This window comes from Streptomyces sp. S465, assembly GCF_026898115.1.
Lineage (GTDB): Bacteria > Actinomycetota > Actinomycetes > Streptomycetales > Streptomycetaceae > Streptomyces > Streptomyces luomodiensis.
On sequence record NZ_CP114036.1, the window covers coordinates 7224515 to 7280915 of the forward strand.

A 56401-nucleotide genomic window follows, 5' to 3' on the forward strand; every position below is an offset into this window, starting at 1 on the left:
CGTCCAGTCCGGCGAGGGCGTGGGCAACGAACTGCTCTACATCATCGCGGCCGTCATCGGCGGCTGTCTGCTGACCGGCGGCTACGGCTCGGCGGTCGGTGCGGCCGTCGGCGCGTTCATCTTCGGCATGACCAACAAGGGCATCGTGTACGCCCAGTGGGGCGCCGACTGGTTCAAGTTCTTCCTCGGGGCGATGCTGTTGCTCGCCACGCTGCTCAACTGGTGGGTCCGCAAGCGGGCGGAGGAGAGCAAATGAGTACGTCCAAGGCATCCCCGGCGTCCGAGCCGTCCCCGGCGTCCGAGCCGTCTGCGGCCTCCGAGCCGTCCCGGACGGCTCTGGTCGCGCTGCGCGAGATCGGCAAGTACTACGGCAACGTCAAGGCCCTGGACGGCGTCTCCCTCGAGGTGCACGCCGGGGAGATCACCTGCGTCCTCGGTGACAACGGCGCGGGCAAGTCCACCCTCATCAAGATCGTCGCCGGGCTGCACCAGCACGACGGCGGCAGCTTCACCATCGAGGGCGAGGAGGTCCGGCTCGGCTCCCCCCGCGAGGCCCTCGACCGCGGTATCGCCACGGTCTACCAGGACCTCGCCGTGGTCCCGCTGATGCCGGTGTGGCGGAACTTCTTCCTCGGCTCCGAGATCCACAAGGGCCGCGGACCGCTGCGCCGCCTGGACGTGGCGGCGATGCGCGCCACGACCCACCGCGAACTGCTGCGCATGGGCATCGACCTGCGCGATGTCGACCAGCCCATCGGCACCCTCTCCGGCGGTCAGCGCCAGTGCGTGGCCATCGCCCGCGCCGTCCACTTCGGCGCGAAGGTACTCATCCTGGACGAGCCGACGGCGGCGCTGGGCGTCAAGCAGTCCGGGGTCGTGCTCAAGTACGTCGCGGCCGCCCGGGACGCGGGCCTCGGCGTGGTCCTCATCACCCACAACCCGCACCACGCCTATCTCGTCGGCGACCGCTTCGTGCTGCTCAAGCGCGGCACCATGGCGGGCAGCCACGCCAAGGACGAGATCGCCCTGGAGGAGCTCACCCGGCAGATGGCGGGCGGCAGCGAGCTGGAACAGCTCAGCCACGAACTGGCCCGCACCCCCGCCCCCGATCTGTCCGAGGGGGTCGCCAAGGGCTGACCGGGCCGGGCCACGGAGCCGCGTCCGGTGCTCCGCGCGGGCCGCGCGCCGTAGGCTCGCCATGCGGCGTGAGGCACGGGTGAGGCACAATCGCACGGCGGGCCACACCCGCCACGACCGACGCATCCGAGGCCCCGGCCTCCCGAGACCACCGCAGGGACGACGAACTCTTGCGAGCACGTACCCGCAGCGACCGCACCCCCCACACGGCCCCGGGGGCCGGCCGATGAGCATCTACCGCGAACGAGTGCACCGGGGCTCGGCCCGAGCCACCGTCCTGCGGACGGTCGGCACCCGCGAGCGCCGCTCGCACCTCACCGCGCCCCGGGTGCCCACGGTCGGCATCGACATCGGCGGCACCAAGGTGATGGCCGGGGTGGTCGACGCCGACGGCAACATCCTCGAGAAGCAGCGCACCGAGACGCCGGACAAGTCCAAGAGCCCCAAGGTCGTCGAGGACACCATCACCGAACTGGTGCTGGACCTCTCCGACCGGCACGATGTGCACGCCGTGGGCATCGGCGCCGCGGGCTGGGTGGACGCCGACCGCAACCGGGTGCTGTTCGCCCCCCATCTGTCCTGGCGCAACGAACCGCTGCGGGACCGGCTCGCGGAGCGGCTCGCCGTCCCGGTCATGGTCGACAACGACGCCAACGCCGCCGCGTGGGCGGAGTGGCGGTTCGGCGCCGGACGCGGCGAGGACCATCTCGTCATGATCACCCTCGGTACCGGGATCGGCGGCGCGATCCTGGAGGACGGCCAGGTCAAGCGCGGCAAGTACGGGGTCGCCGGGGAATTCGGCCATATGCAGGTCGTCCCGGCCGGGCACCGCTGCCCGTGCGGCAACCGCGGCTGCTGGGAGCAGTACAGCTCCGGCAACGCGCTGGTCCGCGAGGCCCGTGAACTGGCCGCCGCCGAATCGCCGGTGGCCTACGGGATCATCGACCGGGTCGGCGGCAACATCCAGGAGATCACCGGACCGCTGATCACCGAGCTGGCCCGGCAGGGCGACGCCATGTGCGTCGAACTCCTCCAGGACATCGGCCAGTGGCTCGGCGTCGGCATCGCCAACCTCGCCGCCGCCCTCGACCCGTCCTGCTTCGTCATCGGCGGCGGCGTCAGCGCCGCCGACGACCTGCTGATCGGCCCGGCCCGGGACGCCTTCCGGCGCACCCTCACCGGCCGCGGCTACCGGCCGGAGGCCCGGATCGTCAAGGCGCAGCTCGGCCCCGAGGCCGGGATGGTCGGCGCCGCCGACCTCGCCCGGCTGGTCGCCCGTCGCTTCCGCCGGGCCAACCGCCGCCGCACCGAGCGGTACGAGCGCGCCGGGTCCTCCTCCCCGCTGCGGCTGGCGCCGCGCAGCCAGGCAGGCCGCGAGTGACCGCCGCCGAGCAGCGCCCCGCGCCGGGCGCCGTCCCGCCGGGCCGCGACAGCGGCGCCCCGCAGAGCCCCGGGCCGGCCGGCGGCCAGGGGGGCCGTCCGCCGCGCCGCTGGCTCAAGGCCCTGGTCGTCTTCCTGCTGATCACGATCCCGGCGGGCTATCTGGTGATCTCCGCCATCCAGAGCCGCAGCGGCGGTGAGGAGAAGGCGGAGGCGGCGTCGGCCAAGGGCCTCACCGCGGGCTATCCGACCCGGGTGCAGCGGCGCATCTACGACGTGCCGGTGCCCGCCTACTCCCGCAAGGTCGCCTTCTACGAGACGAACTCCTGGAAGGTCAGCACGATGTACGTGCAGTTCGTCACCTCCCCCCAGGGGCTCGACACCTTCCTGACCCGGATCGGCACCCACCGCACCGCCCTGGAGAAGGGCGCGGTGACCATCACCGGGAAGCAGGCGGAGAAGGTCGGCTGGCAGGTCGGGGCGCCCGGTCACGACTGGGCCGGAATGGTGCTCAAGCAGAAGGAACCGCAACCCAAGCTGAGCATCACGGTCAAGTTCGACAACCCGTCGCATCCCAAGGTGTACGTGGTCTCGACGGTCACTCCGTAGGTCCTTCGCATCCCGGGGGCAATGGGGCCGAAAGGCCCGCCACCCGTGTCGGATACCTTTTTCGGGTGAGTGAGACGAAGACACTTCAGTACCGGACCGACGGCCCCGAAGACGGGCCCGTGCTCGTCCTCGGACCGTCGCTGGGCACCACCTGGCACATGTGGGACCGCCAGATACCCGAGCTGTCCCGCCACTGGCGCGTCCTCCGCTTCGACCTCCCCGGCCACGGCGGCGCGCCCGCCCACCCGGCCCACTCCGTGGCCGACCTCGCCGCCCGGCTGCTGGCCACCCTCGACGAGATCGGCATCGAGCGCTTCGGCTACGCGGGCTGCTCGATCGGCGGGGCCATCGGCGCCGAACTCGCCCTCCGGCAACCCCAGAGAGTGGGCTCACTCGCCCTGGTCTCCGCCTCCCCGCGCTTCGGCACCGCCGACTCCTTCCGGCAGCGCGGCGTCGTGGTCCGCACCAACGGCCTGGACCCGATCGCCCGCGCCACCCCCGAGCGCTGGTTCACCCCCGCCTTCGCCGCCGCCCAGCCCGCCATCGTCGACTGGGCCGTCCAGATGGTCCGCACCACCGACCCCGGCTGCTACATCGCCGCCTGCGAGGCCCTCGCAGCCTTCGACATCCGCGCCGAGCTCAGCCGGATCGGCATCCCCACCCTCGTGGTGGCCGGCGCCGAGGACCAGGTCACCCCCGCCGCCGACGCCCGCGTCCTGGTCGCCGGCATCGCCGACGCCCGGCTCGCGCTCGTCCCCGGCGCCTCCCACCTCACCCCCGTCGAACAGCCGGCGGCCGTCACCGATCTGCTGGTGCGCCACTTCTCCGGCTCCTGGCAGTCCTCGGACCACCCGACCGGGATGACCGCGATCCCCACGCCCCCGCCCAAGCCCCTCCTGTCGCCCGTACAGCAGCCCGTCGCCGAGATCGCCGAGCCCACCGAGAACCTGCCCGAGCCGCTGCTGGACGCCCGCGCCGATGCGTACGACCAGGGCATCAAGGTGCGCCGCGAGGTGCTCGGCGACGCCCATGTGGACCACGCGCAGTCCCTGGCGGATGAGTTCACCGGCGACTTCGACGACTTCATCACCCGCTACGCCTGGGGCGAGGTGTGGACCCGGCCCGGTATCGACCGGCGCACCCGCAGCGTCGTCACCCTCACCGCCCTCGCCGCCCGCGGCCACCTCGACGACCTCGCCGCCCACACCCGGGCCGCGCTGCGCAACGGACTGACCCCCACCGAGATCAAGGAGGTGCTGCTGCACACCGGCGTCTACTGCGGGGTGCCGGCCGCGAACTCCGCCTTCGCCGTGGCCCAGCGCGTCATCCGCGAGGAGACCAGCCCGGAGGGGTAGCACGGCCACCGGGGGACCGCGGTAGCACAATGATCTCCATGAAGCTCACCAAGAAGGGCCATGCCTGCGTCCGGCTCGAGAAGGACGGGCAGACGCTCGTCATCGATCCCGGAGCGTTCAGCGAAGAGGACGCGGCGGTCGGCGCCGACGCGATCCTGGTCACCCACGAGCACTTCGACCACTTCAACGAGGAGCGGCTGCGCACGGCGCTGGACGCCAACCCCGCCGCCCACATCTGGACGCTCTCCAGCGTCGCCGGCCAGGTCTCGGCGGCGTTCCCCGGGCGGGTGCACACCGTGGGGGAGGGCGACACCTTCACCGCGGCGGGATTCGACATCGAGGTGCACGGCCAGCTGCACGCGGTCATCCACCCCGACATCCCGCGGATCACCAATGTGGGCTATCTGGTGGACGGCACCCTCTTCCACCCCGGCGACGCGCTCACCGTGCCCGCCGGGCGCCGGGTGGACACGCTGATGCTGCCGGTGCACGCCCCCTGGAACAAGGTCGCCGAGGTCATCGACTACGTCCGCGCGGTGGCCCCGCGCCGGGCCGTCGACATCCACGACGCCCTGCTGTCCGAGGTGGCGCCCATGGTCTACGGCCGGATGCTCGGCCCCGACGGCCCCGGTACGGGCGGCGCCGAGCACCTGCGGCTGACACCGGGCGAGTCCCTCACCGTCTGACGCCTTCCGCGGGCCGGCAGCCGGTGCGGGCCGGACCGGCTGTCACACCCGGGATGTAGGTTGTCCCCTATGCGCATCGCGACCTGGAACGTCAATTCGATCACCGCCCGGCTGCCCCGGCTGCTCGCCTGGCTGGAGAGCAGCGGCACGGACGTCCTGTGCGTCCAGGAGACCAAGTGCGCCGAGTCCGCCTTCCCCTACGAGCCGCTGCGCGAGCTCGGCTACGAGGCCGCGGTCAACGCCACCGGGCGGTGGAACGGCGTGGCGCTGCTCTCCAAGGCCGGTCTCACCGACGTCACCGTGGGCCTCCCCGGCGGCCCGGACTACGACGGCGGCCAGGAGCCGCGGGCGATAGGCGCCACCTGCGGCCCGGTCCGCCTCTGGTCGGTGTACGTGCCCAACGGCCGGGAGATCGGCCACCCCCACTACGACTACAAGCTGCGCTGGCTTCAGGCGCTGCGCACGGCCGTCGCCGACGACGCGGCCGGTGAGCGTCCCTTCGCGGTCCTCGGCGACTTCAATGTGGCGCCGACCGACGAGGACGTCTGGGACCGCGCCCGGTTCGAGGGGCTGACCCATGTGACGGACCTGGAGCGGGACGCCCTGGCGGCGCTGCGGGAGGCGGGTCTTTCGGACGTGGTGCCGCGGCCGCTTAAGTACGACCGCCCGTTCACCTACTGGGACTACCGGGAGCTGTGCTTCCCCAAGAACCGCGGGATGCGCATCGACCTGGTCTACGGCAACGCGCCGTTCGCCAAGGCGGTGGACGACGCGTACGTGGACCGCGAGGAGCGCAAGGGCAAGGGCGCGTCCGACCACGCCCCGGTCGTCGTCGACCTGGAGGTGTGACACCCGGGGCGGGACGTCCTCACGCAGGGGGAGCCCCCTGGGCTCCCCTACCCCACCAGCTTCCGCAGGTCGATCGACTCCGCCAGCGCCGCCAACCCCGCGTCCCCCGGATGCAGATGGTCCCCGCTGTCGTAGGCGGGCAGGATCCGCGCCGGGTGGCCGGGGTCCCGGACCACCGCGTCGAAGTCCAGCACGGCATCGAACACCCCGCCGCTGTCCCGGATGAAGGCGTTGACGGCCGAGCGCCGCGCGTCCGCGTCCGCCGTGCACAGCGACTCGCCCTCGCACGGGGCGATCGTCGCCCCGACCACCCGCAGCCCGCGCTCACGCGCCCGCGCCGCGACGGACCGCAGCCCCGCGATCAGCTCCTCGGCCGAACTGCCCCACCGCAGATCGTTGATGCCCTGGAAGACGACAACCGTACGGACCCCGGTCTGGGCGAGCACATCCCGCTCCAGCCGGTGCTGTGCGCTCACCCCGCCGGTGTCCGTACTGACGCCCTCGCCCGGATAGCGGTCGGCGACCACCCGGTTGGCCGAGATGCCCGCGTTGAGCACGCCGTACGCCGGGACCTCCAACTGACCGCGCAGCCGGCGGGAGAGCACATCGGGCCAGCGGTGGTTGGCGTCACGGGTCGACTTGGTGCCGTCGGTGATCGAGTCACCCAGCGTCACCACCGAACCGGGCCCGCCCCGCACATCGACCCCGGTCAGGAACGGCCAGGTGGTGAGGGTGCCGGTATAGGACTCGGCGCCCTGCTCACCGGTCCGGTCACCGCTGCCCGCCACGCTCAGATACGACCGCTGGGTGGCCTGGCTGTGCACCGGCACCGCCTCGACCGGCCCCGGCAGATGCATGCTCACCAGCAGATTGGCGTCCGCCGGGACCGGGAAGTCCACCGGATCGCTGAACACCTGGGCGCCCGCCGGGATCGAGGTCGCCGGCCGCCCGCCGAAGGTCAGCGGCACCGGTGTGCCGCGCGCCGCCGCGCCGCTCGCCTGGAGCGCGACCGTCGCCCCGCCGATCTCCACGGGCGCCGCGGCGAAGGTGTTCTCCAGCCGGACCCGGACGCCCGGCCCGCCCGCGCTGGTGTGCACCACCAGCCGCAGCGTCTGATCCGTCCACGGCCCGACCTTGGTGTACCCGGCGGTGCTCGCCGCCCAGCTGCCGGTCCAGCCGTACCCGGGCTGCCGCAGCGCGAGGGCGAAGACATGGAGATCGGCCGCCGGTCCCGGGTCCTTCGGCAGCACCACCGACGCGATCTGCCGGCCGCGTCGCACCGGCACCGTCACCGCGTACAGCCGGGCCGTCTCCTGCCGCTGCCCGGCCGCGGTGTTGAGGTGGGGGAGGCCGACGGCCTTGGTGGCGGCGGGGCCCGTCCGCCAGTCGGGCGCGCTCAGCGTGTAGGGAGCACTCGACCCGTCCCGGTAGCGCACCGCTCCGACGCCGCTCGCCCCGGCGCCGGGGCCCTGTGGTGAACTGCTCGCCACCAGGAAGGTCAGCGCCTCGCCACGGCCGCGCAGCCGCACCGCCTGCCCGTCGGCGATCACGTTGTCGGGCCCTGCCCCCGCGCTCCTCGGCCAGGTCAGCCGCGCCGCGTCCAGGCCGATGCGCCGCCCCGGAGTCCAGCCGGCGGTCCGGAGATCGGTGGCGGAGAGCGAGGTGCCCGCACCGTCGAAGTCGGCGTCACCCGGCCGGGCGTCCTCGCTGACCGCCCGGTTGTCGAAAAGCCGCTCCAAAGGGAGCGGCTTGTGGGTCTGCGGGGCGGCCGGCGCGGGGGCCGCGGGGGCGAGGAGGACGAGGCCGACACCTCCCGCGACGATCCCGGCCGCTGTCCACGGTCTCGCGACGCGCATAGGTGTCCCCTCTCGCAACCAACCGGAGCGCTGATTCGACAGGCGCGGAGAGAACGTACGGAGGCGGGTGGGTGTCGTCAAGACAAGCATCGGGCCACGGCTCATGCCGCGCGCCCTGTGGTGCGCCGGTGCGCCGGGTGCCACGCTGAGTGGTATGAACATCCCCTTCTTGGACAACTGGCGCAAGCGACGCGGCCCCGCCTCGGGTACGGCCCTGATGAGCGCCCAGGAGGAGGATCCCCAGGGCATCGCCCAACTGCTCTCCGAATGCGAGCTGCTGCGGGCGCGGGCCGCGGCCGCGGGCATCGGGCTCGATGACTCGACGGCCTCCCTGGAGGCCCTGGACCAGATGGTGCCGCGCTGGCGCGACGACCCGGACGAGATCCCCTGGCTGGGCAACGACGCCGGTCTCTACCTCGGCACGGTCATCGTCCGCACCGTCCCCGGCGCGGTCTGGCAGGTGTGGCCCAACGGCCGGCCCGTCGTCAGACTCGCCTCCGGCCGGGAGATCGACGTGGTGGCGGCCGGTCAGCAGTGGGCCGCCGACGGCGCCCCCGAACTCTCCCGGCGCTACGCCGAGGTGGCCGAGGGCTGATCCGGGCCCGCGCGGGGCCGGGGCCGGGCGCCGCCGAACGCGCGGCCCCGGCCCTGCCCGGCGGCGCTCAGGCTCAGTCCTGCCCGGCCCCGGCGGCCGCGGGGGCGCCCGCCCGCTCCATGGCCTGCCCCATGACATCGGTGATCACGCCGTATACCGCGACCCAGGCGGCCTCGGTCTCCGGCGTCCACGCCGGACCCGCGAAGTGCTTCAGGGAGGCGAGCAGGCTGGCGCCGACGGCCGGCAGATGCGCGGGGGCGGCGCCGTAGCCGACGTGCCGGGTGCCCAGGCCGTCCAGCATCCGGGTCACGGCCTCGGTGTCCTCCACCTTGCTCACCAGGGCTCGGAGGGCCTGCCACAGCCGGTCCCGCTGTTCCCCCATGTGCTCGGCGAACAGCGGGCGCACCGCGGGGTTGTGCTCGAAGAGGTGGTCGTAGAAGTACTCCGTCACCTGTGTTCCGTACGGCTCCACCGCGGCGAAACTGCTCTTCACGAGTTCGGTTTGTGAAGTCATGGGGGAAACGCTAGGAAGGTTCTGTTTCGGGTGGTGCCCTCCTCGGTGACTCCTCGGCAAGTTTTCACTCACGGCAACTCGACGGCCGCCGTGAGGAGTTGTCGGGTTGCCGTCGGATGGTGTGAAGCTCCTGTGCGGATCGCGGTCCGCGCGCCCGTACCGCCCTCGCGGGGGTGTTATCCATCCGCCCGTGCGTGTCTTGGGTGAAGTGTCGCTTTCGTCCGGATAGCTTGCGCTGACCGGGACACAGCTGACCAGAGACAGCTGACCGGGACACAGCGGAAAGTGGGTGGGGCCGGGTATGGCCGTCGGTGAGCCGTTGATCGAGCTGCGCGACGTCAACAAGCACTTCGGCGCTCTGCACGTGCTGCGGGACATCGACCTCACCGTCGGACGCGGCGAAGTGGTCGTGATCATCGGCCCCTCGGGCGGCGGGAAGTCCACCCTGATCCGGACCATCAACCGGCTGGAGACCGTCCAGACCGGCTCCATCGTCGTCGACGGCCGGCCGCTGCCCGAGGAGGGCAAGGAGCTGGCGCGGCTGCGGGCCGAGGTCGGCATGGTCTTCCAGTCGTTCAACCTCTTCGCCCACCGGACCGTCCTGGCCAATGTGATGCTCGCGCAGGTCAAGGTGCGCCGGCGCGGGAAGCAGGACGCCGAGCGGCGCGCCCGCGAACTGCTGACCCGCGTCGGGCTCGGCGACCAGGCCGAGAAGTTCCCCGCCCAGCTCTCCGGAGGCCAGCAGCAGCGGGTGGCCATCGCCCGTGCGCTGGCGATGGACCCGCAGGTGATGCTCTTCGACGAGCCGACCTCGGCGCTGGACCCGGAGATGATCAACGAGGTGCTGGAGGTGATGCGTCAGCTCGCCCGGGACGGCATGACGATGGTCGTCGTCACCCATGAGATGGGTTTCGCCCGCTCCGCCGCGAACCGGGTGGTCTTCATGGCCGACGGCCGGATCGTCGAGGACCGTGCGCCGGAGGAGTTCTTCAGGGCCCCGGAGAGCGAGCGGGCCCGGGACTTCCTGTCCAAGATCCTCAAGCACTGAGCCGGGTGATGACGGATATGAGGCGTCCGCGCCACGTGACCGTGGCCCTCACCATGGTGCTGCTCCTGCTGCTCCTGCTGCTCACGGCCGGCTGCGGCAAGGAGGGCAGCCCGCCCGCCAAGGGACCCCGGGCGGAGAAGCTGCCCACCTACACGGTGGCGACCGGCTTCCGGCTGCCGTCCTCGCCCACCTGGCGCAGAGCCGAGCGCCGTGGCCACCTCACCGTGGGGGTCAAGGAGGACCAGCCCTATCTGGGCGAGCGGGACCCGGCCACCGGCCGCTACTCGGGGTTCGACATCGAGATCGCCCGCATGATGTCCGCCTCCCTCGGCTTCGACCCGAAGACCATCCGGTTCCAGACCATCGCCTCGGCCAACCGCGAGACCGCGCTCCAAAGCGGCCAGATCGACTACTACGTCGGCACCTACACCATCAATCCGCTGCGCAAACGGCTGGTCGGCTTCGCCGGGCCGTACTTCATGGCCGGCCAGTCGCTGCTGGTGCGCACCGACGAGAACGACATCCACGGACCCGGCGACCTCGCGGGCAGGACCGTCTGCTCGGTGGCCGGCTCGACCCCGCTCCAGCGCATCGAGGCCGACTACCCCAAGGCCCACGCGGTCGCGTACGACACGTACTCGGTGTGCGTGGACAATCTGCTCAGCTTCCAGGTGGACGCGGTGACCACCGACAACACCATCCTGCTCGGCTACGCGGCCAAGGCCCCCGAGGAGCTGAAGGTGGTGGGCCGGCCCTTCTCCAAGGAGCCGTACGGCATCGGCGTGCCCAAGCAGGACAACGCGCTGCGCTTCGCGCTGGACGACGCCATCCAGGCGCACCAGCGCAACGGCGACTGGAAGAAGGCGTACGAGGCGACCCTCGGCCTGTCCGGTGTGCCCGCCCCCAAGCCGCCCCCCATCGACCGCTACCGCACCGGCTGAAGGCCATCCCATGGACGTGCTCACCCAGAACTTCTCGCTCTACGGCAAGGGCTTCCTCGGCACCGTGCTGCTGACCGTCTACGCCTCGCTGCTCGCCCTCGCGCTCGGCATCCTGATGGCCGCCTTCCGGGTGGCTCCGGTCGCCTCGCTGCGGGCGTTCGGCACCGTCTGGGTGACGGTGCTCCGCAACACCCCGCTGACGCTGCTGTTCTTCGCGGTGATGCTGGGACTGCCGCGGTTCGGCCTGGTACTGCCGTTCACCGTCTTCGCGGTGCTCGCGCTCGGCTGCTACACCTCGGCGTTCATCTGCGAGGCGGTGCGCGCGGGCATCAACACGGTGCCGGTGGGGCAGGGCGAGGCGGCCCGCAGCCTGGGCATGACCTTCGACCAGACGCTGGGCGCGGTGGTGCTGCCGCAGGCGTTCCGCTCGGTCATCCCGCCGATCGGATCGACCCTGATCGCGCTCGCCAAGAACTCGGCCATCGCCGGTTCGTTCAGCGTCACCGAACTGCTCGGCACCTACAAACCCCTCAATGAGATGGGCTACAGCATCATCTGGTCCTTCGTCTGGATCGCCGTCGGGTATCTGATCATCACCCTGGCCATCAGCGCGATCTTCTCCCTCCTGGAGCGGCGCTGGGGGGTGCCGCGATGACCGCCACCTCGACCACCGCCCTCTACGACGTCCCCGGGCCCCGTACCCGCCGCCGTCACCGGGTCTACGGGCTGGCCGCGGCGGTGGTGCTGCTGGCCCTGCTCGGCTGGATCGTCCATCTCCTGATCGACACCGGCCAGTTCGCCTACCGCAAGTGGATGCCGTTCGCGTACAAGGGCATCCAGGAGTTGCTGCTGAACGGGCTGGCGGGCACCCTCAAGGCGTTCGGGCTGGCCGCGGCCCTCTCCCTCGTCCTCGGCGGGCTGCTCGCGGCCGGACGGCTCTCCGACCACCGTCCGGTGCGCTGGGTGGCCACGCTGGTGGTGGAGTTCTTCCGGGCGATGCCCGTCCTGGTGATGATCTTCTTCGTCTTTGTGGCGCTGCGGGTGCAGCCGCTGCCCGCCCTGGTCACCGGGCTGACGCTGTACAACGGCTCGGTGCTGGCCGAGGTGTTCCGGGCCGGGGTGAACTCGGTGCCCAGGGGCCAGCGCGAGGCGGCGTACTCGCTCGGTCTGCGCAAGACCCAGGTCATGGCGTCGGTCCTGGTGCCGCAGGGCGTGCGGGCGATGCTGCCGGCCATCATCAGCCAGCTGGTGGTGGCCCTGAAGGACACCTCGCTCGGCTTCCTCATCACCTACGAGGAGTTCCTGCACGCCGGAAAGCTGATCGCGTCCAATCTCGACTACGACCTGCCGTTCATCCCGGTGGTCATGGTGATCTCGCCGATCTACATCGGGATGTGCATGCTGCTGTCCTGGTTCGCCAACTGGGTGGCCAGGCAGGAGCGGCGCAGTGTGAAGACCCGCCAGCTCGAGGTCGCCCCCGCGCAACCGGCCGCCCCGATGCCGGGGGACACCCGCGGCTGAGCCGGGGCGGCCGGGCGTCCCTCAGCCGCGGACCGGGACCGTGAGGTACGACGGGTCGGCGTCCGGGGAGGAGAACGTGAGGTGGGCGCCGTCCGGGTTGTGCTCGATGTAGAGCGGGTCGACGGTGTCGACGACCAGCGCCAGACGGTGGCCGGCCGGCACGTCGTACGCCGTGGAGAACAGCTCCAGATCCACTCCGAAGGGCGTGCCCGGGGTGCGGTCGTGGAAGGTGAACGGGGCGTGGGTGACGAGCTTGCCGACGCCCAGCGGGCCCACGTCGTAGAGGTACGCGACCGCCGTGCCGTCGGAGCGGTCGCTGGTCACGGTGGTGTGCAGCGTCACCGTGCCGCGCACGCGCTGTTCGCTCGTGTACGGTCCGGTCTGCCACACGGCCGCGTAGGACCGGGGCAGCAGCGGGATCGAGGCGAGCGGCGGGATCTTCAGGAACTGGTCGAGGGCGCCGCTGAGCAGCACCGTTCCGGCGTTGGCGCCGGAGTCGTGGTTGGCGGTGATCTTCTCGGTGGTCTCCAGCGGGACGCGGCGCCGCTCCGAGGGCACGGCCGACCAGCTGGGGTAGCCCTCGTAGGCGTCGCCGTCGGCCGTACGGGACATCAGCTGCACCGGCGCTTGGCGGTCGATGCCGTTGCGCTCGCCCTTGAGGTAGCGGTCGAGCCATTGCCGGGTGTGGTCCCAGGTGGTGTTGGGCAGTCCGAGCAGCCCCGTGAGCTCGCCGGTGGCGTGGTCGCCGGGCCGCAGCTCCAGCCGTTTGGGCCCGGTCAGCTTCTCGAAGAAGTCGGCGTAGCTGTTGGGCGGGAAGATCGAGTCGCCCCAGGAGTTGCCCAGCATGATGGCCGCGCCGCCTGCGTTGATCCGGTCGAGGTAGGTGGCGGGGGAGCGCTTCTTGCCCCACTCGATCAGATCCTGTTCCTTGTCGAGGCGGGAGCCGAGGAAGTCCGCGAGGATCTGCCGGAGTTCCTCGCTGGGCCGGCCGGTCAGCTCCCCGGCCCCGCCGAGCAGCCCGGCGGCCTGGACGTGCTGGGTGCGGCCGCTGTAGATCGAACCGACCAGGTCCGCCCAGCCGCTCATGGCCACCACGGCCTTGATCCGCTGATCGGCACCGGCCGCCAGCAGGCTGATCCCGGCGCCGTAGGAGACTCCGGCCATGCCGATGTGGTCGGGGTCGGCGGGGGTGTTGGCGAGCGCCCAGTCGATGACCTTGGAGGCGTCGGCGATATCGGGCGGCCCGGCCGTCTCGATCTTCCCGCCGGACTGCCAGAAGCCGCGCGAGTTGTAGGTGAGCACCACATAGCCGGCTTCGGCGAGCTTCTTGGCCTGGGCGAGGTATTCGACTTGGGGCAGGGACCAGCTGGTGGGCAGCACGACGAGGGGAAGCCGGCGGGAGCTGTCGGCGTCCGCGGGGGCGACGACGTTGGCGGCCAGGTTCACGCCGCCGTCGCCGGGGATGTCGACGAACCGTATGGAGGTGGCCGAGGCGGTGGCCGTGGCGGCGGTGGCGGCGGCCGGGGCCGGTGCCACCGCCTGGGCGGCGGGTGCGAGGCCGAATGCCGCACCGGCCAGGACGGTCACCGAGACGGCGGCGGCCGTCGTGGGGCGCGGGACTTTGCGGGCAGGGGTCACTGTGGCTCCTGGTGGGATGCCGTGGGGGCAGGGGAGCACCGGTGCTTGTGACCCGACGGTAACCCGCGTGTTTACCGACGGTAATAGCACGGTAAGTTACGCCTGGGTAACGATAAGCCCCGGGGTCGCCCGCTCAGCCTTGCCTGCGCCACGGCACTGGGGGCTCGACCTGGCCGTGGCGCTGCACCCGGCCGTGGGGCTGGCTGGACCCGGCCGTGGGGCTGAGCCCCGCCAGGGCACTGGACCTGGCCGTGGGGCTCGACCTGGCGGTGGGGCTGGACCCGGTCCGGGGGCTGGACCCGGCCGTGGGACTGGACCCCGCCACGCGGCTCGACCCGGCCACGGGCTGAGCCTCGCCGTGGGGCTGGACCCGGCCCTGGGGCTGGGAGCCCCGCCGTGGGGCTGGACGCTCAGCCCTGCCCGCTCGTGCGGCGCTTGCCGCTCGCACGGCTCTTGCGGCGGATCTTGATCTCCCGCAGGTCCGTCACCCCGATCCGCAGAATCCGGTGGGGGTAGCCGTGCGCCGCCAGCGCCGCGATGGCCCGTTCGGTCGCCTCGGGCTCGCCGTCGTCCGGCCCCGCGGGCACCTGGCAGCGGAAGGTGAACGCCGAAAGGCTCCGGTCGCAGGTGAAGGTGCCCGCCTCGGTGAAGGTCACCGGGAACGCGTCGACCGCGGTACGCAGTGCCTCCCGGTCGTCCTGGGCCAACTCCTCGAAGGTGCCGCGGATGGTCACTCGGAACACGGTCGCTCCTCCCGTACGGCGTAACCGAGCATCGGCGCGCCGAGCATCTCCTCGATGGCGTCGAGCAGTTCCGTGACGGCCTTGGCGATGGCGTCCGGGCGTTCGCCCGCCGCGACGCGCCGGCCGATCTCGCCGAAGATCAGCGAGTGATAGCCGCTGATCTGGGCGGCCACCACGCGCGGCAGCGGATCCTCCGGCGCCGCGCCGGTCTCCTCGGCGAGCAGGGCGGCCAGTTCGTCGTTCATCCGGTGGCCGAGGTCCTCCAGCCGGGCGACCAGCGTGGGCGCGGCCCGCATCATGGCGAAGAACGGGCCGAACCCGTCGGTCAGCCCCACCGCGCGGTCGCGGCGGTCCACCTCCTCGCGCAGCCGGTCCAGCACCGCCTGGGCGGCGGACCGGCCGGGCGGGCGCTCGCGCACGATGTCGGCGAGCCGCCGCGGGGACGCCTGGTCGGGCGGCAGGACCAGATCCTCCTTGGCCGGGAAGTAGTTGTAGACGGTGTTGACGGACACCTCCGCGGCCTCGGCGACCTCGGCGACCGTGACCCGGTCGAAGCCCCGCTCCAGGAACAGGCCGGTGGCCACGTCCGCGATCCGCCGGCGCGTACGGCGCTTGTGCCGTTCCCGCAGTCCTTCGCTCATGGCGGCCAGTGTAGCCCGCTACAAACTTGAAACCCAGTACAAACTTTAAGTCGATTGCAAGATTGCCGTGCGCTGTGCTCTGATCGAGGGCATGTCCTCATCCGTCATCCGCGTTCGCGGCCTCACCCGGACCTTCTCGCTGGGCAGCGGCCCCGTGCACGCCGTCCGTGGGATCGATCTGACCGTCGGCCGCGGCGAGATCCTCGGCTTCCTGGGCCCCAACGGAGCCGGTAAGACCACGACCCTGCGCATGCTCACCACCCTGCTGCCGCCCAGCGGGGGCGAGGCCGAGATCGCGGGCCACGACCTGCTCCGCGATCCGGCGGGCGTCCGCCGGCGGATCGGCTATGTGGCCCAGTCGGGCGGGCTGGACCCGTCCTGCTCCGTACGCGAGGAGCTGGTCACCCAGGGCCGGCTGCATCTGATGTCCAGGGGCGCGGCGGCCGGGCGCGCCGAGGAACTCGCCGGTGAGCTCGGGCTGTCGGCGTTCATGGACCGCCCGACCGCCGCCCTGTCCGGCGGTCAGCGCCGCCGGGTGGAGATCGCGCTGGGCCTGGTCAACCGGCCCGAGGTGCTCTTCCTCGACGAGCCCACCACCGGTCTCGACCCCGGGAGCCGGGCCGAGCTGTGGGACCTGGTGCGGCGGATCCGCGACGGGAGCGGCACCACGGTCTTCCTCACCACCCACTACCTGGACGAGGCCGACGCGCTCGCCGACCGGATCGTGGTGGTGGACGCCGGGCGGGTAGTCGCCGAGGGCACCTCCGCCGAGCTCAAGAGCCGCTATGCGGGCGATCCGGCCGCCGGCCTCCAGGACGCCTTCCTCGCCATCACCGGCCGGGCCACGGCCGAAGAACCCCTCGCCATCTGAACACTCGAGGCCCTCTTATGACTCTCCTCGCCCACACGGGCATCATCTTCGGCCGCTGTCTGCGCTCCACGCTCCGCTCGAAGACCAGTCTTCTCTTCGGGATGCTTCAGCCGCTGCTCTTCCTCGCCCTCTTCGGCCCGCTGCTGACCGGGCTCGACCTGGGCACCGGCGGATCGTCCTGGCAGACGCTGGTCCCCGGTGTGCTCGTCCAGCTCGGTCTGCTCGGCGGGTCATACGTCGGACTGGGGCTGCTGATGGACCGTCACAGCGGTGTTCTGGACCGGATGCGGGTCACCCCGGTCAGCCCGCTGGCGCTGCTGCTCGGCCGCACCCTGCGCGATGTGGTCCAGCTGGTGGCCCAGTCGGTGCTGCTGGTGCTGCTCGGCCTGGCGTTCGGGCTGCGCGCCCCGCTCCTGGGCGTGGTGATCGGGCTGCTGTTCGTGGCCGTGCTCGCGGCGGCCCTGTCCGCGCTCTCCTACGGACTGGCCATGAACGTCCGCACGCCCCCGGAGTTCGCCGCCATCGCCAACACGGCGGTCATGCCGCTGATGCTGCTCTCCGGTCTGCTGCTGCCCATGGCCCTGGCCCCCGGCTGGCTGGCGGGCGCCTCGCGCGCCGTGCCGTTCCGCTACACGGTCGACGCGGTGCGCCAGGCGTTCCTGGGGCACTACGCGAACGCCACGGTCGTCGCGGGGGCGGCCGTCACCCTGGCCCTGGCGGCGCTGTGTCTGCTCGGTGGGGCCCGGCTGTTCCGCCGCCCCTGACCCGGCCGTCCACCTCCCGGCGCAGTCGTCCTTCCGGCGCTGTCGTCCCTGCGGCTGGTCGTCCTTCGCGGCCGGCTCAGTCGTCCTTCGCGGCCGCCCGTGCGGCGGCGCGGGGGCCGGCCGGGGAGGTCGCGGACTTGGTCACATCCGCGACCAGCTCCACCACATCCGGCCCGTACGCCTGGGAGTTGACCACCTTCAGCAGCAGGCAGAAGGAGCCCTGGGCGCCGTACTTCCGGGCCAGCCGGGCGCGGTTGCGGACGAGATGGCGGACGGCGGCGCGATGGGTGACCGGCCGCTGACCGGCCGCCAGGAAGACGGGCCGGCTGTCGTCGCCCGCCGTCAGCCGGGCCAGCAGCACATGCTCGACCGCGCCCGGCTCCGGGCGGTAGTGCGTACCGGCGATGGTGAACGTTCCCCGGTCGGCACCGGACTCGTCGCCCGGGTGCACGGTCACGCCCGGCAGCAGATTGGTCAGATGGGCGGCGAGCCTGCGGTGTGCGGTCGGATCGCCGACGCAGAACTCGGTGCGCGACCCGACGCCCTGGAGCCCGGTGTCGTGCGGGGCGACCTCGGCGTGCGCCCCGCAGCTCTCCACGACGGACGCGAGCCCCAGCAGGGCCAGCGCGTCATGGCGGGGGATGCTCCAGTGCGCCGAGCCGCTGTCCCGGTGGGTGACCAGGACACACTCCGAACCGTCCGGCAGACCGAAGAAGCGCTGCTCGCGGGCGCGCTTGCGGCGCCCGAACGCCGTGTGCACGGCCCAGCCGGCGACCAGGCCCACGATCAGGGCCGCCCCGGAGGCGATCAGGTCCTGCGCGGTGTCTGTCATGGCCGCGCATAGTAGCGGTCGATCGGGTACCCGTTCGAGTGTGACGCGTGTACGAACACATGGGCGGACACATGAACGGAAAATCGGGCGGAACGGTGAATCAGCCCTGTCGTGAGCATGAGGCTCGCCGGTAGGCTCCGGCCCCTGTCGTCCACTTGGAGGTCACGGATGGGGCACGGCGCACGACCAGCCACATCGTCCATCACGTCCATCACGTCCACCACCGCCGCGGCCGTCCGGCGCAGGCTGCCCGCGCTGGCCGCGGCGGCCGGAATGGTCGCGGTGCTGGGCGTCGCCCCGGCCGGGGCCGCCGCACCGGACGGCGCCGCGCGGGCGGCGGGCGGCGCGCCCGCCAAGACGCCCGTGGCCGTCGGCTACGGCGGCGCGGTCTCCAGCGTGGACGCCGACGCCTCGGCGGCCGGGATCGACGTGCTGCGGCACGGGGGCAACGCGGTGGACGCGGCGGTGGCAACCGCCGCCGCGCTCGGGGTCACCGAACCGTACTCGGCCGGGGTCGGCGGCGGCGGTTACTTCGTCTACTACGACGCCAAGCGGCACAAGGTCACCACGCTCGACGGCCGCGAGACCGCACCCCGCAGCGCGGATGAGAACCTCTTCCTCGACCGACACGGCAAACCGCTGCCGTTCGCCGACGCGGTCACCAGCGGGCTGAGCGTCGGCACCCCCGGCACCCCCGCCACCTGGAACGACGCCCTGGAGGCCTGGGGCAGCCGCTCGCTGGGGCAGGTGCTCAGGCCGGCCGAGCGGCTGGCCCGCGACGGGTTCACGGTCGACGCCACGTTCCGTCAGCAGACCGCCGACAACGAGGACCGCTTCAAGGACTTCCCGGCCACCGCCGAGCTCTTCCTGCCCGGCGGCAAGCTCCCGGAGGTCGGTTCGACCTTCCGCAACCCCGATCTCGCCCGTACCTACGCGCTGCTGGCCAAGAAGGGCGTCGGCGCCGTCTACAAGGGCGAGCTGGGCCGGGACATCGTCGAGACCGTACGCAAGCCGCCCGTCGACCCGAAGGCGGAGCGCGTGGTGCGCGCCGGTGATCTGACGACCGAGGACCTGCGGGCCTACGAAACGAAGCGGCAGGCCCCGACCCGGACCTCCTACCGCGGCCTGGACGTGTACGGCATGGCGCCCTCGTCCTCCGGTGGGACGAGCGTCGCCGAGGCGCTCAACATCCTGGAGAAGACCGACCTCTCCAAGCTCAGCGAGCCCGAATATCTGCACCGCTACATCGAGGCCAGCCGGATCGCCTTCGCCGACCGGGGGCGCTGGGTCGGCGACCCCGCCGCCGAGGACGTCCCCACCAAGGGGCTCACCTCGCAGCGGTTCGCCGACTCCCGCGCCTGCCTGATCGAGGACGACGCGGTGCTCAAGAGCCCCGTGCCGCCCGGTGACCCGAACAACCCGGCCGCGCCCGGCACCTGCGACACCCGCGGCCACGCCGCCCCGACCACGTACGAGGGCGAGAACACCACGCATCTCACGGTCGCCGACAAGTGGGGCAACGTGGTGGCCTACACCCTCACCATCGAGCAGACCGGCGGCAGCGGGATCACCGTCCCCGGCCGTGGCTTCCTGCTCAACAACGAGCTGACCGACTTCTCCTTCGCGCCCGCCGACCCCGCCGTCCACGACCCGAACCTGCCGGGCCCGGGGAAGCGGCCGCGCTCGTCCATGTCGCCGACCATCGTGCTGGACGGCCACCAGCCGGTACTGGCGCTGGGCTCGCCGGGCGGGGCGACCATCATCACCACCGTGCTGCAAACCCTGCTGAACCATCTCGACCGGGGCATGCCGCTGGTCGACGCGATCGCCGCACCGCGCGCCAGCCAGCGCAACGCCGCCCAGACCGAGCTGGAACCGGGGCTGTGGAACGGCCCGGTCCGCGCCAAGCTGGAGGCGCTCGGCCACTCCTTCAAGCAGAACCCCGAGATCGGGGCCGCCACCGGGGTGCAGCGGCTGTCCGGCGGACGGTGGCTGGCGGCGGCCGAGACGGAACGGCGGGGCGGCGGCTCGGCGATGGTGGTCAGCCCGACGCGCTGACCCGCGTCAGGCCGAGGCGTTGACCCGCGTCAGGCCGAGGCGTTGACCCGCGTCAGGCCGAGGCGTTGAACGGGCCCGCCCGACGCGCTGAACCGGGTCAACCCATCGGGTTGACCCGGTTCGTCGTGGCTCGGCAGCCGGGCCCCGGTTCAGCCCAGCAGACCGATGATCGCGTCGGTCGAGTCGGTCTCCCCCAGCCGGGGGAAGATCCTCTCGACGCTGTTGCGGTGCGCCTCGGCGTCCATGTCGGTCATGGCGTCGGTCGCGAGGGTCACGTGATAGCCGTGCGCGTACGCGGCACGGGCCGTGGACTCCACACCGATGCTGGTGGCGATGCCGCCGAGCACCACCTGGGTCACCTGGCGGCGGCGCAACTGGAGGTCGAGGTCGGTCGCGTGGAAGGCGCCCCAGGTGTGCTTGGTGACCACGATGTCGCCGTCCTCGCGGCCGAGTTCCGGCGCGAGGTCGGCGAAGTCGGCCGGGCGCGCGCCGCCGGAGCCGCCCCGTTGTGCCTCGGTGCGCCCCGGAGCCCCGGCCACGACCCGGACCAGGACGACCGGCAGTCCGCGCTCGCGGAAGGCGGCGGCCAGCCGGGCGCCGCGCTCGACGATCTCGGTGGCGGGGTGGACGGTGGGCAGTGCGGTGATGCCCTTCTGGAGGTCGACGAGGACCAGGGCGGTGTTCGGGTCGAGCGTGGTGGCGGACATGGTGCCTCCTGGGACGGACGGGTCTTACCGGTGTCGCCTGGGCGACGGCGGGAGTGGTTTCAGGTGCGGGCGCGGGCACGGGCGCGGGCGCGGGCGCGCAAGGCCCGGTCGGTGGCGGTCAGCAGCAGCACCGCCAGGCTGAGCACACCCGCCACCATGGCGATGCCGTGCAGCCCGGCGGCGGTCGCCCGCTGCCCGTAGAAGAGCCCGATCAGCCCGGCGGCGGTGATCGCGCCGAGGTACTGCGAGGTGCGCTGCAACCCGGCCGCCGCGCCGACGCTCTTCGGCGGGGCCTGGGTGTAGACGGCGGCCTGGTTGCCGGTCGAGGACAGTCCCTGCGGCAGCCCGAAGAGGACCGCGGCCAGCAGCAGCGCGACGAGCGGAGTGGACTCGTCGGCGAGCAGCAGCACCCCGCTCCCCGCGGCGAGCAGGACGGCCGCCAGGACGAGCGGTGCGTAGATGCCCCTCGTACGGGCGCCGAGCAGGGAGCACACGGCGGCCGCTCCCGACATGGGCAGCATGATCAGGCCGGCGTGGGAGGCGGAGTAGCCGTGCCCCTCCTCCAGCCACTGCGCGTATCCGTACATGACCATGTAGATGACCAGGTACGCCGTGCCGTGGCGGAGGTAGGTGAGGGCCAGGGGGCGGTTGCCGCCGATCATCCGCAGATCGATGAAGGGGCGGGGACGGCGCAGCTGCCACCAGGTCAGGGCCGCCGCGAGGATCAGGACGACGGGCGGCAGTGCCCAGTTGGGCCGCTCCAGATCCAGCAGGAAGATCGCCAGGACGGTGAGCGTGGCGGTGAACAGCGTGATGCCGAGCGAGTCGAACGCCCCGCGCCCCGTCCGCTGCTTGGAGCCCTCGCCGTCCCCGGCCGACATACGGATCCTGGGGAGCCAGAGCAGCGCGAGGACGACGCCGATGAGGGACAGCGGCACATTGACCGCGAAGATCGCCCGCCATCCGGCCGTCGCGGTGAGCACCCCGCCCAGCACCGGACCGACCGCCGCGCTGCCGAGCGAGGCGAGTGAGAGCCGGCCGAGCACGGGACGCGGGGTCTCCCGCCCGGTCGCGACGGACTGGGCGCGCAGCAGCGCCATCGCCGACGGATAGGCCGCGGACGTACCGATGCCGAGCAGCACGCGCGAGACGATCAGCCAGCCGAACGCGGGCGCGAGCGCGCCCACCAGCCCGGCGACGCACACCAGCAGCAGCCCGCAGAGGAAGACGCGGCGCGGACCGAGCAGATCGGCGAGCCGTCCCATGGCCGGCTGCGCCACGGCGCTGGCGAGGTAGAGGGAGGCGACCAGCCAGGCGGTCTGGGCGGCGCCGACGCCGAAGTCATGGCCGATGGCCACCAGACCGGTGGCGATCATCGTGGAGTTGACGGGGTTGAGGACCGAGCCGATGAGCAGCGGGGCCATCAGCCGGGGGCCGAAGGGGGAGGACTCGGCGGGAGCGGGAGGGGAGGGCTCGGTGGAGGCGGAAGTCGCGGTGTCGGTCATTCCTGGACCAGCCGCTTCAGCAGGTCGGTGGCCTCGGCGAGGGTGCGGCGCTCCGCCGCGTCGAGACGGGTGTCGATCGCGTCGAGCAGCCAGCTCTGCTTGGCCTGCCGCACGGAGGTGATCGCCTGCCGCCCCGCCTCGGTGATCGAGAAGATCACCTGTCGTCCGTCGGTGGGATGCGGGGCCCGCTCCACCAGCGCCTGCTCCTCCAGCGCGGCCAGGATCGTGCGCATCGACTGCGGCCGGACCAGCTCGGCGCGGGCCAGCGCGGCGGTGGTGTTCGGCCCAACGGTGTAGAGCCGGCTGAGGACCGCCCGCTGGGAGGGGGTGAGCGCCCCCTGCGAGGAGGCCGCCCGCATGCGCCGCATCAGCTGGCTGACGACCACGGCGAGGTCGCCGGCGATGCGCTCCTCCGCCCTGGGGGCGGCGGCCGCGGGGTCCGGACGGTCGTGCACTGTCATGAGGCCACCGTAGAAGGTCGGCAGGCAAACTTGCAAGTTTGGACTTGCAAGTTTGCCTGTTGTATGCGGAGGAGGAAAAGCGCCCGTAGCACATCGGTAACCGGCTTCGTAACACGCAGGGTGTCGAATGCGTGACCTTGGGCGGTGCATCGCCCGAGGGGGAGGTGTGGCGGGTGGTCATGACGGGCGGCCAACTCCCGGCCGAGGTCGCGGAGTTCGCGCGTTATCTGCGGGCGCTGACGGGACGGCTGGACGCCGGGACGGGCTGGTACGGGGTTTTCGCCCTGCGCGACCCCCAGGGGCTGAAGGCCTGTCTCGACGGTCTCGAAGTGCCGCCGTGGGACCTGGTCCAGGCCCTGTTACAGGACCTCTCCGCCCAGCACGGCCCCGGGGCCGCCCAGGAGGCGGCGGCCCGCGCGGCGACCCTCTACCGCGCCTCGGTCACGGCCCACGACGCCGGACCGGGCAGCCGCGAGGCGCTCCAGGACCGCCTGCACGGCATGCTCCGCGAACAGCGGAACGCCGCCCGGCGCGAACGCGACCTCCAGGCGGCGCTGTCCGCCGCCCAGGACGCGGCGGACCGGGAACGCCTCGGCACGGAGCTCGCCTGGGCCCACGACGACTGGCGGCGCGCCACCGCCCGCACCGAGGAACTCCACGCCCGCCTCACCGCCCTCCCCACCCCGCCCCACCCCTCCCGGCCCGCACCGGGTGCCACCGCGTCCCCCGGGGCGTACGGCGCGTACGACGCGGATGGCGCCGGGCACGCCGGACGCCCGCGCGGAACGCGGCCCGCCGCGCCCGGTGAGGCGGGGGCCACCGGTTGGGGCGACGCGCTCACGGAACAGGGTGGTGTGTCCGCTGTGCCGGGCGGTGTGTCGTCCGTGCCGGGTGGTGTGTCCGCCGAGCGGGGCGGTTTGTCCGCCGTGCCGGGCGGTGGGGACGGTGACCGGTTCGGGATGCCCGGCGCGGGGGCGGGTGTGGGTGGCGCTGGCCGGGATGGGCGGGTGCGCGGGGCGAGGTTCGCGGTGCCCTTCGAGGCGTTCGACGCGGAGGCGGGCGGTCTGGGCGTGGTGCCCGGTGAGCCTGGCGCGGTGACACGGTCCGGGGCCGGCGGTGAACCGTTCGGGGTGCCCGGCGAGGCGGCGGCCGTCGGGGGTGGCGAGCCTGGGGGCTACCCAGGTGCGTATCCCGCTCCTGCCGTACGGGACCCGGATCCAGCGCCCGCTCCCGCGAGGCCGCGGCCTCGCGGGGCGCGGTTCGCCGGAGTGGAAGAGCTGGTCACCGCGCCGCGGCCGCGTGGGGCGCGGTTCGCCGGGGCTGGGGGCGGGGACTCCGGGGTCGAGCCCCCGCCGCCGCTCCCGGTGACCCCGCGTGGTGCCCGGTTCGCCGGGGCATACGGCGACGAGGACAGCGGCAAGCACCGTAAGCGGGACCAGGCGGCGGACGCCCAGGAGGCCGTCCGCGACGCGGCGGAGCATGCCGCGGCGCGCGCCGCCGCCCAGGAGGCCGTCGCGCGGCTCGGCCGGCTCCGGGCGGAGGGACGTTCCGGCGAGGCGCACGTCGCGCTGTACGAGGCCGCCGCGTGGCCCGCCCCGCGGCTGCCGGTGCTCGCGGAGGAGTTGGAGCGCGCCGGGCTCTGGGCCGATGTGTCCACGCTGCTGTGGGAGATCGCGTGTCTGCCGCCCGAACGGCTCGCGGCCGCCGCCGAGGCGCTGGTCGCGGCGGACCGCGAGGCCGACGGTGAACGGCTGCTGCGGCAGAGCGTCTCGCGCCCCGCCCCCGAGGTGGCCCACACCGCCCAGGCGCTCCTCGCGGTGGGCGCCCGCCACGAGGCGGCGATTCTGCTCGGGGCGCTCGTACGGTCCCGTACCCCGGAGGACGTGGCGCGGGCGGCGGCGGAGGACCCCGCCACGCTGGTGCCCCTGCTCCTCGACGCGGCCGCCGACGTGTCCTCCAGCAGTCACCACGACCTCGCCCACGCCCTGCGCGCGGCGGGCCTGCCGGGCGCCCCCGGCATCGCCTGACGCGGGGGCGGGGGCTGGGCGGCGTGGTCGGGTGCGGGTTTCGTCTCGCGCCTTCGGCGCACTTGAGCAGCGGCGGCGGGGGTGGGGGGGCGCGGCGCCGCAGCCGGGCGCCGGGTCCGTTGGGGTGGGTGCCGGTGGCGGCTTCCGTGCTCGGGGGCCGGGGCCCCGCCGGACTGCGGGCAGGCCGCCCCCCCCGGGTACCTCCCTAAGAAACGCTTGATCTGACGCAACTAATTAGTCAATCAGTTTCCAGAGGGGTGCCCTAACCTCCCCGCTGTCCGGCGTCGGCCTCGGCCCCCGGCCACGGAAGCCGCCATCGGGCCCTGCCCCCACCGGCCCGCCGCCCGGCGGCGAGCACCCGGCCCGGCACCCCCTGCCCCGCTGCTCAATTGCGCCGAAGGCGCGAGACGAAACCCGCACCCGACAGAGCCGAGCAGCCCAGTCAAACCGAGTCAGCCCAGCCCAACCGAGCGCCCCAACCCCCCGGCGGAACGCGAAACGTCATCGACCTCGTTGAGTAACGGCGGCGGTATTGCCAGAGTGGTCAGTGCGCTTCTACGTTCTTCACAGCCGGATTCTACGTGCGTAGACACAGGTTGAGGAGCTGATCATGGCCAACCTCGTACGTGCCGCTCTCGTCCAGGCCACCTGGACCGGCGATACCGAATCAATGATCGCGAAGCATGAGGAGTACGCCCGGCAGGCGGCCGCGCAGGGCGCCAAGGTGATCGGCTTCCAGGAGGTGTTCAACGCGCCGTACTTCTGCCAGGTGCAGGAGGCGGAGCACTACCGGTGGGCGGAGCCCGTGCCGGACGGGCCGACGGTGCGGCGGATGGGGGAGCTGGCGCGGGAGACCGGCATGGTGATCGTGGTGCCGGTGTTCGAGGTCGAGCAGTCGGGTTTCTACTACAACACCGCGGCCGTGATCGACGCGGACGGCCGGTATCTGGGCAAGTACCGCAAGCACCACATCCCGCAGCTCAAGGGGTTCTGGGAGAAGTACTACTTCAAGCCGGGAAACCTGGGCTGGCCGGTGTTCGACACCGCCGTGGGCAAGGTCGGCGTGTACATCTGCTACGACCGCCACTTCCCCGAGGGCTGGCGCGCACTGGGGCTGGCCGGGGCGCAGCTGGTCTACAACCCCTCGGCCACCTCCCGAGGGCTGTCGGCCCATCTGTGGCAGCTGGAGCAGCCGGCGGCGGCCGTCGCCAATGAGTACTTCATCGCCGCGATCAACCGCGTGGGGACCGAGGAGTACGGGGACAACGACTTCTACGGCACCAGCTACTTCGTCGATCCGCGCGGCCAGTTCGTCGGCGAGGTGGCCAGCGACAAGGAGGAGGAGCTGATCATCCGCGATCTCGACTTCGGCCTGATCGACGAGGTGCGCCGGCAGTGGGCGTTCTACCGGGACCGACGCCCCGAGGCCTACGAGGGGCTGGTGCGGCCGTGAGCGACGACATGACGAGGAGCAGCGGCCCCCACGCCACCCTGCACGCGCGCCACCAGGCCGTGCTGCCCGACTGGCTGGCCCTCTACTACCAGCGCCCCATCGAGATCACCCACGGCGAGGGACGTCATGTCTGGGACGCCGAGGGCAATCGCTACCTCGACTTCTTCGGCGGCATCCTCACCACGATGACCGCGCACGCCCTCCCCGAGGTCACCAAGGCGATCACCGAGCAGGCGGGCCGGATCCTGCACACCTCCACGCTCTACCTCGACCGTCCCATGGTCGACCTGGCCGAGCGGGTCGCCGCCCTGTCCGGCATCCCGGACGCGCGGGTCTTCTTCACCACCTCCGGCACCGAGGCCAATGACACGGCCCTGCTGCTCGCCACCACCTACCGCCGCTCCAACCAGATCCTGGCGATGCGCAACAGCTACCACGGCCGCTCCTTCTCGGCCGTCGGCATCACCGGCAACCGGGGCTGGTCGCCGACCAGCCTGTCCCCGCTCCAGACGCTGTACGTGCACGGCTCGGTGCGCACCCGGGGCCCGTTCGCCGGGCTGTCCGACGGCGAGTTCATCAAGGCGTGCGTGGCCGACCTCGAGGACGTCCTCGGCCAGGCGCACGGCAACGTGGCCGCGCTGATCGCCGAGCCGATCCAGGGCGTCGGCGGCTTCACCTCCCCGCCCGACGGGCTGTTCGCCGCCTTCCGCGAGGTGCTCGACCGGCACGGCATCCTGTGGATCACCGATGAGGTGCAGACCGGCTGGGGCCGTACCGGTGACCACTTCTGGGGCTGGCAGGCGCACGACGGCTCCGGGCCGCCCGACATCCTCACCTTCGCCAAGGGCATCGGCAACGGCATGTCGATCGGCGGTGTCGTCGCCCGCGCGGAGGTCATGAACTGCCTGGGGGCCAACTCCATCTCCACCTTCGGCGGCAGCCCCATCACCATGGCGGCCGGTCTGGCCAACCTCAACCACCTGGTCGAGCACGACCTCCAGGGCAACGCCCGCCGGGTCGGCGGGCTGCTGATCGAGCGGCTGCGGGCCGCCTGCGCCGGTCTGGACACCGTGCGGGAGGTCCGTGGCCGGGGGCTGATGATCGGCCTCGAGATGGTCGAACCGGGCACCGGCCTGCCGTCCCCCGAGGGCGCGGCCGCCGTGACGGAGGCCGCCCGGGAGGGCGGGCTGCTCATCGGCAAGGGCGGCGGGCACAACAGCAGCGTGCTGCGGGTCGCCCCGCCGCTCAGCCTCACCGTCGCCGAGGCGGAGGAGGGCGCCGCGATCCTCGAGACCGCGCTCAAGGCGGCCCGGTCCGGAAGGAGCGCGAGCTGATGCCCCGTACCGTGATCCGCGGCGGGCTGGTCGTCACCGCCGCCGAGGAGACCCTGGCCGATGTGCTGATCGAGGACGGGAAGGTGGCCGCCCTCGCCGCGTCCGGCAGCGAGTGCGCCCGGGGCTGGACCGCCGACCGTACGATCGACGCCACCGGCAGATACGTCCTCCCGGGCGGGGTCGACGGGCACACCCATATGGAGATGCCGTTCGGCGGCACCTTCGCCTCCGACACCTTCGAGACCGGCACCCGGGCGGCGGCCTGGGGCGGCACCACCACCATCGTGGACTTCGCCGTCCAGACGGTGGGCCACGCCCTGCGCGAGGGGCTGGACGCCTGGCACCTCAAGGCGAGCGGCAACTGCGCCATCGACTACGGCTTCCACATGATCCTCTCCGATGTGAACGAGCACACGCTCAAGGAGATGGATCTCCTGGTGGACGAGGGCGTGACCAGCTTCAAGCTGTTCATGGCCTATCCGGGGGTCTTCTACAGCGACGACGGGCAGATCCTGCGGGCCATGCAGCGCGCCTCCGCCAACGGCGGGCTGATCATGATGCACGCCGAGAACGGCATCGCCATCGACGTCCTGGTGGAACAGGCCCTCGCCGAGGGCAGGACCGACCCCCGCCACCACGGTGAGGTCCGCAAGGCGCTGCTGGAGTCGGAGGCGACCCATCGCGCCATCCAGCTCGCCCGGGTGGCCGACGCCCCGCTGTACGTCGTGCACGTGTCGGCCCAGGAGGCCGTCGCGGAGCTGGCCCGCGCCCGTGACCTGGGGCTTCCGGTTTTCGGCGAGACATGTCCGCAGTATCTGTTCCTGTCCACGGACAACCTTGCCGAACCGGACTTCGAGGGCGCCAAGTACGTCTGCTCCACCCCGCTGCGGCCGGTCGAGCACCAGGCCGCGCTGTGGCGGGGGCTGCGCACCAACGACCTCCAGGTGGTCTCCACCGACCACTGCCCGTTCTGCTTCACCGGGCAGAAGGAGCTGGGCCGGGGCGACTTCTCCAAGATCCCCAACGGTATGCCGGGCGTGGAGCACCGGATGGACCTGCTCCACCAGGCCGTGGTGGACGGCCATATCTCCCGCCGCCGCTGGATCGAGATCGCCTGCGCCACCCCGGCCAGGATGTTCGGCCTCTATCCGCGCAAGGGCACCATCGCCCCCGGGGCCGACGCCGACATCGTCGTCTACGATCCGCGGGCCCAGCAGACCCTGTCCGCCGAAACCCACCACATGAACGTCGACTACTCGGCGTACGAGGGCAAGCGGATCACCGGGCAGGTCGAGACCGTGCTCTCGCGCGGTGTCCCCGTCATCGACCAGCGGGAGTACACCGGGCGTGCGGGGCACGGCCGGTTCCTCACCCGCGACACCTGTCAGTACCTCATCTGAGCCGGGGAGCGAGCATGGACTTCGGACTGGTTCTGCAGACCGATCCACCCGCGTCGGCCGTCGTGGAGCTGATGCGCCGCGCCGAGCGCAACGGCTTCCGCTACGGCTGGACCTTCGACTCCGCCGTGCTGTGGCAGGAGCCGTTCGTCATCCACAGCCAGATCCTGGCCCGGACCGAGCGGCTGATCGTCGGGCCGATGGTCACCAACCCCGGCACGCGCACCTGGGAGGTGACCGCCTCCACCTTCGCCACCCTCAACGAGATGTACGGCAACCGCACCGTCTGCGGTATCGGCCGTGGCGATTCCGCGCTGCGGGTGGCCGGCCGCAAGCCCAACACCCTGGCCCGCCTGGGCGCGGCCATCGACGCCATCCGCGATCTGGCGGAGGGCAGGGAGGCCGTGGTGGACGGCACCCCGATGCGCATCCCCTGGATCGAGGACAGCAGGCTGCCCGTCTGGATGGCGGCGTACGGCCCCAAGGCGCTCGCGCTGGCCGGGCGGACGGCCGACGGGTTCATCCTCCAGCTCGCCGACCCCTTCCTGACGGAGTGGATGGTCAAGGCGGTGCGCGACGCCGCCGTCGAGGCCGGGCGTGATCCGGGCGCGATCACCATCTGCGTCGCCGCCCCCGCGTATGTGGGCGACGACCTGGACCACGCCCGTGAGCAGTGCCGCTGGTTCGGCGGCATGGTCGGCAACCACGTCGCCGATCTGGTCTCCCGCTACGGCGAGCACTCCACCGCCGTGCCCGAGTCGCTGACCGCGTACATCGCGGAACGGCAGGGCTACGACTACGCCCACCACGGCCGCACCGGCAACCCGGACACGGCCTTCGTGCCCGACGAGATCGTCGACCGGTTCTGTCTGCTCGGCCCCGCCGAAGCGCAGATCGAGAAGCTGGAGCGGCTGCGCGCCCTGGGGGTGGACCAGTTCGCCGTGTACGCGATGCATGACGCGAAGGAGCGCACCATCGACGCCTACGGCGAGCGAATCATCCCCGCGCTCACCGGCTGACCGCCCGCGCCCAGCCGGCCGGCCCGCCCAGCCGGCCGGCCGATCGCCGGCCGGGGCCGGCTGCCGGGCCGGCACCCCGGCGGCCGGCCGCACGCGTGTCCTGACCCCCGCGGCGCGGTGCGCGCCGATCAGTTCACCTCGATGACACCGTCCGGCAGCCGCCGGACCACCGGCCGTCGGAGGGGCGTGATTCGATGAGCGCATGATCGATGAATTTCTCGCCGGTGGTCTCGACGCGGTGGAGGAGGCGATCCGCACGGCGGTCGCCGACCAGGTCATGCCGCGCTACCGGCAGCTCGCCGCCCATGAGATCGTCGAGAAGAAGGGCCCGCACGATCTCGTGACCATCGCCGACCGGCAGGCCGAGGAGCAGCTGACCGACTCCCTCACCAAGCTGCTGCCCGGCTCCGTGGTGGTGGGCGAGGAAGCGGTGCACGCCGACCCGGCCGTGCTCACCGCACTCGGCGGCGACGCCCCCGTATGGATCGTCGACCCGGTCGACGGCACCCGCCAGTTCGTCCACGGCGACCCCGGCTTCGCGACCCTGGTGACCCTCGCCCACCGCGAAGCGCTCCTCGCCTCCTGGACCTACGCCCCGGTGCTCGGCCAGATGGCCATCGCCCGCCGCGGCCAGGGCGCGTGGCTGGGCGGGGAGCCGATCCACTCCGGCTCCCCCGAGCCCGGTGCGGCCCTCCGTGTCGCCGTCTCCCACTACGACTTCACCACCGACGAGGAGAAGCGCGCCCTCTCGGGCCTGCGGGCACCGGACGCCGAGGTGCGCCCCTGCGGTTCGGCCGGTCTGGAATATCTGAAAGTGGCCCGAGGACTGCTCGACGCCGTTGCCTTCACCTGGGAGAACGCCTGGGACCACGCCGCCGGGCTGCTGCTGGTCGGCGAGGCGGGCGGGGCGCAGGCCACGCTCGGCGGCGAGCCGTTCCGTATCACCGGGGGCAATGTGCTTCCCTTCACGGCGGCCCGGGACGAGCCGACGGTTCGGCATATCCTGAGCCTGCTGGCCGCCGCCGGCTGATCGTTCCACTGATTCCTCAAGGACGAGGGGGCCGACGTGCCGTCCATGCTCGACGCGGTAGTCGTGGGTGCCGGGCCGAACGGGCTGACCGCGGCCGTCGAACTCGCCCGCCGCGGCTGCGCGGTGGAGATTTTCGAGGCCGCGGACACCATCGGCGGGGGCGCCCGCACCGAAGAGCTGACCCTCCCGGGCTTCCGGCACGACACCTGCTCCGCCGTGCACCCCCTCGCCATCGGCTCCCCGGCCTTCGACCGGATGCCGCTGGCCCGGCACGGCCTGGAGTGGCTCCACCCCGAACTGCCGCTGGCCCACCCCTTCCCGGACGGTACGGCCGCGGTGCTGGCCCGCTCGGTCGGCGAGACGGCCAGGTCGCTCGGCCCGCGCGACGCCGGCACCTACCGCCGGCTCATCGCCCCCTACCTCGGCAAGTGGGCCACCCTCGCCCCCGATATGCTGCGCACCCACTGGAACGGGGTGCCCCGCGACCCGGTCACCTGGGCCCGCTTCGGACTCCACGCGCTCCAGCCGGCCGCGCTGCTCGCCGGGCCGCTCCGCTTCCGCGACGAGAAGGCACGCGCCCTGTTCGCCGGGCTGTCCGGGCACGCCATCGCGCCGACCAGCGCGGTGGGCACCAGCGGCCCCGCCCTGCTGTTCGCCCTCGCGGCCCATGAGGTCGGCTGGCCGATCCCGCGTGGCGGCTCCCAGTCGATCGTCGACGCGCTGGGGTCGTACCTGCGCGCACACGGCGGGACGATCCACGTCTCCACCGAGGTCAAGCGGCTCGACGAACTGCCGCCCGCCCGCGCGTACGTCTTCGACACCTCACCGCGCGCCCTGGCCCGTATCGCCGGTCTCGGCAACGCCTACCGCCGCTACCGCTACGGGGCCGCCGCCTTCAAAATCGACTACGCGCTGTCCGGCCCGGTGCCGTGGACCGCGCCCGAGGCCCGGCGCGCGGGCACCGTCCACATCGGCCCCACCTCCGGTGAGATCGGCGCGGCGCTGCGGGCCGCCGTCGAGGGGCGCGACCCTGCCGTCCCGTTCCTGATCACCGCACAGCCGACCCTCCTCGACCCCTCCCGCGCCCCGGAGGGCAAGCACACCTTCTGGGCCTACGGCCATGTGCCCAGCGGATGGCAGGGCGACGCCACGGAGGTGATAGAGCGTCAGATAGAGCGCTTCGCCCCCGGCTTCCGCGATCTCGTCCTGGCCCGCGCGGTCGCCGGACCGCCCGAACTCGCCGCACGCAACGCCAACTACATCGACGGCGACATCAGCTGCGGCGCCTTCGAGGGCCTCCAGGCGGTCATCCGCCCCAAGTTCGCCCGCGTCCCGTACGCCACCGCCCACCCGGCGGTCTTCCTGTGCTCCTCCGCCACCCCGCCGGGGCCCGGTGTCCACGGGATGTCCGGACACCACGCGGCGCGGGCGGTGTGGCGCCGGCTGGGGGCGCGGTAGGCCCCGGGGGCCGGGGGCCCGGAGGGGCTCAGTGCGGAATGGTGTCGATCACCTCGCGGGCGCCCTGCCGCAGCAGCGCCACCGCGACCGACGTTCCCAGCGTGGCCGGGTCCAGCGGACCCGCCCACTCATGGGCGTCCAGCACCGTCTTGCCGTCCGGGCTGAAGACCCGGGCGCGCAGCGAGAGCCGGCCGTCCCGCTCGGCCCTGGCGTATCCCGCGATGGGGGAGTTGCAGTGCCCCTGGAGCACATGCAGCAGCATCCGCTCCGCGGTGATCTCCTTCCAGGCGTCGGTGTCGCCGAGCCCGGACACGGCCTCGATCGTCTCGGCGTCGTCCTCCCGGCACTGGAGCCCCAGCACCCCGGCCCCGATCGGCGGGCACATGGTCTCCACGGACAGGATCTCGCTGATCCGGTCCGTACGGCCGATCCGCTCCAGCCCCGAGACGGCCAGCAGCAGCGCGTCGCACTCGCCCGCCGCCAGCTTCTCCAGCCGGCGGTTGGCGTTGCCGCGCATCGGCACGCACTCCAGCTGCGGGTGGGTGGTGGCCAGTTGGGCGATGCGCCGGACCGAGGAGGTGCCGATCCGGGTCCCCGCGGGCATCTCGTCGAGGGTCAGCCCCTCGGGGTGGATGACGGCGTCGCGGATGTCGTCGCGCTTGAGGTACGCGGCGAAGACCGTGCCCGCGGGCAGCGGACGGTCGGCGGGCACGTCCTTGATGCAGTGCACCGCGAGATCCGCCTCGCCCGCCAGCAGCGCGGCGTCCACCTCCTTGGTGAACGCCCCCTTCCCGCCGAGCTTCGACAGATCGCCCATCCACCGGTCGCCGGAGGTGGTGACCGGGACGACCTCCGTACGGATGCCCGGCCGCAGCGCGGCCAGTTCGGTGCGGACCCGTTCGACCTGGGCGAGGGCCATGGGGGAGGAACGGGAGACGATGCGGATCAAATCGGCGGACGACATGGCGTAGAGGATAGGCCGTTTCGTTCGCGATGTGAGCCGCGTCCCCGGCCCCACGGGACGGGGATCAGCCCCCGGCGCTGGGGAAATCCTCCGCGACCAGGGACGCGAGCGTGATGAACGCCTCCTGTGTTCTCGTCCGCATCATGGCCGGATCGATCTCGCCGCCGGTCGCCAGATGCTCGTCGAACGGTACGACGACCACATCGCGGCAGCGGGTCCGGAAATGGGCCACCAGATCCGGGACTTTGATCGTCCTGCCGGTCTCCCGGACGTCCGAGACGACCGTGATACCGCGCGCGACCAGGTCGCCGTGGCCATGGGCGGACAGCCAGTCGAGCGTGGTGGCGGCGTTGCTCGCGCCGTCCACGGTGGTGGTCGAGACGACGATCAGCTGGTCCGTGAGGTCGAGGACGCCGCGCGTCTCGCTGGTGAGCAGCCCGGTGCCGGTGGCGGTGAGGATGATCGGGTACTGCCTGCCGAGCACCTCCATGACGCGGCGGTAGGCGCGGTCGTCGAAGGTGGCCGGGTCCCCCGGGCCCCCGTCGCCCGCGATCACCTCCAGACCGGCGGGCGTCCGTGAGGTGAACCGGCGGATGTCCGGGTAGCCGCGGAGATACGGGAGCGCCTGGACCATGTCGTGCAGGGTCGCACCGGTCTCGCGCCGCACCCGGCGGCCCAGCGTGCCCCCGTCGGGGCCGACGCCGAGCGCGAGAACCCTGTCCCCGCGCTCGGCGGCGAGGACGGAGCCGAGGGCGAGGGCGACCGTGGTCCCCCCGACGCCGTCCCCGACCACCGTGATGCGTCGGCCGGAGGCCAGCGGGGTACGGATCAGCTCCCGTTCGCGCTGCCGCCTCGCGCTCTCGCGCGTACCGCCCAGCTTGAAGCGGGAGACCACGTCGCTCGGCGACCTCCTGGACTTCGGCTTCCCCCGCAGCAGCCGGTCGGAGGACAGCTCGACGGCGGCGGTGTACCCCGGCGGAGCGCCCGTGACGGGTGTCGCCGGCGCGGTGGGGGCATGCGCGCCCGGCTCGGCGGGAGAGACGTACGGGGGCCCGGTCAGGGGCACCTGGGGCGCCCGCGCGGTGGGCTCGTCGGTGCCCGGCTCGGCGGATGCGTCGGTCCCCGGATCGGCGCCGGGGCGGCCCGGCGGGGTGGCGTCCGGGGTGGCGGACGGGGAGGCCGGTGGCCCGGCTGCGGAGGGTTGCGGCCCGTACGAGGGTGAGGGTGCCGACGGTCCGTACGTGGGCGCCTGGGGCCCGCCTTCGGGCGCCTGCGGCTCGGCTCGGGGCGCCGGGGGCCGGGGCGTCGACCACGCGGGCGGGGACATGGGTCCGTCCACGTGGGAGGCGAACGCGTCCGCCACCTGGCGTGCCGCCGCCGGACCCGTGAGTCCGCGGCTGAGGCACGCCATGACGACCGCCCGCAGTGGCGCCCGGCCGCCGCCCTCCCACCGGGAGCCCGCCCAGGGGTCGGCCGCGGTTTCCTCTCCTCCGCCCAGCGCCATCAGGATCCGCCCCAGGGCGAGGATGTCGTCCCCGAGGGGAGGCCGCTCGGAGACGTACGGGGCCCCGGGCCAGTCGGCGATGGCGGCGTCGCCCCAGCCCACCAGCTTCACGGTGTCGTCCACGACCAGCACCCGGTCTGTCGTCAGCCGCCCGTGGGTGATGCCCTCGGCGGTGCACGAGGCCACGGCCTCGGCGAGGTGCCAGCCGAGGACGACGGCCCGGTGCGCCTCATGGTCGTGATCCGCGCCGCCGCGCATCTGGGACAGCACGGTGGTCAGCCGCAGCGCCGGTGACTGCTCGGAAACCCGGACGAACTGTTCCGCGAGCCAGGGCCGGTCGTCCTCGGACCTGTCCAGGTAGAGCCTCGGCGCGTAGAGGCCGCCCATCCGGCGCAGCGCTTCGGCCACCGTGCGCAGCCGTCGTGCTGCCCGCGCCGAGGGGAGGTCGCCGCGCACGGCGCGCACCACGGCGATCCGGTCCCTGTCGCTGCCCTGGTCGACGGCGAGATAGGCGGCGGAGTCGGCGTCCTCGGCCAGGCTGCCCACGACCTTGTAGGGGCCGAACGTCCGCGGGTTGTCGTGCCGGATCGTGATGCCGTACGGAAGGTCGCCGATGACCACCCCCTCCTCCGGCGGATTCCCCCGCTCGGACTCGGGCGCCGGGGGAGCCATGGGGAGAGGGACGGCCGTTTCGGGCTCGGGGAGGAGACGGCCGCACCTACCGCAGTAGCGGTCGTGGAACTCCGCCGCCGCCCCGCAGTTGGGGCAGTACCTGGCCCGCTCCCGCTCGGTGATCCGGGTGAGGGAGGCGACGTTCATCCCGCACGACTCGCAGTACGGGTCGCCCTGCAACAGCGGTGTCTCGCAGTGCGGGCAGACGAGGCGCCGCCCTTGCGGGCCCTGCTGCCACAGGGGGGCCGCCGCCGTCTGGGGCGGGGCGGTGAACGCTTCCGGCGGCTCCGAGGGCGTCGGGTACTCCTGGGGCTCCGAGGGCGTCGGGTACTTCTGGGGCTCCGCGGCCGCCAGGTACTCCGGGAGTTCCGAGGGCGCCAGGGGGCCGGGGAGTTCCGAGGGCGCCAGGGGGTCCGGGAGCCCCGCGGCCCTCATGTGTCCCGGGGACCCCGGGGCCGTCGGCCACACCGGAAACCCCACGGGCGCGCTCGGCGCGGGCGGCGGCCCCGGCCGCGCGGGCGGAAGCGCCGGGGCGCCGAAGCGCGCCGCCAGGCGCGGCCCCACCTCGGCGAAGGCCCGCACCCCGGCGGGGAGGGAGTCCGGGCCGCTCGGATGGGCGAGCCAGGCGGGGAAGTCCGGTGAGCGGCCCGCCAGTTGCCCCAGCTTCTGCCCGACGCGCCGTCCGGTGACCATGAGTTCGGCGGTCGGGACCGCGTCCAGCAGGGCGTCCCGCGCCGTCTCGGTGAAGTCGAAGACACGATGTCGCGGCAGCGGCTCCTCGGCCCACGGCCCCGCCGTGACGGGTTGCAGCAGCCCGCCCAGGAAGACCTCCGCGAGGTGGGCGGTGTCCGCCTGCCAGGGGACGGCGGCCTGCACCAGCCGCATGACCGGGACGGACACCGGCGCGACGGCGGCGAGGTGCGCGGCCAGGCGGTACGCCTCCGGGGAGGCCGCGTCCCGGAAGCGCTGGACGGCGCCGAGCCCGTCGGAGGGCGGCGCCCCGCCCTCCCGGGCCGGTTCCGGACGGCTCAGCAGGGGCATCAGCGCACTGCCGCCCGGGGAGGCCACCAGCCGGGCCCAGGCGGTCATCGAACCGGGCTCCGGTTCCAGGACCGGCACCGGGACGCCGTCGAAGGGTGCCAGATCCGCCGGCAGCACGGGATCGCTGACCGCCCACTCGGTGTTCGGCCCGCCGCTGCGCCGGGTGGTCACCTGCCACCGCTGTGCCCGGATGCCGGAGCCGTCCCACATCCGGCGCGGCAGCGCGTGCAGGACGGCGGTGGGCCCGTACCGCGCCCACCGCCGTACCGCCGCGTGCTTGCGCCCGTCCCGCCAGGCCGGTCCCATGCCGTCGCTCAGCACGAGGACCAGCGTCTGGCCCGACGGATCGGCCAGCACCCGCGACGGCATCGTGGCGGACGACGGGTCGAAGGGGCGGACGCTGAGCCGGGGCCGGGCGGCGGGGCCCCGGGAGTGCAGTCCGTAGGTCCGTACGAGCCGGAAGGCGCCGAGCCGCTCCATCATCGCGCGGATCTCCGTGGCCAGCCGCTGCCACAGCAGCATCGACATGCCGTTGTCGATGACGAGCGCCAGATCCAGCCACCGCTCGCGCGCGGGCCGCAGGGCGACGTCCGGCAGCCCGGTCTCGGCGAGCGCCGTCACCGTCGCCTCCACGTCCAGCTCCCGCTTGGAGACGCTCGGCCGGTGCTGCTTGAGCGGGCGCAGCGCCCGGCCGATCCGCAGCTCGGCGCGGAGCGCCTTGCCCTCCGGGACGCGCAGCGCGAGCGCGCCCGGCGGGTCCGGGGCGCGGTGGTCCGCGGACCGGTCCGTGGGGTGGTCGCGGGCGGGGGCGGCGTGCAGCCCCGCCACGCGCCCCTCGGCGGGCGGGGGCGGAGGGCCGGGAACGGCGCGGGACAGCGGCGGGGGAAGGAGGTAGTCCCCGTCCGCGTCGGTCGGGCCCTCGCCGGCCGGGCCACTGTCCAGCGGGTCTCTCCCGGCCGGGGCCCTGCCCGCCGGGTTCTCGTGGGCGGGGTCGTCGGCCACGGAGACGCGGTCCGGGTGGAGCCGGTCCGCGCCGCCCCCGTCCGCGAACGCGAAGTCCCCCTCCGCGAGGTCCTCGTCCGCCGGGGCGTCCGGCACCGCCGGGGCGGGGGGCCGGGCGAGGAAGCGCGGCAGCGGGGCGTCCCCGGCCCCCGCGGGCAGCCGCCGCGCCAGCCACAGCGCGTCCAGCAGCTCCTCCTGAGCCAGCGGGACACCACTGTCGGCGAGGACCGCGAGCAGCGCGCTCAGGTCCGCACCGAGCCGGTCGGCGTCCCCGGTCATCGGGCTACACCGCCCCGCTCAGCCGGTGCAGCACGGCGTCCAGCAGCCCGTCCGCGTCCAGGTCCACGCCGCCCGCCCGCAGGAAGACCGCGTTCAGCAGCTGGTCGGTGGCCAGTTCGCCCGGTGCGCGGCGGCGCAGGAACGCCTGGAGCAGCTCGTCCATCTCGTGCAGCGCGTCCTCGCCCAGGTGCGCGGCGACGATCGCGCGCAGCCGGTGTTCGTCCGGTGGCGGCAGCTCCAGCCGTACGCAGCGGCGCAGGAAGGCGGGCGGGAAGTCGCGTTCGCCGTTGCTGGTGACGACGACGACCGGGAACTCCGCACAGCGCACCCGGCCGCGCACCACGACCGTCTTCTCGTCGATCCGCAGCGTCGGCACGAGCACCTCGGGCTGTTCGTCGGAGAGCCGCGACAGCTCGGGGATCTCGAACTCGCCCTCCTCGAAGACCGTCAGCAGATCGTTCGGCAGGTCCACATCGCCCTTGTCGAGCTCGTCGATGAGCAGGACGCGGGGCCGTGGTCCGGGTACCAGGGCGGTGCCGAGCGGGCCGAGCCGCATGAAGGAGCCGATGTCCGGCTCGGGGCGGCCGTGATCCCGGCTCATGGTCGTCTCGCGCAGCCGGCCGACGGCGTCGTAGCGGTAGAGCGCGTCCTGCACGGTGGAGCGGCTGTTGACCGGCCAGCGGAGCACCTCGCCCAGGCCCAGCTCATGCGCCACCGCATGGGCCAGCGACGACTTGCCCGTGCCGGGCTGGCCGGTGACCAGCAGGGGGCGGCGCAGATGGAGCGCCGCGTTCACGACGTCGGCGTGGCGGGGGGAGATCAGATACGGCGGAGGGGCGTGCCCGTCGGCCCCGGGACGCCCGGCGCCGCCGAACCGCCGCCAGGGCGGGGCCGGCGGCAGCGGCGCCGGGCGTGCCACGCCGTCCCCGCGGAAGAGCCGCCAGCTCGCCGGCGCGTCCGGGGCCGGGCCGTCCGGGGCAGACGGGGCCGGGGGCGGACCCGGCCGGGGGTTTTGCTGGTACCAGGCGGGACGGCGGTAGTCGATGGAGAACTCGCTGTCGGGAACGGGCTCGTCCCCATCCGGTACAGGGCCGGCGCCGTCCCTGCCCGAGGCCGCGTCCCGCGACGCGGGGGGAAGGGACCGGGACCGGTCGTCGTCCCGGCCGCCGTCGCCGCTCCGTGCCGTCATGAGACCTCCATAGCGCTGTCCTTGGTGTTCATCACGTCTCCGTCGGATCGGCCAATTCCAGCCGCGGCATGTCACGGTCGGCGTCGGCCCAGGCCAGTACCGGCCGCCCAGGGAAGGATTGCGGGCAGCCGAGGGTCTTGGCGCGGTAGGCGCGCACCGTCTCGGGCAGCCGGCGCGGCGGGGTGCCCGCGACCGTCCGTACGGCGGGGGAGCCGGCCTCCCCGCCCTTGTCCCGGTCCCAGAGCACGACCGGCATCCCCATCGCCAGACACACCTGCACGATCTCGACACGGACATCCGCCGGGACGCCGTCCACGGTGGCCAGCGGGGCGTCCAGCTGGTCCATGAGCAGCGCGTACACCCCGTTCTTCCCGCCCGTCGAACGGCCGATGTGCACCGCGCCCCCGTCGTCCAGCCGCGCCCAGCGGTGGCGCAGCGCCGCCTTGAAGCGCTCACCGGACCGCTGCACCAGCTCCGGACAGGTGACCACCAGCGGATACTCCGCGCCCAGCACCCCGGGGACCAGACCGGCCGGGCCCGGCCACTCCCACTGGTCGACCGGGAGCTCCAACCCCTCGCGGTCCACGATGAGTTCGATGACCGGACGGGTGCCCGCCGGGAGCGCCCGGTGCAGCGGTTCGATCACGGTGAGGATGTCCTCGGCCGCCTGCGCGGCGGTGCGGAGCCGGTCGCCGCCGTCCGAGACGCGCCGCGGCCCGGCGCCCTCGTCGCACCACAGCCACAGCCGGTAGTGGCGGGTGCCGTCGCCGTCGGGGTGGGTGGTGAGCCGTACCAGCACCCGGGGCGCCGCCATGGGCGTCCGCTGCCGCTCCGCCCACTCATGGGCGTCCGCCCGGCGCTCCTCCAGAGCCGCCTGGTGGATGCCGAGGCGGGCGGCGACCGCCGTGCTCCAGCGGTGCAGTCCGTCGCGCGGGGCGGGCGGGCACAGGGCCGCCACATAGGCGACCACGCGCAGCAGTCCGGGGACGACCGATGTGCCCTCCGGGACCGGGCGGCTGTCCCCGCGCAGCCCCTCCAGGTACTCGACCAGCGCCGTGAGCCGCGCCGTGCGCACGGCCCGGTCCGGGCTGTCCCAGTCGGCCCCGGCCAGCAGCGCCCCGGGCAGTTCGGCGAGCGGCAGCGCGGCCCGTACGACGGAGGGGAAGCGGGCCGCCGTCCCGAGGGGCACCTCGCCCAGCAGCCCCAGCAACTCGCCCAACTCACCGGGGGAGAGCAGCCGGGGCACGCCGGACATCCGCCCGGCGGCGAGGAGTTCGGCCGCCGCCTGCGGCGTGGTGGGGTGCAGCACCTCGGCGAGGGCGGGCAGCGCGCGGGCGTCGGTGGTGAGCAGCCGAGCGAACTCGTCGACCGAGGGGGCGGAGCCGTCCGTCCGGTGGTGGTGGCCGCACCGCCAGGCGACGGTGCGCGCGCAGTCGGCCCGCCGCTGGGGGTCCGCGAGCGCCCGGCCGAGAACGGCGGCCAGCGCCCGGTGGGCGGGGTCGACGGCCCTCTCGCCCGCCGCCGGCGCGGGCCGGCCGAGGACGTGCTCGGCGCCCGCGCGGGCCAGCTCGGCCCGGATCCGCTGCCAGGGGATGCCCCAGCTGCGCCGGGCGACATGCTGCGGGGAGTACGCGAGCGGGGTGCCGTTCGTGGGGTGGTGCGGGGGTGTGAGGGCGGCCGCCACCAGGCCGACCACCGCGCCCGCCTCGCCCGACCACAGCGGCCCTCCGCTGTAGCCGTGGTCGATGGCGACACCGCTCAGCCCCTCGCCGTCCACATAGCCGATCCGGCCGTCGCACGAGATCACCCGCGCGGTGGCGACGGTGGCGTGCAGCCCGCTGCCGTGCCACGCCCGGACGGACTGCCCCTCGGCCATCGCCTGCCAGTGCGGCGGCCGCACATCGCGGGGGAGCGGCTCGACGATGTCGAGCACGGCGAGGTCGCCGTCCCACTCCACGCCGTCCGCCGCGCCGGGCGGTATCCATACGGCCAGCCGGGCCGTGCACGCGTGCGCATGGCCGTCCGGGCCGTGCACCAGCACCTTCAGGACCTCCTGCGCCGGACGCTCGGCGCAGGTCGTGTCCTCCCTGCCGAGCGCGCAGTTGACGACGTGCGCGCAGGTCAGGAAGCGGTCATGGGGCAGCAGCACGCCGGAGCCGACCGCCTCGCGGTCGAACTGGCTCAGGACCGAGACCGTGGCCGGGCGCTGTCCGGGGGACGGAACGGGGCGGAACCACTCCATCGGTCAGGCCGTGGGGGAGCCCGAGGGACCCGACCGCTGCCAGGTGGCCGAGATCGTCATGCTCGCCTGGCCGTTGGCCCCGACGATGCCGAGCTTGAGGTCCTGGCCGATCTGCACCCCGAATTGCACCTGCAGCTCATCGGGCGGATTCGCGGTGGCGGACACGGCGTCGTGCACCTCCTGCAACAGCGGCCCCAGCGGCCGCAGTACGGCCCGTAGGCCGTCGGCCGCCAGCGCCGCCGCGGCTCTCGGCCCCCGGCCCACCGGGGTCACACCCCCGATCCCGCCGGGCAGGGCGGGCCCCTGCCGCTTCGCGCCGTCGCCGCCGTCTTGCCCTTGGCCGTTGGCCGGGGCGGCGGCGGGCGCGGGCGCGGTGCTCACGGGCGTCAGTTCCAGGCGTACGGGGGTGCCATCGGGGAGCGCGAATTCGGCGTAGTCCGTCACGCCCCCATGATGCCGATCTCACCGCGGCTGGTCTCCCCTTTTGCGGCAACATCCCTTGTGGCGCGGGAGAGCGGTGAGCGGGGGCGGCCCCGCCCGACCCGGTGGGGCGGCACGTCGATGTCGGATTCCCGCGAGCACCCGCCCGCCCCGTCGGCGGATGCTGGACCCATGCACACCGACACCGACCGGTGCCTCCGCGCCGCACGGGCGAAGGACGCCCGCTTCGACGGGTGGTTCTTCATCGCCGTCGTGACCACCGGGATCTACTGCCGGCCGAGCTGTCCGGTCGTCGGGCCCAAGCCCGAGAACATGCGGTTCCTCCCCAGCGCCGCGGCCGCCCAGCAGGCCGGGTTCCGGGCCTGCAAGCGATGCCGTCCGGACGCCAGTCCCGGCTCGCCGCAGTGGAACGAGCGCGCCGATCTCGTCGCACGGGCGATGCGGCTGATCGCCGACGGAGTGGTGGACCGGGACGGGGTGCCGGGCCTGGCGGCCCGGCTGGGGTACAGCACCCGGCAGGTCGAGCGGCAGCTGCTCGCCGAGCTGGGCGCGGGCCCGCTGGCGCTCGCCAGGGCGCAGCGGGCGCAGACCGCGCGGCTGCTCATCGAGACCAGCGCGCTCCCGATGGCGGACATCGCGTTCGCGGCCGGGTTCGCCAGCGTCCGCGCGTTCAACGAGACCGTACGGGAGGTCTTCGCGCTCACCCCGACCGAGCTGCGGCAGCGCGCCCGGCGCAGCCCGACGAGCAGCGTGCCGGGGGCGCTCACGCTGCGGCTGCCGTTCCGGGCGCCGCTGTGCCCGGACAACCTCTTCGGCCATCTGGCCGCCACCGCCGTCCCCGGCGTCGAGGAGTGGCGCGACGGCGCGTACCGGCGCACGCTGCGCCTGCCGTACGGGCCAGGCGTGGTCACCCTGAGCCCGCGGCCGGACCACATCGCCTGCCGGCTCTCCCTCGCCGACCTCCGCGACCTGGCCGGGGCGATCAGCCGCTGCCGGCGGCTGCTGGACCTCGACGCGGACCCGGCCGCCGTGGACGAGCTGCTGCGTACCGACCCCCAGTTGGCCCCGCTGGTGGACAAGGCGCCGGGGCGTCGGGTGCCGCGCGCGGTGGACGCGGACGAGTTCGCGGTGCGCGCCGTGCTCGGACAGCAGGTGTCCACGGCGGCGGCCCGTACCCACGCCGGCCGCCTGGTGGCGGCGCACGGCGAGCCGGTGGCGGACCCGGCGGGCGGGCTGACCCACCTCTTCCCGTCCGTCCAGGCCCTCGCCGGGCTGGACCCGGAGCAGCTGGCCATGCCCCGCACCCGCCGCGCCACGCTCACCGGGCTGATCGGCGCGCTCGCCGAGGGGCGGGTCGCGCTCGGGGTGGGCAGCGACTGGGACGACGCCCGCGCCGGCCTCGGCGCGCTGCCGGGGCTCGGCCCCTGGACCGTCGAGGTGATCGCGATGCGCGCCCTCGGCGATCCGGACGCCTTCCTCCCGACCGACCTCGGGGTGCGGCGCGCCGCCGCCGGACTGGGGCTGCCCGCCACGCCCGGCGCCCTCACCCGCCACTCGGCGCGCTGGCGCCCCTGGCGCGCGTACGCCGTCCAGTACCTGTGGGCCACGGACGACGGCCACGCCATCAACCGCCTGCCCGCCGCCTGACCGGCCACCGGCGGGCCCGTACTGTCGGCACGGTCCCGCGGGGTGAGCCGCCGACCGCCTGCCCGGTACCGCGGAACCCGCCGGGGCGCGCGACCCGGCCCGCGCCGCTGGAACCCGGCCAGGCCCCGCCGAACCCCGCAACCCCGCCGAAGCCCGCGACCGCCGAAGCCCGCAGCCCCGCCGAAGCCCGCAACCCCGCCGAAGCCCGCGACCGCCGAAGCCCGCCGAACCCCGCAGCCCCGCCGAAGCCCGCAGCCCCGCCGAAGCCCGCAACCCCGCCGAACCCCGCAACCCCCGCCAAAGCCCGCGACCGCCGAAGCCCGCCGAACCCCGCAACCCCGCCGAAGCCCGCAGCCCCGCCGAAGCCCGCAACCCCCGCGGAACCCCGCAACCCCGCCGAAGCCCGCAACCCCCGCGGAACCCCTCAGCCCCGCCGAAGCCCGCAACCCCCGCGGAACCCCGCAACCCCGCGGAACTCCGCCGAACCCCGAGCAACCCCGCCGAAGCCCGCCAGGGCAACCGCACCGTCCGAACCCGCCGAGGAAACCCGTGCAGAACCGCTCCCACACCGTCGTCGACAGCCCCTACGGCCCGCTCACCCTCGTGGCCACCGGCCCGGAGCTGTCCGGCCTCTACATGGCCGAGCAGCGCCACCGCCCGCCCGAGGAGACCTTCGGCGCGCCCGGCGATCCCGAGGACGCCCCCTTCGCCGGGACCATCCGTCAGCTCGCGGCCTACTTCGCGGGCGAGCTGACCGCGTTCGACCTGCCGTTGCGCCTGGACGGCACGCCCTTCCAGCGCCGCGTCTGGGACGAGCTGCGGCGCATCCCGTACGGCGAGACCTGGTCGTACGGCCGGCTGGCCGACCGGATCGGACAGCCGGCCGCCTCCCGCGCCGTGGGCCTGGCCAATGGCAGGAACCCGATCGGCATCATCGTCCCCTGCCACCGGGTCGTCGGCTCGACCGGCGGTCTCACCGGCTACGGCGGTGGCCTGGACCGCAAGCGGCGACTGCTGGAGTTCGAGGCCCGGCGGCAGCTCCCCGGTCTTTTCTGACCCCTCGGACGCTGGTCAGCGGCCCTGGGCGATGCGGTCCAGCAGGGCGGGCAGGGCCGTGCTGATGGGTTCGCGGATGACCTCGTCCGCGAACTCGTCGTACGGCGTCGGCTCGGCGTTGACGATGATCAGCCGGGCACCGTGCTCGGCGGCCAGACCGGCGAGCGAGGCCGCGGGCTGGACCTGGAGGCTGGTGCCGACCGCGATGAAGATCTGGCACGCCTGCGCCACCGCGACCGCCTCGGTCAGCACCTCCGGATCGAGGTTCTCCCCGAACATCACCGTGGCCGACTTCAGGATTCCGCCGCACTCCCGGCACGCCGGATCCGCCTCCCCCGCCGCGACCCGCTCCAGCGCCTCCGCCATCCGGGACCGCGCCCGGCAGTGGGTGCACTGCACGGCCCGCGCGGTGCCGTGCAGTTCGAGCACCTTGCGGGCGGGCATCCCGGCGATCTGGTGCAGCCCGTCCACGTTCTGGGTGATCACCCGCACCGGCACCCCCGAGCGCTCCAGCCGGGCGACGGCCTCATGCGCCCCGTTGGGCCGGGCGTGCAGCGCCTGGCTGTCGCGCCGCATCCGCCAGGAGCGGCGCCGGATCTCCGGGTCGGTCATGTAGTACTCGTACGTCACGAGCTTCTCGGCCTCGGGATCGCGCCGCCACAGCCCCTGCGGGCCGCGGTAGTCGGGGATTCCGGAGTCGGTGGAGATGCCCGCCCCGCTCAGGATCGCCACCAGCGGCCGGTGCGTCGTCTCACTGCTCATGCGGCGAGCGTACGCACGCTCCACGGCCGGCGGCGACCGCGTTTCGCGGGCGGGGGGCCCAGGCGACCGGCCCTAGCGGTCCGCCGAGAGCGCCAGCCGGTGCGTGCGGGCCGCCAGGTCGCTGATGCGGGCGCCGTCGAAGCCGAAGACGGCGCTGCGCACCCGGTCCGCCAGCGGCTCGGCCCACTGCGGCGGGATGGCGGCCGCACCGCACAGCACGCCCGCGACCGACCCGGCCGTCGCGCCGTTGGAGTCGGTGTCCAGGCCGCCGCGCACGGTCAGGGCGATCGTCGTGGTGAAGTCGCCCGCGCCGTAGAGCAGCCCGGCCGTGAGGACGGCGGCGTTGGGGACCACATGGATCCAGGGCAGTCCGGCGTTCTCCCGCTCCAGCTGACCGAGCGCGGACGCCCACGCCACGCCCGCGTCGTGCAGGGACACCGCCCGGCGCACCGTACGGGCCAGGCGGCAGCGCGGCGGGACGTGGTCCAGGGCGCTTTCGACGGCGGCGCGCGGACCGTCGGCGGTGAACGCGGCGGCGATCAGCGCGGCCGCCCACATCGCCCCGTACACCCCGTTGCCGCTGTGGGAGAGGACCGCGTCGCGCCGGGCCATCGCGGCGGCCCGGTGCGGATCGCCGGGGTTGACCCAGCCGTGGACGTCGGCGCGGATCAGGGCGCCGATCCACTCCTGGTAGGGGTTGTCGAGGGTCGCGCTGAGCGGTGGCCGCACCCCGGCCGTGAGGTTGCGGTAGGCGGCCCGCTCGGCGGTGAACGTCTGGAGGTACGGCAGCCGCAGCAGCCACACCTCGCCGACCTGCTCGGTGGTGAAGCCGAAGCCGTGGGTCTCCAGCAGGTGCAGGCCGAGGACGGAGTAGTCGATGTCGTCGTCGCGGCAGCTGCCGTTGATCCGGCCGCGCACGCACTCCTGCCACTCGGGACGCAGCTCGAACTCCACCGGATCGGGTGGCGGCTCCAGGGCGGGGAGGTAGTCGGTGAGCGGGAGGGCCCCGGCGCGGCGCAGATAGCGGTCGATGCGGTCGCGGGTCCAGACGTCGCCGCGTTCGATGGGTTTGCCGAGCATGTTCCCGGCGATCCGGCCGAGCCAGCCGCCGTGGATACGGTCCGCCAGTGCGCTCCCGCTGAGGGCCATGGGGCACGTGTACCCCTCTGGGACGGGTGTACCGGTGAGCCCGTGCCGGATAGGGTCACAGCGGCGCGACCGCCTGTGCGAATGCGAGGGGTTACCAAGGTGACGGACGCTTCGAAGGCAGAGATCCCGGCAGAGGCGGCGGCTGAGGCCGCGACCGGGCCCAGGACGTGGGCGGCGGGGCTGGCGACGCCCCCGAAGCGCGTACTGATCGCCGCGGACAAGTTCAAGGGCTCGCTCACGGCCGTCGAGGTCGCCGAGCGCGTCACGGCGGGGCTGCGCCGTGGCGCGCCCCGCGGCGGCGAGGGGCTGCGGATCGAGGCGCTGCCCGTCGCCGACGGGGGCGACGGCACGGTGGACGCGGCGGTCGCGGCCGGGTTCGAACGGCGCACGGCGCGGGTCACCGGGCCGCTGGGCGCACCGGTGACGGCGGCGTACGCGCTGCGCGGGTCCACGGCGGTGGTGGAGATGGCCGAGGCGTCCGGGCTGCGCCATCTGCCGGAGGGGGTGTTCGCGCCGCTCACCGCGACCACGTACGGCAGCGGGGAGCTGCTGCGCGCGGCGCTCGACGCGGGCGCCCGCACGATCGTCTTCGGCGTCGGCGGGAGCGCCACGACCGACGGCGGCGCGGGGATGCTCGGCGCGCTCGGCGCGCGCTTCCTGCGCGAGGACGGTACGCCCGTCGCACCGGGCGGGGGCGCGCTGCGCGACCTCGCCACGGCCGATCTGTCCGGCCTCGACCCGCGCCTGGCCGACACCGAGATCGTCCTGGCCAGCGATGTCGACAACCCGCTGACCGGCCCGAAGGGCGCGGCGGCGGTCTACGGCCCGCAGAAGGGCGCGAGCGAGGACGATGTGGCGGCCCTGGACGCCGCCCTCGCCCACTACGCCCGGGTCCTGGAGCGCGCGGTGGGGACCTCGGCCGCCGAGTACGCCCTGGCGCCCGGCGCGGGCGCGGCGGGCGGCATCGGCTACGGCGCGCTCCTCGGCCTGGGCGCGGCCTTCCGCCCCGGTATCGAGGTGATGCTCGACGTCCTCGGCTTCGCGACCGCGCTGGCGGGCGCGGACCTGGTGATCACGGGCGAGGGCTCGCTGGACGAGCAGACCCTCCACGGCAAGGCCCCGGCGGGCGTCGCGGCGGCGGCCCGTGCGCGGGGCATCGAGGTGGTCGCGGTCTGCGGCCGTCTGGCCCTCGCCCCGGCGGCCCTGGGCAGCGCGGGCATCCGCCGCGCCTACGCCCTCACCGACCTGGAACCGGACCCGTCCCGCTGCATCGCCGAGGCGGGCCCCCTCCTGGAACGCACGGCGCAACGCCTGGCGGCGGACTTCCTGACTTGACACCGGGCGGTCCGCCGCCGGGCCCGTCCTCCACGCCGCCCTTCCCCGGACCGGGAACACGTCCGCCGGACACGACAACGGGGTGGGCCCGAGCGTCGTGCTCGGGCCCACCCCGTACGGCGGGGGCGGCCGAAGGCCGCGGGGCCGCTAGGGCAGCTGGGCCGCCCTCGCCTCGCGGCGGTTGTCGCGGAAGGCGTTGACCCGGCGGGCCGTGGCGAACAGGGGGATCACCGCGCCCATGACGACCTGGAGGGCGCAGGCCGACTGGAGCAGCAGCTCACCGCCGGGGGCCTCGAAGGCCCAGGCCGCCAGCAGCGCCATGCTGGTCACGATCCAGCTGAGCATGGCCACCGCGAGCCGGCCGCGCGGCTTGGGGTACTCCACCCGGCTCACCATCAGCCAGGCGACGCCGATGATCGCGAGCAGCGTCGGCACGAACGGCAGACCCAGCAGGACCACCGAGACGACCGTGAGGGCGCCGAAGGGACTCGGCATGCCCTGGAAGACGCCGTCACGCAGGGTGACACAGGAGAATCTGGCCAGCCGCAGCACCACCGCCAGCAGCACCACGATCGCGCCCACCACCGAGACCCGCTGGTAGGCGTCGTCCGAGACCATGCCCCAGACCAGGACGAAGTACGCGGGGGCCAGCCCGAAGCTGATCAGGTCGGAGAGGTTGTCCAGCTCCGCGCCCATCGCCGAGCTGCGCAGCTTCCGCGCGACCAGCCCGTCGAAGAGGTCGAAGACGGAGGCGAGCAGCATCAGCATCACGGCCGAGGCCGCGCTGTGCCGGGTCATGCCGCCGTCCTCGCTGCCCGTGAGGTGCGGGATGAGGACGCCGGTGGTGGTGAAGTAGACCGCGAGGAAGCCGCAGGTGGCGTTGCCCAGGGTCAGCGTGTCGGCTATCGACAGCCGTGTCGACAGCGGCATGTCGTCCGTCTCGTCGACGGCGTCCACCTCGGCCTCGGGGACCCAGGCGGCCTGGGTATCGGGATCAATCACGGTCAAGGCGAGTCACCCCCGCGGTGGTGGCCTGGCCGACCTCGACCGCGACATCCACACCCTCGGGAAGGTAGATGTCGACGCGCGAGCCGAAACGGATCAGACCGATCCGCTCACCCTGTTCGACCTTGGTGCCCTGGGGCACGTAGGGCACGATACGCCGGGCGACCGCACCGGCGATCTGGACCATCTCGATGTCGCCGAGCTCGGTGTCGAAGTGCCAGACGACCCGCTCGTTGTTCTCGCTCTCCTTGTTGAAGGCGGGTACGAAGCCACCGGGGATGTGCTCCACGGAGGTCACCGTGCCGGCCAGCGGGGCGCGGTTGACGTGCACATTGAGCGGGCTCATGAAGATGGCGACGCGGGTACGTCCGTCCTTCCACGGCATGATGCTCTGCACCACACCGTCGGCCGGAGAGATCACCCGGCCTTGAGTGATCTCTCTCTCAGGGTCGCGGAAGAACCACAGCATGCCCGCCGCGAGCGCGGTGGCGGGCACGGCGACCGCCGTCCAGCGTCCGGAGCGGCGGGCCCGAGCAAGACTGACCGCCGCGGTGGCGACGGTCGGGAGGAGCCACGGCGACGCTCCGCGCGCGAGGCGTAGACCGACCAAGCTGTCGCGTTGTGCAGAGGAATGGCTGTGGGGCATGGATGACCTTCGTAGCGGAGGATGCCGCGACGTGAGACTGGGGACGGCGGCTTTCCGGGATGGTATCGGTTGCGAGCGGTAACTGGGCAAGCGCCAGGGCCTGTCGGTGGCTGGTCAGTGACCGAAGACCCTCGGCGCGGTGTGAGCTTCTTCTCTCGGATACCACCCCAAAAGGGACGTTCAGTCTTGGGTTCGGTATTCCTCCAGGAGCCTCCGTCCAATAATCATTTTCTGAATCTCGGCGGTACCTTCGCCGATGAGAAGCATCGGCGCCTCCCGGTAGAGGCGCTCGATCTCGTATTCCTTGGAGAAGCCGTACCCGCCGTGGATGCGGAACGCGTCCTCCACGACCTCTTTGCAGTACTCCGACGCCAGGTACTTCGCCATTCCCGCCTCGAGGTCGTTGCGGGCACCCGAGTCCTTCTTCCGGGCCGCATTGACCATCATCGCATGAGCGGCCTCGACCTTTGTTCCCATTTCGGCCAGTTTGAACTGGATGGCCTGGTGCTGCGCGATCGGCTTGCCGAAGGTGTGCCGCTGCTGTGCGTAGGCGACGCCCAGCTCGAATGCGCGCCGCGCCACACCGCAGCCGCGCGCGGCCACATTCACCCGGCCGACCTCCACTCCGTCCATCATTTGGTAAAAACCTCGGTCCGGCGTCCCGCCGAGCACCCGATCGGCCGGAATGCGTAGTCCGTCCATGATGAGCTCGGTGGTGTCGACCCCCTTGTAGCCCATCTTCTCGATCTTGCCGGGGATGGTCAGACCGGGCCGCACCTCCCCGAAGCCGGGCTCCTTCTCGACCAGGAAGGTGGTCATCGCCTTGTGCGGGGCGACCCCTTCCCGCGGCTCGCCGGTCCGGCACAGGACCGCCACCAGGGTGGAGGTGCCGCCGTTGGTCAGCCACATCTTCTGGCCGTTCAGGACGTAGTCGTCGCCGTCCCGCACCGCCTTGCTGGTGATCGCCGACACATCCGAGCCCAGCCCCGGCTCCGACATCGAGAAGGCGCCCCGGATCTCGCCCAGCGCCATCTTGGGCAGGAAATACTCCTTCTGCTCCGCGGTGCCGTGCTGTTTGAGCATGTACGCCACGATGAAGTGCGTGTTGATGATGCCCGACACGCTCATCCAGCCGCGGGCGATCTCCTCCACGCACAGCGCGTAGGTGAGCAGCGACTCACCCAGACCGCCGTATTCCTCCGGGATCATCAGCCCGAAGACGCCGAGCTCCTTCAGTCCCTCGACGATCGCGGTCGGATATTCGTCGCGATGCTCCAGCTCGGTCGCGACCGGCAGGATCTCCTTGTCGACAAAATCCCTGACCGTGGCGAGGATCTCCCGCTGGATGTCGGTCAGGCCCTCCGTCTGTGCGAGGCGGCTCATATCACTGCCCTCCCAGCTCCGGGCGGCCCGGCTGTTCTCCGCCCCGCTCCTTGATGTACGTGGCGGTCGGCACCATCACCTTGCGCCGGAAGACACAGACCAGGGTGCCGTCCTGCTTGTAGCCCTTGGTCTCCACATGCACGATGCCCCGGTCCGATTTGGACTTCGACGGCGTCTTGTCCAGAACCGTCGTCTCGCCGTAGATCGTGTCGCCGTGGAAGGTGGGCGCGACATGCCGAAGCGACTCGATCTCCAGATTGGCGATCGCCTTTCCCGAGACATCGGGCACGGACATGCCCAGCAGCAGTGAGTAGATGTAGTTGCCGACCACCACGTTCTTGCCGAAATCGGTTGTCTTCTCGGCGTAGTTGCTGTCCATGTGCAGCGGGTGGTGGTTCATGGTGAGCAGACAGAAGAGGTGGTCGTCGTATTCGGTGACCGTCTTCCCCGGCCAGTGCCGGTAGACGTCGCCCACCGTGAACTCCTCATAGGTACGGCCGAACTGCATGGCTCACGCCTCCGGGGGCTGGAAGGTGGACGTACGGGTCATCCCGGCCGCGCGGCCCTTGCCCGCGATGACCAGGGCCATCTTGCGGCTGGCCTCGTCGATCATCTCGTCGCCGAGCATCGCCGAGCCCTTCATACCGCCCGCTGCCGAGGTGCAGTGGTCGTAGGCGTCCAGGATCAGCTCGGCGTGGTCGTAGTCCTCCTGCGACGGCGAGAAGACCTCGTTGGCCGCCTCCACCTGACCCGGGTGCAGCACCCACTTGCCGTCGTAGCCGAGGGCGGCGGCGCGCCCGGCCACCTCGCGGAAGCCGTCCACATTGCGGATCTGGAGGTAGGGGCCGTCGATCGCCTGGAGGTCATGGGTGCGGGCCGCCATCAGGATCCGCATCAGGATGTAGTGGTACGCGTCCGCCGGATAGCCCGGCGGCTGCTCGCCCACGACCAGGGACTTCATGTTGATGGACGCCATGAAGTCGGCCGGGCCGAAGACAATGGTCTCCAGACGCGGCGAGGCGCCGGCGATCTCGTCCACGTTGACCAGGCCCTTGGCGTTCTCGATCTGCGCCTCGATGCCGATCCGCCCGACCTCGAAGCCCATCGTCTTCTCGATCTGGGTGAGCAGCAGGTCGAGCGCGATCACCTGCTGGGCGTCCTGCACCTTGGGCAGCATGATGCAGTCCAGGTTGGGGCCCGCGCCCTCGACGACCGTGATGACGTCCCGGTACGTCCAGTGGGTGGTCCAGTCGTTGACCCGCACCACCCGGGTCTTACCGGTCCAGTCGCCCTCGTTCAGCGCCTTGACGATGGAGTGCCGGGCGTCCTCCTTGGCCAGCGGCGCACAGGCGTCCTCCAGGTCCAGGAAGACCTGGTCGGCCGGGAGCCCCTGGGCCTTCTCCAGGAAGCGCGGATTGGAGCCGGGGACGGCCAGGCAGGAGCGGCGGGGGCGGAGCCGGGCGGCGGCGGAGGAGCGGTCGGGGGCGGTCATGCGGGAACCTCCAGAGGGGGAAGCGTGTGCGCGGCACGGATCGCATCGACGATACGGCCGATGATCTCCGTGATACCGAAGTCCTTGGGGGTGAAGACGGCGGCCACCCCCGCCGCACGCAGGGCGGCGGCGTCCGTGGCCGGAATGATCCCGCCGACGATGACGGGGATGTCCCGGGCGCCCGCGCCGCGCAGCCGCTCCAGGACGTCGGGCACCAGCTCGGCATGCGAACCGGACAGGATGGACAGCCCGACACAGTGCACGTCCTCGGCCACGGCGGCCGAGACGATCTGCTCGGGGGTGAGCCGGATCCCCTGGTAGACCACCTCGAAGCCGGCGTCCCTGGCGCGCACCGCGATCTGCTCGGCGCCGTTGCTGTGCCCGTCCAGACCGGGCTTGCCGACCAGCAGCCGCAGCCTGCCGCCGCCCAGCTCGGCGGCGGTCTTGTCGACCTTCTCGCGGACCGTGGCCAGCAGGGAGCCCGCCTCCGCGGTGACGGCCACGGGCGCGCCGCCGACCCCGGTGGGGGCGCGGAACTCGCCGAAGACATCGCGCAGCGCCCAGGCCCACTCCCCGGTGGTCACGCCCGCACGGGCGCAGCGCAGGGTCGCGGGCATCAGGTTCTCGGTTCCCGCGGCGGCCTTACGGAGGGCGGCGAGGGCCTCCTGGGCGGGGCCCTCCGCGCGCCGCTCGCGCCAGGTGTGCAGGGCCGAGACCACCCGCGCCTCGTTCTCCGGGTCCACCGTCATGATCGCGGTGTCGAGATCGGCGGTGAGCGGATTGGGCTCGGTGGACTCGTAGCAGTTGACGCCGACGATCTTCTCCTCGCCCGCCTCGATGCGCGCCCTGCGCTCGGCGTGGGAGGCCACCAGCCGCGCCTTGAGGTAACCGGACTCGACGGCGGCCATCGCCCCGCCTATCTCCTGGATCCGCTCGATCTCCGCCTCGGCCTCCTCGACCAGCGCGGCGACCTTGGCCTCGACCACCTGGGAGCCCTCGAAGATGTCGTCGTACTCCAGCAGGTCGCTCTCGTGGGCGAGCACCTGCTGGATGCGCAGCGACCACTGCTGGTCCCAGGGGCGGGGCAGGCCCAGCGCCTCGTTCCAGGCCGGGAGCTGGACGGCGCGGGCGCGGGCGTCCTTGGAGAGGGTCACGGCCAGCATCTCCAGGACGATGCGCTGGACGTTGTTCTCCGGCTGGGCCTCGGTCAGGCCGAGCGAGTTCACCTGGACGCCGTAGCGGAACCGGCGGTGCTTGGGGTTCTCGATCCCGTAGCGCTCATGGGTGACGCGGTCCCAGATGCGGCCGAAGGCGCGCATCTTGCACATCTCCTCGATGAACCGGACGCCCGCGTTCACGAAGAACGAGATCCGGGCCACCACCTCGCCCTTACGGTCCTCGGGAACCTGGCCGGAGGCGAACACCGCGTCCAGGACGGAGATCGCCGTGGCCATCGCGTAGGCGATCTCCTGCACCGGAGTGGCCCCGGCCTCCTGGAGGTGGTAGCTACAGATGTTGATCGGGTTCCACTTGGGGATGTGGTGGACCGTGTACGCGATCATGTCGGTGGTCAGCCGCAGGCTCGGGCCCGGCGGGAAGACGTGCGTACCGCGCGAGAGGTACTCCTTGACGATGTCGTTCTGCGTCGTCCCCTGGAGCTTCGCGATATCGGCGCCGTGCTCCTCGGCCACGACCTGATACAGCGCCAGCAGCCACATCGCGGTCGCGTTGATGGTCATGGAGGTGTTCATCCGCTCCAGGGGGATCTCCTGGAACAGCCGCCGCATGTCGCCCAGATGCGAGACCGGGACCCCGACCCGGCCCACCTCGCCCCGGGCCAGGAGGTGGTCGGGGTCGTAGCCGGTCTGGGTGGGCAGGTCGAAGGCGACCGACAGCCCGGTCTGGCCCTTGGCCAGGTTGCGCCGGTACAGCTCGTTGGACGCCTCGGCGCTCGAGTGCCCGGCGTAGGTCCGCATCAGCCAGGGCCGGTCCTTGGGACGGGGCGCGCCACTCATCGGACGTCCTCGCCGTGCTCGGCGGTCCGCTCCGACACGTCATCACGGAACAGATTGATGGCGTCGATGTGCCGGTCGCGCATCGCCTGGTCGCGCACGCCCATGCCCTCCTCCGGGGCCAGGCACAGCACCCCGACCTTGCCCTGGTGGCGGTTGCGGTGCACGTCGTACGCGGCCTGGCCGGTGTCCTCCAGCCGGTAGGTCTTGGACAGCGTCGGGTGGATCCTGCCCTTGGCGATCAGCCGGTTGGCCTCCCACGCTTCGCGGTAGTTGGCGAAGTGGGAGCCGATGATCCGCTTCAGCGACATCCATAGATAGCGGTTGTCGTACTCATGGGTGTACCCGGAGGTCGACGCGCAGGTGACGATCGTGCCGCCCTTACGGGTGACATAGACGGACGCGCCGAAGGTCTCGCGGCCCGGGTGCTCGAAGACGATGTCCACGTCCTCGCCGCCGGTCAGCTCGCGGATCTTCTTGCCGAACCGCTTCCATTCGCGCGGGTCCTGGGTGCCGTCGTCCTTCCAGAACCGGTAGTCCTCGGCGGTGCGGTCGATGATCGCCTCGGCGCCCATCCGCCGGCAGATCTCGGCCTTCCGCGGCGAGGAGACCACACAGATCGGGTTGGCCCCGCCGGCCAGCGCGAACTGGGTGGCGTAGGAGCCGAGTCCGCCGCTCGCGCCCCAGATCAGGACGTTGTCGCCCTGCTTCATCCCGGCGCCGTTACGGGAGACCAGCTGCCGGTAGGCGGTGGAGTTGACCAGCCCCGGGGCGGCCGCCTCCTCCCAGCTCAGATGGGCGGGCTTGGGCATCAGCTGGTTGGCCTTGACCAGGGCGATCTCGGCGAGCCCGCCGAAGTTGGTCTCGAAGCCCCAGATGCGCTGCTCGGGGTCGAGCATGGTGTCGTTGTGGCCGTCGGAGCTCTCCAGCTCGACCGACAGACAGTGCGCGACGACCTCGGCGCCCGGCTTCCAGGCGTTCACACCGGGGCCGGTGCGCAGCACGACGCCCGCGAGGTCGGAGCCGATGATGTGGTACGGCAGGTCGTGCCGCTTGGCCAGGGGGGAGAGCTTGCCGTACCGCTCCAGGAAGCCGAAGGTCGGCAGCGGCTCGAAGATCGAGGTCCACACGGAGTTGTAGTTGACCGAGCTGGCCATCACGGCGACGAGGGCCTCGCCGGGGCCCAGCTCGGGCACCGGCACCTCGTCCACGTGCAGTGACTTGCGGGGGTCCTTCTCCCGGGTGGTGAGGCCCGCGAACATGTCGGCCTCGTCCTTGCGCACGGTCACCGCGCGGTACGACTCGGGGATGCGCAGTGCCGCGAAGTCCTCGGGTGCTGTGTCCGACGCCAGGATCGCGTCAAGTATCTCGTTCATCGGTGCCTCCGGCGAAGCGTCCACGGGGGACGCCTGAGGGAACGCTGGGCTCGGGACGGGTGGATGCTGATGCGGTGCCGTCGGTTCGGCGGAGGTGGTGCTGAATGCGGCGCGGGTGGCGCCGGGCGCCTGGTGACGCAGGCGTTGTCCGGGCGCGCAAAGCGGCTTGCGGGGACAGCCGGCGCACGGCGGTTGGCAGCGCGCCGGCCGCCCGGACACCCTCACCGTATGGCACCCTGTGCCACCTCGCAAGACACTGGGTGCCAACAATTTCCCTCAGTTGTCATCTCGGCTGCACACATGAGCAACGACGGCCGCCCCGAGCCGGGGCGGCCGTCGTCTCTGGTGGGTGGCCGGCGGTGGGTGGCCGGCGGGGGTGCGGAGCTACCGCTTGAGAGCCTCCTTGATCGTCCGCATGACCTCGGTCAGCGGCGCGTCCGTCCGCGCCACCATCACCACCACCTCGTCCTCCTCCGTCGCCGAGACCGCCGCCGCGGGGCGCTGCCGGGCCGGAGCGGGGCGGCCGCCGATGCCGGTGCCGAAGGTCTCCCGGACGATCGCGAAGGCGTGGTCCAGCTGCGCCTCCACATCGCCCTGGCCCCCCGCCCGCAGCCAGCGCCGCAGCACATGGTTGTGGGCCGTGACCACGGCCGAGGCGGCCACCTCGGCCAGCAGCGGATCGTCGTCGCCGTCGTGGTGCGCCCCCTCGTCGAAGTGGCCCAGCAGATAGCGGGTGAACAGCCGCTCGTAGCGGGCCACCGAGGCGATCTCCCGC

At 72.9% G+C, this 56401-nt stretch carries 50 protein-coding genes (2 of these 50 cut by a window edge); 26 read left to right on the forward strand and 24 right to left on the reverse strand.

Features of this window, described 5'->3' with window-relative positions:
• The 7 genes from N6H00_RS30570 to N6H00_RS30600 all read left to right on the forward strand — a co-directional run.
• Positions 1 to 256: the 3' portion of an ABC transporter permease gene (locus N6H00_RS30570; protein ID WP_268975056.1), read on the forward strand. It extends 797 nt beyond the left edge of the window; the window shows 256 of its 1053 coding nt (coding positions 798-1053); its start codon lies beyond the left edge, outside the window; the stop codon is at positions 254 to 256.
• Complete coding sequence (locus N6H00_RS30575) at positions 253 to 1137, forward strand: ATP-binding cassette domain-containing protein (RefSeq protein ID WP_268975057.1); 885 nt, start codon at positions 253 to 255, stop codon at positions 1135 to 1137. The genes N6H00_RS30570 and N6H00_RS30575 overlap by 4 nt, the downstream gene beginning before the upstream one ends.
• A 226-nt stretch (positions 1138 to 1363) precedes the next feature.
• Positions 1364 to 2518 (forward strand): ROK family glucokinase, encoded by a 1155-nt coding sequence (locus N6H00_RS30580; RefSeq protein ID WP_268975058.1) that lies wholly within the window; start codon positions 1364 to 1366, stop codon positions 2516 to 2518.
• On the forward strand, positions 2515 to 3126 hold the full coding sequence (locus N6H00_RS30585; RefSeq protein WP_268975059.1) for a hypothetical protein: 612 nt from the start codon (positions 2515 to 2517) through the stop codon (positions 3124 to 3126). Before N6H00_RS30580 ends, N6H00_RS30585 begins: the two co-directional genes overlap by 4 nt.
• A 65-nt stretch (positions 3127 to 3191) precedes the next feature.
• Positions 3192 to 4481 carry a bifunctional 3-oxoadipate enol-lactonase/4-carboxymuconolactone decarboxylase PcaDC gene (gene pcaDC / locus N6H00_RS30590; RefSeq protein WP_268975060.1) on the forward strand — a complete coding sequence of 430 codons (1290 nt, stop codon included), beginning with the start codon at positions 3192 to 3194 and terminating at the stop codon, positions 4479 to 4481.
• A 38-nt stretch (positions 4482 to 4519) separates the two neighbouring features.
• The gene (locus tag N6H00_RS30595) at positions 4520 to 5167 is read left to right on the forward strand and encodes an MBL fold metallo-hydrolase (protein ID WP_268975061.1); all 648 of its coding nucleotides are present in this window, start codon (positions 4520 to 4522) and stop codon (positions 5165 to 5167) included.
• Positions 5168 to 5236: 69 nt separating this feature from the next.
• Positions 5237 to 6016, forward strand: a complete 780-nt coding sequence (locus N6H00_RS30600; RefSeq protein ID WP_268975062.1) for an exodeoxyribonuclease III — start codon at positions 5237 to 5239, stop codon at positions 6014 to 6016.
• 47 nt (positions 6017 to 6063) lie between these two features.
• Here N6H00_RS30600 and N6H00_RS30605 read toward each other — a convergent pair whose 3' ends face one another.
• Complete coding sequence (locus tag N6H00_RS30605) at positions 6064 to 7872, reverse strand: SGNH/GDSL hydrolase family protein (protein ID WP_268975063.1); 1809 nt, start codon at positions 7870 to 7872, stop codon at positions 6064 to 6066.
• Positions 7873 to 8026: 154 nt separating this feature from the next.
• On the opposite strand from N6H00_RS30605, the gene N6H00_RS30610 reads away from it, so the two are divergent.
• A complete protein-coding gene (locus N6H00_RS30610) occupies positions 8027 to 8467 on the forward strand; it encodes a DUF6278 family protein (RefSeq protein ID WP_268975064.1) in 441 nt (146 codons plus the stop codon).
• A gap of 73 nt (positions 8468 to 8540) precedes the next feature.
• On the opposite strand, the gene N6H00_RS30615 is transcribed toward N6H00_RS30610, so the two are convergent.
• On the reverse strand, positions 8541 to 8981 hold the full coding sequence (locus N6H00_RS30615) for a globin domain-containing protein (RefSeq protein WP_268975065.1): 441 nt from the start codon (positions 8979 to 8981) through the stop codon (positions 8541 to 8543).
• Between the two features lie 301 nt (positions 8982 to 9282).
• Here N6H00_RS30615 and N6H00_RS30620 point away from each other — a divergent pair, with 301 nt between their 5' ends.
• Genes N6H00_RS30620 through N6H00_RS30635 form a run of 4 tightly spaced genes read left to right on the forward strand, consistent with a single transcriptional unit; the run spans position 9283 to position 12491 of the window.
• Complete coding sequence (locus N6H00_RS30620) at positions 9283 to 10029, forward strand: amino acid ABC transporter ATP-binding protein (RefSeq protein WP_329618579.1); 747 nt, start codon at positions 9283 to 9285, stop codon at positions 10027 to 10029.
• Positions 10030 to 10046: 17 nt separating this feature from the next.
• Positions 10047 to 10970 (forward strand): glutamate ABC transporter substrate-binding protein, encoded by a 924-nt coding sequence (locus N6H00_RS30625; RefSeq protein WP_268977171.1) that lies wholly within the window; start codon positions 10047 to 10049, stop codon positions 10968 to 10970.
• 10 nt (positions 10971 to 10980) lie between these two features.
• Entirely contained in the window at positions 10981 to 11625 is a 645-nt protein-coding gene (locus tag N6H00_RS30630; RefSeq protein WP_268975066.1) for an amino acid ABC transporter permease, read from the forward strand.
• Positions 11622 to 12491 carry an amino acid ABC transporter permease gene (locus tag N6H00_RS30635; protein ID WP_268975067.1) on the forward strand — a complete coding sequence of 290 codons (870 nt, stop codon included), beginning with the start codon at positions 11622 to 11624 and terminating at the stop codon, positions 12489 to 12491. Before N6H00_RS30630 ends, N6H00_RS30635 begins: the two co-directional genes overlap by 4 nt.
• 21 nt (positions 12492 to 12512) lie before the next feature.
• On the opposite strand, the gene N6H00_RS30640 is transcribed toward N6H00_RS30635, so the two are convergent.
• Positions 12513 to 14129, reverse strand: coding sequence for an alpha/beta fold hydrolase (locus tag N6H00_RS30640; RefSeq protein WP_268975068.1), 1617 nt, complete (start codon positions 14127 to 14129; stop codon positions 12513 to 12515).
• A 215-nt stretch (positions 14130 to 14344) separates the two neighbouring features.
• Between N6H00_RS30640 and N6H00_RS30645 the strand changes: the two genes are divergently transcribed.
• Complete coding sequence (locus N6H00_RS30645) at positions 14345 to 14479, forward strand: hypothetical protein (protein ID WP_268975069.1); 135 nt, start codon at positions 14345 to 14347, stop codon at positions 14477 to 14479.
• 60 nt (positions 14480 to 14539) lie between these two features.
• On the opposite strand, the gene N6H00_RS30650 is transcribed toward N6H00_RS30645, so the two are convergent.
• Together N6H00_RS30650 and N6H00_RS30655 are read right to left on the reverse strand one after the other, a co-directional pair.
• Positions 14540 to 14872 (reverse strand): DUF6204 family protein, encoded by a 333-nt coding sequence (locus N6H00_RS30650; protein WP_268975070.1) that lies wholly within the window; start codon positions 14870 to 14872, stop codon positions 14540 to 14542.
• On the reverse strand, positions 14860 to 15513 hold the full coding sequence (locus N6H00_RS30655) for a TetR/AcrR family transcriptional regulator (RefSeq protein ID WP_268975071.1): 654 nt from the start codon (positions 15511 to 15513) through the stop codon (positions 14860 to 14862). The genes N6H00_RS30650 and N6H00_RS30655 overlap by 13 nt, the downstream gene beginning before the upstream one ends.
• Positions 15514 to 15604: 91 nt before the next feature.
• Between N6H00_RS30655 and N6H00_RS30660 the strand changes: the two genes are divergently transcribed.
• Both N6H00_RS30660 and N6H00_RS30665 read left to right on the forward strand, forming a co-directional pair.
• Positions 15605 to 16384, forward strand: a complete 780-nt coding sequence (locus tag N6H00_RS30660; protein WP_268975072.1) for an ABC transporter ATP-binding protein — start codon at positions 15605 to 15607, stop codon at positions 16382 to 16384.
• Positions 16385 to 16401: 17 nt separating this feature from the next.
• Positions 16402 to 17148 carry an ABC transporter permease gene (locus tag N6H00_RS30665; RefSeq protein ID WP_268975073.1) on the forward strand — a complete coding sequence of 249 codons (747 nt, stop codon included), beginning with the start codon at positions 16402 to 16404 and terminating at the stop codon, positions 17146 to 17148.
• A 76-nt stretch (positions 17149 to 17224) separates the two neighbouring features.
• Here N6H00_RS30665 and N6H00_RS30670 read toward each other — a convergent pair whose 3' ends face one another.
• Complete coding sequence (locus N6H00_RS30670; RefSeq protein ID WP_268975074.1) at positions 17225 to 17980, reverse strand: hypothetical protein; 756 nt, start codon at positions 17978 to 17980, stop codon at positions 17225 to 17227.
• Between the two features lie 273 nt (positions 17981 to 18253).
• On the opposite strand from N6H00_RS30670, the gene ggt reads away from it, so the two are divergent.
• Positions 18254 to 20038, forward strand: coding sequence for a gamma-glutamyltransferase (gene ggt / locus N6H00_RS30675; protein ID WP_268977172.1), 1785 nt, complete (start codon positions 18254 to 18256; stop codon positions 20036 to 20038).
• A gap of 149 nt (positions 20039 to 20187) precedes the next feature.
• Here the strand turns inward: ggt and N6H00_RS30680 are convergent, their stop codons facing one another.
• Genes N6H00_RS30680 through N6H00_RS30690 form a run of 3 tightly spaced genes read right to left on the reverse strand, consistent with a single transcriptional unit; the run spans position 20188 to position 22711 of the window.
• On the reverse strand, positions 20188 to 20745 hold the full coding sequence (locus N6H00_RS30680) for an isochorismatase family protein (RefSeq protein WP_268975075.1): 558 nt from the start codon (positions 20743 to 20745) through the stop codon (positions 20188 to 20190).
• Between the two features lie 59 nt (positions 20746 to 20804).
• Positions 20805 to 22250: an MFS transporter gene (locus N6H00_RS30685; protein ID WP_268975076.1), complete on the reverse strand. Its 1446-nt coding sequence runs from the start codon at positions 22248 to 22250 to the stop codon at positions 20805 to 20807.
• Positions 22247 to 22711: a MarR family winged helix-turn-helix transcriptional regulator gene (locus N6H00_RS30690; RefSeq protein ID WP_268975077.1), complete on the reverse strand. Its 465-nt coding sequence runs from the start codon at positions 22709 to 22711 to the stop codon at positions 22247 to 22249. Before N6H00_RS30690 ends, N6H00_RS30685 begins: the two co-directional genes overlap by 4 nt.
• 131 nt (positions 22712 to 22842) lie before the next feature.
• Here N6H00_RS30690 and N6H00_RS30695 point away from each other — a divergent pair, with 131 nt between their 5' ends.
• The 7 genes from N6H00_RS30695 to N6H00_RS30725 all read left to right on the forward strand — a co-directional run bounded on the left by N6H00_RS30695 (position 22843) and on the right by N6H00_RS30725 (position 32429).
• Positions 22843 to 24738 carry a hypothetical protein gene (locus tag N6H00_RS30695; protein ID WP_268975078.1) on the forward strand — a complete coding sequence of 632 codons (1896 nt, stop codon included), beginning with the start codon at positions 22843 to 22845 and terminating at the stop codon, positions 24736 to 24738.
• A 610-nt stretch (positions 24739 to 25348) separates the two neighbouring features.
• Positions 25349 to 26191, forward strand: a complete 843-nt coding sequence (locus N6H00_RS30700) for a nitrilase-related carbon-nitrogen hydrolase (RefSeq protein ID WP_268975079.1) — start codon at positions 25349 to 25351, stop codon at positions 26189 to 26191.
• Positions 26192 to 26199: 8 nt separating this feature from the next.
• Complete coding sequence (locus N6H00_RS30705; RefSeq protein WP_268977173.1) at positions 26200 to 27525, forward strand: aspartate aminotransferase family protein; 1326 nt, start codon at positions 26200 to 26202, stop codon at positions 27523 to 27525.
• Positions 27525 to 28925, forward strand: a complete 1401-nt coding sequence (gene hydA, locus N6H00_RS30710; protein WP_443073088.1) for a dihydropyrimidinase — start codon at positions 27525 to 27527, stop codon at positions 28923 to 28925. The genes N6H00_RS30705 and hydA overlap by 1 nt, the downstream gene beginning before the upstream one ends.
• A 14-nt stretch (positions 28926 to 28939) precedes the next feature.
• Positions 28940 to 29941 carry a TIGR03842 family LLM class F420-dependent oxidoreductase gene (locus N6H00_RS30715; RefSeq protein WP_268975080.1) on the forward strand — a complete coding sequence of 334 codons (1002 nt, stop codon included), beginning with the start codon at positions 28940 to 28942 and terminating at the stop codon, positions 29939 to 29941.
• 202 nt (positions 29942 to 30143) lie between these two features.
• Positions 30144 to 30971 carry an inositol monophosphatase family protein gene (locus tag N6H00_RS30720; protein WP_268975081.1) on the forward strand — a complete coding sequence of 276 codons (828 nt, stop codon included), beginning with the start codon at positions 30144 to 30146 and terminating at the stop codon, positions 30969 to 30971.
• 45 nt (positions 30972 to 31016) lie between these two features.
• Positions 31017 to 32429 carry a phytoene desaturase family protein gene (locus N6H00_RS30725; protein WP_268975082.1) on the forward strand — a complete coding sequence of 471 codons (1413 nt, stop codon included), beginning with the start codon at positions 31017 to 31019 and terminating at the stop codon, positions 32427 to 32429.
• Between the two features lie 28 nt (positions 32430 to 32457).
• On the opposite strand, the gene hemC is transcribed toward N6H00_RS30725, so the two are convergent.
• The 5 genes from hemC to N6H00_RS30750 form a co-directional block, all read right to left on the reverse strand.
• The gene (gene hemC / locus N6H00_RS30730) at positions 32458 to 33393 is read right to left on the reverse strand and encodes a hydroxymethylbilane synthase (protein ID WP_268975083.1); all 936 of its coding nucleotides are present in this window, start codon (positions 33391 to 33393) and stop codon (positions 32458 to 32460) included.
• A 64-nt stretch (positions 33394 to 33457) separates the two neighbouring features.
• Positions 33458 to 37891 (reverse strand): SAV_2336 N-terminal domain-related protein, encoded by a 4434-nt coding sequence (locus tag N6H00_RS30735; protein ID WP_268975084.1) that lies wholly within the window; start codon positions 37889 to 37891, stop codon positions 33458 to 33460.
• Positions 37892 to 37895: 4 nt separating this feature from the next.
• The gene (locus N6H00_RS30740) at positions 37896 to 39080 is read right to left on the reverse strand and encodes an AAA family ATPase (RefSeq protein ID WP_268975085.1); all 1185 of its coding nucleotides are present in this window, start codon (positions 39078 to 39080) and stop codon (positions 37896 to 37898) included.
• A gap of 31 nt (positions 39081 to 39111) precedes the next feature.
• Positions 39112 to 41322: a VMAP-C domain-containing protein gene (locus N6H00_RS30745; protein ID WP_268975086.1), complete on the reverse strand. Its 2211-nt coding sequence runs from the start codon at positions 41320 to 41322 to the stop codon at positions 39112 to 39114.
• Positions 41323 to 41325: 3 nt separating this feature from the next.
• Positions 41326 to 41766: a CU044_2847 family protein gene (locus N6H00_RS30750; protein WP_268975087.1), complete on the reverse strand. Its 441-nt coding sequence runs from the start codon at positions 41764 to 41766 to the stop codon at positions 41326 to 41328.
• 168 nt (positions 41767 to 41934) lie between these two features.
• On the opposite strand from N6H00_RS30750, the gene N6H00_RS30755 reads away from it, so the two are divergent.
• Positions 41935 to 43410, forward strand: coding sequence for a DNA-3-methyladenine glycosylase 2 family protein (locus N6H00_RS30755; protein ID WP_268975088.1), 1476 nt, complete (start codon positions 41935 to 41937; stop codon positions 43408 to 43410).
• Positions 43411 to 43959: 549 nt separating this feature from the next.
• On the forward strand, positions 43960 to 44466 hold the full coding sequence (locus N6H00_RS30760) for a methylated-DNA--[protein]-cysteine S-methyltransferase (RefSeq protein ID WP_268975089.1): 507 nt from the start codon (positions 43960 to 43962) through the stop codon (positions 44464 to 44466).
• Positions 44467 to 44481: 15 nt separating this feature from the next.
• On the opposite strand, the gene N6H00_RS30765 is transcribed toward N6H00_RS30760, so the two are convergent.
• Together N6H00_RS30765 and N6H00_RS30770 are read right to left on the reverse strand one after the other, a co-directional pair.
• A complete protein-coding gene (locus N6H00_RS30765) occupies positions 44482 to 45228 on the reverse strand; it encodes an SIR2 family NAD-dependent protein deacylase (RefSeq protein WP_268975090.1) in 747 nt (248 codons plus the stop codon).
• Positions 45229 to 45300: 72 nt separating this feature from the next.
• The gene (locus N6H00_RS30770) at positions 45301 to 46377 is read right to left on the reverse strand and encodes an ADP-ribosylglycohydrolase family protein (protein ID WP_268975091.1); all 1077 of its coding nucleotides are present in this window, start codon (positions 46375 to 46377) and stop codon (positions 45301 to 45303) included.
• A 180-nt stretch (positions 46378 to 46557) separates the two neighbouring features.
• On the opposite strand from N6H00_RS30770, the gene N6H00_RS30775 reads away from it, so the two are divergent.
• Complete coding sequence (locus N6H00_RS30775; protein WP_268977175.1) at positions 46558 to 47712, forward strand: glycerate kinase; 1155 nt, start codon at positions 46558 to 46560, stop codon at positions 47710 to 47712.
• Between the two features lie 147 nt (positions 47713 to 47859).
• Here N6H00_RS30775 and pssA read toward each other — a convergent pair whose 3' ends face one another.
• The 8 genes from pssA to N6H00_RS30815 all read right to left on the reverse strand — a co-directional run.
• Positions 47860 to 48720, reverse strand: coding sequence for a CDP-diacylglycerol--serine O-phosphatidyltransferase (gene pssA, locus N6H00_RS30780; protein WP_268975092.1), 861 nt, complete (start codon positions 48718 to 48720; stop codon positions 47860 to 47862).
• On the reverse strand, positions 48707 to 49363 hold the full coding sequence (locus N6H00_RS30785) for a phosphatidylserine decarboxylase (protein ID WP_268975093.1): 657 nt from the start codon (positions 49361 to 49363) through the stop codon (positions 48707 to 48709). Before N6H00_RS30785 ends, pssA begins: the two co-directional genes overlap by 14 nt.
• Before the next feature lie 180 nt (positions 49364 to 49543).
• Positions 49544 to 50746, reverse strand: a complete 1203-nt coding sequence (locus N6H00_RS30790) for an acyl-CoA dehydrogenase family protein (RefSeq protein ID WP_268975094.1) — start codon at positions 50744 to 50746, stop codon at positions 49544 to 49546.
• A 1-nt stretch (position 50747) separates the two neighbouring features.
• Positions 50748 to 51254 carry a MaoC family dehydratase gene (locus tag N6H00_RS30795; RefSeq protein WP_268975095.1) on the reverse strand — a complete coding sequence of 169 codons (507 nt, stop codon included), beginning with the start codon at positions 51252 to 51254 and terminating at the stop codon, positions 50748 to 50750.
• 3 nt (positions 51255 to 51257) lie between these two features.
• Entirely contained in the window at positions 51258 to 52238 is a 981-nt protein-coding gene (locus tag N6H00_RS30800; RefSeq protein WP_268975096.1) for an HpcH/HpaI aldolase/citrate lyase family protein, read from the reverse strand.
• The gene (locus N6H00_RS30805) at positions 52235 to 54253 is read right to left on the reverse strand and encodes a protein meaA (protein WP_268975097.1); all 2019 of its coding nucleotides are present in this window, start codon (positions 54251 to 54253) and stop codon (positions 52235 to 52237) included. Before N6H00_RS30805 ends, N6H00_RS30800 begins: the two co-directional genes overlap by 4 nt.
• A complete protein-coding gene (gene ccrA / locus N6H00_RS30810) occupies positions 54250 to 55626 on the reverse strand; it encodes a crotonyl-CoA carboxylase/reductase (protein ID WP_268975098.1) in 1377 nt (458 codons plus the stop codon). The genes N6H00_RS30805 and ccrA overlap by 4 nt, the downstream gene beginning before the upstream one ends.
• Positions 55627 to 56010: 384 nt before the next feature.
• Positions 56011 to 56401: the 3' portion of a TetR family transcriptional regulator gene (locus tag N6H00_RS30815; RefSeq protein ID WP_268975099.1), read on the reverse strand. It continues 434 nt past the right edge of the window; 391 of the gene's 825 nt are visible here — the last part of the coding sequence; its start codon lies beyond the right edge, outside the window; it ends in the stop codon at positions 56011 to 56013.

Coding starts and splice junctions, on each gene's coding strand:
- N6H00_RS30595 (WP_268975061.1), top strand. CDS start 4,520: ATGAAGCTCACCAAGAAGGGCCATGCCTGCGTCCGGCTCGAGAAGGAC.
- N6H00_RS30770 (WP_268975091.1), bottom strand. CDS start 46,377: ATGGCCCTCAGCGGGAGCGCACTGGCGGACCGTATCCACGGCGGCTGG.
- ggt (WP_268977172.1), top strand. CDS start 18,254: ATGGTCGCGGTGCTGGGCGTCGCCCCGGCCGGGGCCGCCGCACCGGAC.
- N6H00_RS30580 (WP_268975058.1), top strand. CDS start 1,364: ATGAGCATCTACCGCGAACGAGTGCACCGGGGCTCGGCCCGAGCCACC.
- ccrA (WP_268975098.1), bottom strand. CDS start 55,626: ATGAACGAGATACTTGACGCGATCCTGGCGTCGGACACAGCACCCGAG.
- hemC (WP_268975083.1), bottom strand. CDS start 33,393: ATGTCGTCCGCCGATTTGATCCGCATCGTCTCCCGTTCCTCCCCCATG.
- N6H00_RS30790 (WP_268975094.1), bottom strand. CDS start 50,746: ATGAGCCGCCTCGCACAGACGGAGGGCCTGACCGACATCCAGCGGGAG.
- N6H00_RS30795 (WP_268975095.1), bottom strand. CDS start 51,254: ATGCAGTTCGGCCGTACCTATGAGGAGTTCACGGTGGGCGACGTCTAC.
- N6H00_RS30740 (WP_268975085.1), bottom strand. CDS start 39,080: ATGACGGCACGGAGCGGCGACGGCGGCCGGGACGACGACCGGTCCCGG.
- N6H00_RS30635 (WP_268975067.1), top strand. CDS start 11,622: ATGACCGCCACCTCGACCACCGCCCTCTACGACGTCCCCGGGCCCCGT.
- N6H00_RS30735 (WP_268975084.1), bottom strand. CDS start 37,891: ATGACCGGGGACGCCGACCGGCTCGGTGCGGACCTGAGCGCGCTGCTC.
- N6H00_RS30765 (WP_268975090.1), bottom strand. CDS start 45,228: ATGAGCAGTGAGACGACGCACCGGCCGCTGGTGGCGATCCTGAGCGGG.
- N6H00_RS30685 (WP_268975076.1), bottom strand. CDS start 22,250: ATGACCGACACCGCGACTTCCGCCTCCACCGAGCCCTCCCCTCCCGCT.
- N6H00_RS30755 (WP_268975088.1), top strand. CDS start 41,935: ATGCACACCGACACCGACCGGTGCCTCCGCGCCGCACGGGCGAAGGAC.
- N6H00_RS30745 (WP_268975086.1), bottom strand. CDS start 41,322: ATGGAGTGGTTCCGCCCCGTTCCGTCCCCCGGACAGCGCCCGGCCACG.
- N6H00_RS30625 (WP_268977171.1), top strand. CDS start 10,047: ATGAGGCGTCCGCGCCACGTGACCGTGGCCCTCACCATGGTGCTGCTC.
- N6H00_RS30665 (WP_268975073.1), top strand. CDS start 16,402: ATGACTCTCCTCGCCCACACGGGCATCATCTTCGGCCGCTGTCTGCGC.
- N6H00_RS30630 (WP_268975066.1), top strand. CDS start 10,981: ATGGACGTGCTCACCCAGAACTTCTCGCTCTACGGCAAGGGCTTCCTC.
- N6H00_RS30785 (WP_268975093.1), bottom strand. CDS start 49,363: ATGCCCCACAGCCATTCCTCTGCACAACGCGACAGCTTGGTCGGTCTA.
- N6H00_RS30720 (WP_268975081.1), top strand. CDS start 30,144: ATGATCGATGAATTTCTCGCCGGTGGTCTCGACGCGGTGGAGGAGGCG.
- N6H00_RS30705 (WP_268977173.1), top strand. CDS start 26,200: ATGACGAGGAGCAGCGGCCCCCACGCCACCCTGCACGCGCGCCACCAG.
- N6H00_RS30700 (WP_268975079.1), top strand. CDS start 25,349: ATGGCCAACCTCGTACGTGCCGCTCTCGTCCAGGCCACCTGGACCGGC.
- N6H00_RS30800 (WP_268975096.1), bottom strand. CDS start 52,238: ATGACCGCCCCCGACCGCTCCTCCGCCGCCGCCCGGCTCCGCCCCCGC.
- N6H00_RS30660 (WP_268975072.1), top strand. CDS start 15,605: ATGTCCTCATCCGTCATCCGCGTTCGCGGCCTCACCCGGACCTTCTCG.
- N6H00_RS30605 (WP_268975063.1), bottom strand. CDS start 7,872: ATGCGCGTCGCGAGACCGTGGACAGCGGCCGGGATCGTCGCGGGAGGT.
- N6H00_RS30620 (WP_329618579.1), top strand. CDS start 9,283: ATGGCCGTCGGTGAGCCGTTGATCGAGCTGCGCGACGTCAACAAGCAC.
- N6H00_RS30670 (WP_268975074.1), bottom strand. CDS start 17,980: ATGACAGACACCGCGCAGGACCTGATCGCCTCCGGGGCGGCCCTGATC.
- N6H00_RS30715 (WP_268975080.1), top strand. CDS start 28,940: ATGGACTTCGGACTGGTTCTGCAGACCGATCCACCCGCGTCGGCCGTC.
- N6H00_RS30610 (WP_268975064.1), top strand. CDS start 8,027: ATGAACATCCCCTTCTTGGACAACTGGCGCAAGCGACGCGGCCCCGCC.
- N6H00_RS30615 (WP_268975065.1), bottom strand. CDS start 8,981: ATGACTTCACAAACCGAACTCGTGAAGAGCAGTTTCGCCGCGGTGGAG.
- N6H00_RS30655 (WP_268975071.1), bottom strand. CDS start 15,513: ATGAGCGAAGGACTGCGGGAACGGCACAAGCGCCGTACGCGCCGGCGG.
- N6H00_RS30600 (WP_268975062.1), top strand. CDS start 5,237: ATGCGCATCGCGACCTGGAACGTCAATTCGATCACCGCCCGGCTGCCC.
- N6H00_RS30805 (WP_268975097.1), bottom strand. CDS start 54,253: ATGAGTGGCGCGCCCCGTCCCAAGGACCGGCCCTGGCTGATGCGGACC.
- N6H00_RS30575 (WP_268975057.1), top strand. CDS start 253: ATGAGTACGTCCAAGGCATCCCCGGCGTCCGAGCCGTCCCCGGCGTCC.
- N6H00_RS30690 (WP_268975077.1), bottom strand. CDS start 22,711: ATGACAGTGCACGACCGTCCGGACCCCGCGGCCGCCGCCCCCAGGGCG.
- hydA (WP_443073088.1), top strand. CDS start 27,525: ATGCCCCGTACCGTGATCCGCGGCGGGCTGGTCGTCACCGCCGCCGAG.
- N6H00_RS30680 (WP_268975075.1), bottom strand. CDS start 20,745: ATGTCCGCCACCACGCTCGACCCGAACACCGCCCTGGTCCTCGTCGAC.
- N6H00_RS30725 (WP_268975082.1), top strand. CDS start 31,017: ATGCTCGACGCGGTAGTCGTGGGTGCCGGGCCGAACGGGCTGACCGCG.